A 54,920-nucleotide genomic window follows, 5' to 3' on the forward strand; every position below is an offset into this window, starting at 1 on the left:
AAGGTTTCCGACGAACTGCTTCGGTCAGCTGCCCACCTTCATCGTAACCAACATACCCGGGAGGTGCACCAATCAAACGTGAAACTGAATGCCTCTCCTGATACTCAGACATATCAATTCTGGTCATCAGATCCTCATCGTCGAAAAGAAATTCTGCAAGAGCCCGGGCTAATTCGGTTTTACCCACACCTGTCATCCCGAGAAATATAAACGAACCAATTGGTCTTTTAACATCCTGCAAACCGGCGCGGCTGCGTCTCACAGCATCTGAAACTGCAGCAATAGCCTCATCCTGTCCAATAACCCGTTTGTGCAACTCATCCTCCAGCTTAAGCAATTTTTGGCGTTCACTCTGGAGCATTCGAGTCACTGGAATGCCTGTCCAGCGGCTTACTATCTGAGCCACATCTTCAGCATCCACTTCTTCTTTAATCATTGCACTCTCCGTCTGCCTTTGGGCCAGTTTCTTTTGCAACTGCTCTATAGCTTCATTTGCCTCCTTTATACGGCCATATCTTAATTCAGCTACTTTTTCATACAGTCCCTCACGCTCTGCCCGTTCTGCATCAAATTTATACTGCTCAATGGCCTCTTTGTTCCTCTGAATTTGTTCTATTATCTCTTTTTCTTCCTCCCAGCGGGCGCGCAAACCATCTCGTTCTTCTTTGAGATTGGATATTTCCTCACTTAAAACGGTAACTTTTTGCTTGTCGCCTTCACGACGAATTGCTTCACGCTCTATCTCAAGTTGTTTAATACGGCGTTCAATCTCATCAATTTCTTCAGGCACCGAATTCATTTCAAGCCTAAGCTTTGAGGCCGCTTCGTCAATCAAATCAATGGCTTTATCGGGCAAAAAACGATCAGAAATATATCTTTTAGACAACTCTGCAGCAGCAATAATGGCTTCATCCCGAATTCTGACCTTATGGTGCGTTTCGTACCGCTCTTTTAAGCCACGGAGAATAGAGATAGCAGAAGCCAGGTCGGGCTCATCCACCACAACAATCTGAAATCGACGTTCAAGGGCTTTATCTTTCTCGAAATATTTTTGATATTCACCGAGAGTGGTGGCACCAATAGCCCGTAGTTCACCACGAGCCAATGCGGGTTTAAGAATATTTGCAGCATCCATAGCCCCCTCACTCTTCCCGGCACCTACAAGCGTGTGAATTTCGTCAATAAAGAGAACCACTTCGCCATTACTGCTAACCACCTCTTTAACAACGGCCTTTAACCGCTCCTCAAATTCACCTTTATATTTTGCTCCGGCAATCAGGGCTCCCATATCCAGGGAAAATATTCGCTTACTCTTAAGATTTTCAGGCACATCTCCATTGATTATCCTGTGTGCCAGCCCTTCGGCGATGGCAGTTTTCCCTACACCCGGTTCACCAATAAGAATGGGGTTGTTTTTAGTTCTTCGGGATAGTATCTGCAAAATGCGGCGAATTTCGTCATCCCTCCCAATCACCGGGTCAAGCTTTCCGGTACGTGCCTGTTCATTCAGATCTATGGCAAAACGCCCGAGAGCATTGAATGTATCTTCAGCAGATTGGCTGTCAACTTTGCTGCCTTTTCTTAGTTCATCAATGGCTTGCTTCAAACCTTTTTCGGTAACGCCGGCATCTTTCAACATTTTAGAGACCTGGTCACTACTTTTCAGGATGCCCATCAGAACATGCTCGATACTTGTAAACTGGTCTCCCATCTCTTTTGCAAAAGATATGGCCTTCTGCAGGCTATCATTTGCCTCCCGGCTAAGATAAGGTTCACCCCCGCTGACTTGTGGATAGGATTCAATCATTTTGGTTAAAACAGGCATAACCTGACCAGCGCCCATTTTATTGAAAAGAAAACGAGTTACATTTTCTTCAGTTTCAAAAACACCTTTGAGTATATGGCCATTTTCAATAGCCTGATGATTATATCCACCTGCTATTTGAAAAGCTTGCTGAATGGCCTCCTGAGCCTTTATTGTAAATTGATTCAAATTCATATCTTGTATCTTTTCGTTCTTGAAAATTTACTTCAAGGTTCTTGCCACAAAAATCCACATGCCATTTTGACTGCTCATTTCTTTAAAAGCAGCCATTTTAGCAGCCGCCAGTAATTAATGCCTATAGTAATTCGTTTTTTTTCTATCCATTTAATCTCAGACACTGATATGATAAAAAAATATTTATTTTAGTAGAAGTAATGACACCATATCAAAACATCTTAATTTTCTATAAATCAAATAATCTTTTTTTCGTCTTAAAAATGAAAGCAACAACATTTTTAATTTTAACATTGGCACTGATTATTACAGGCTGCAGCTCACGGAAATCTTCCAACAAAATAACAGAGCAGACAATATCCGTTAATTTAAAAGAATTGCTTCAGGAACCCGGTAAGTTCACCGACCGGGAAGTCAACATTAAAGGTTTGTGTATCCATACCTGTCGCAAAAGCGGGAAAAAGCTCTTTTTACAAGGAAACACAGAAGACGAATTTCTAAAAGTAATAGCCACCGATCAGATTTCGACTTTTGACAATTCCCTTGAAGGTGAAGAAATTATTGTAAACGGCTTGTTTATATCCAATAACACCTCAGAAGAACATAAAACAAAGCAGGATAAAGAACATACAGACAGTTGTGCAAGCGAACAGAAAGCCCAAAGCTACATTCTTAAATGCTATAAGGTTGAACGGGCCAACGTCAACAAATAAAACCTTGCAATTAAGACTTATTTAATTAACAACAAACCAGTTACCAGATCATTTTGCATGAAAATCAAATGGCGAAAAATAAACAGAGTCTTACACCGTGATCTTGGCTATTTTTTCACGGGTATGATAATAGTTTATGCCCTTTCAGGAATAGCCCTCAATCATCTGGAGGACTGGAATCCCAATTATGTCGTTAATTTAGAAACAAAACAATTAACCATTTCTGAAGACTTTAATAAAGCCGATAAAAAAGAAATTATATCTCTGGTAAATAAAATTGGGGTGTCTGCCGAATACAAAAACCATTATTTTCCGGAAGAGGGAAAGCTAAAAGTTTTCCTGCAAAAAGGAAGTTCTATTGTGGTAGATTTGCAATCAGGTGAAGCAACCATTGAAACCATTCGAAAACGTCCTGTATTTTATCAGGTCAACTTTTTACATTACAACCCAGGAAAAGCCTACAAATGGTTTGCAGATATTTTTGCAATAGCATTAATCATTTTGGCCGTTTCAGGGTTATTTATTCTGAAAGGCAAAAATGGAATCAAACGCAGAGGTACAATTCTTGCGGGTTTTGGAATAATTATTACCATTGTTTTCCTGATAATATATCTCAACTGATTTAACAATTATTTTATGCACGAAAAAAACAACTTGCTCCAGGCTTTTTGTAAATTTCTTTTAGGGCAATTTGTGTGCAAACTGTTAATTCTTTGCATTATTATACTGGCTCCGTCATTATATGCAGAAGCTCAGGAAACCGATACTACGACAATAATTCGCAACGATACCACCATCCAGTTTTTAAACCCCAAAGCAATAGAAAAGACCCTGGAAGGCAGAAAGCTTGAAGAAATTTTGGAGGAATATTCTGACCGGAATATTTTCTCAAAAAAACTTCATGAATGGCTGGTTAAAAGCAGTTTTGAAAAATCTGCAGAGATCAACGAAAACAGCGGGCTCCCCAAAGAACTCATTGGCAAAAAAATAAGAAGCATTGACATCAGACACATACAGCCCTTCGGAGGGTCGGTATACGACACCACTGCCACGAATAACTCCTGGCTAACAAGAGTAGGAAATAAATTTAGATTTGAAACTGCTTCAAGTGTTATTCTCAAAACCATTACAATTCAGGAAGGCTCCACAATAAACCGTGCAGACATCAACGACAGTGAGCGATTGCTCCGATCGTTATCCTTTATTAATGAAGCCCGGATCGTCGTATGGCCTCACCCGACGATAGAAGACGAGGTCAATATCAGCCTGTATGTCCAGGACAGATATCCACATGCCATTTCATTCGGCTTCACCAATGAAAAACCGAGCATCAGCCTTATGAACAAAAATCTGCTGGGAAGAGGTATTTCTCTTGCCCATACTCTTGTGGCCCCAAGTTTCAGAATTGGAGAATGGGGGTTTCGCGAAACCTTAGGTGCAGAAAACTTTCTTGGGGAATTTATCAATTTTGAGATTGACTATTCCCAAATTGACAATCTTAAATTGATATCCGGAAAGGTTCAAAGAGAATTTGTACTTCCTGAGACAAAATATGCCGGGGGAATGACCATTAATCGTTCATTCGAAAACCCTACTCTTCGCGATTACCCCTCTATTGAATGGGCCCCGCCACTGGACTTTTCCCGTCAAAACTTTTGGGCCGGCCGCTCTTTTCTTTTAAATGAAGACAAAACTCCTGTTAGATCCAACTTCTACATAACAGCCAGATTACTGGATCTCAGACTATTTAACCAAACTGAGCAAACGCATTTTCTGCCTGATGGTCGCTTCTATTATGGTGGTATAGCTTTGTCAAAAAGAGGCTATTACCAAAACAACCTTATTTATTCATTTGGACGAACAGAGGATGTTCCATTTGGCTACCTGAGCTATCTGGCCTATGGATATCATTCTTCTCAAAAATTGAAAAGGCACTTTATTTCCTACCATCATTCATGGGGCAGAGCATTGATTCCTTCCAAAGGATATCTATACCTGAGTGGTGACATTGGCTCCTTTTTTAATTCGGGAAAACCAGAGCAGAGCTTCATGAAATTATCAGGTGAATACATTAGCCCCCTGATTGAATTGAGAAATTCCAAGCTAAGAAACTTTTTTGAACTGGAATATGTCAAAGGATTTAACCGGCTGCCCGACGAATACTTATACATTGATGAAGATGTTAACGGACTTCACCGTTTTGACTACAAATCAAAAATCAGGGGCTCCGAGAAAATAGTTCTGAAAACAGAACAAGTATTTTTCACGCCCCATGAACCATTGGGCTTTAAATTCACCTTCTTTACTTTTTTTGACACAGCTCTTTTAAGAGAAAACCCCCGACACAGTATTTTTGAGCAAACCCCCTACTTCAGCTTTGGCGGAGGTCTTCGGATAAGAAATGACAATCTTGTGTTTAATACTTTGCAGATACGGCTTGCCATAATGCCAAGAGTCCCTTCCGGAGAATTACCACTGAGCCTCAGAACAACCGGAGAGTCCATCAAAGACTTCAGGGATTTTGTGCCTTCACAACCCGGGAACCCTGTATTTTACTAACTCCAAACATTTTTCCAATTCATACAACAACTATTTTTCATAAAACACGTATCCTTAAAGAATCACGCAATGATTGCATAATCTTTACGTTTTCATCTATACAAACCGTATCCCGACTTAACATTCAGGCAGATTATTTTTTAGTATTTGTCGGTTGTTTCTATTTTTTTGAATAACTTTGGAATAACACAAAATCGGGCCATGCACCAAAAAGAATATTTTTATGAAGTCATTTAGAACCATAACCATTCTTTTTTTAACCTTAATATCCCTGGCTTATACCCCAAAAACCAATTCGCAACAAACCAAAGAAATTGAGGCAGGTTGTATACAGCAGATAAGAAATGGATTTATTCCCAATAGCCAGCCAATGAAAGCTCTGTTAACTGGCTCTGAAGTTGCCGAATTTCGCACTACACTGTTCGAAGGCAATACTTATAGAATCGCCACCTGCTCCCCAACCAATAAAAAGATTTGGTTTTCTGTTTATGATACAAACAAGAATCTTTTGTTTTCAAGTTCCCAGCAACAATACTCCGCTTCCTGGGATTTCCAAATGGAGGGTAATATGGAATGCATCATAGAAGCAGGATTAATGCCTGACGGTGAGGATTCCGGACTTGCACTGGTGCTTATTGGTTTTAAAACGTCAGGTGTCAAATTGTAATTTCCTTTTTATCGCTGAATCTGAAAAATACCATGAGTGAAGGTATTTTAAAAGCATTAATGCAACTTTTTGCACTTGTGGCCGCACCATCAGAGGATGTAGTCTCGAGAAGAAAAGTGGTGCGTAATTACCTGGCACTTCAACTCAACAACCAGTTGATAGAGGAATACCTTCTTTTATTTGATCAACACCTCAAAACTTACAGAGAAAAGTTAAAAGAAAAGAGCCGACAACAGAAATTCTTTGCAGCCAGTTCGGTAAAAGTATTACGCATCGCTACCGCCATAAATGAAGAACTCACCCACTATCAGAAAACCATTGTAATTATTCAGCTTCTTGAATTTCTGAACTCAGGAATACACAAGGTCTCTGAGATAGAAAATGAGTTTGCTGAAACCATTGCCGACACCTTCAATATCAGATCCGATGAGTTTAGCTCAATAAAACGATTCATTGCCCATTCAAACCCAGAGATCGATCAGGATATTCTCATTGTGGGAGGTAATAAAAGCAGAAAAGAGGAAAACAGGTATATTTTCAGGGAATTTTTAAATACCGAAATTTATGCATTAAACATTAGCTCAGTTTCAATTTTTCTTATTAAATCCAATGAAACTACTGAACTGACCATCAACGGTCAGATTTTGATTCCTCATCGGGTACAGGTATTAAGACCGGGCGGTTCCATCCGCTACAAACATGGGTCTCCGGTTACTTTCAGTGACATCGCCATGCACTTCAATTACAGTGCAAACAAGTCGCCTCTTGTATTTGATGTCAGAGATATTTCATTCAGTTTTGAGCACAATAAAGATGCGGGACTTCACCCCATGAGCTTTACCAGCCATTCCGGTCAGCTTGTAGGAATCATGGGGGATTCAGGAGCAGGAAAAAGTACCCTCATCAATGTATTGACAGGCATCTATCTTCCCACATCGGGAGAAATACTGCTGAATGGGATTGACCTTCACCTATTTCCGGAGAAAATAAAAGGTTTGATAGGATATGTAGCCCAGGATGACCTCCTTATAGGTGATTTAACCGTGTTTCAAAATCTTTATTACAACACAAAACTCTGTTTTGACCATTTGGAGGATAAAGCTATTGAGGAAAAAGTAATAAAGATGCTTAAATCCCTTGGCCTATACGACATTAGAAACATGAAGGTTGGCTCAAGTCTGAATAAAAAAATCAGTGGAGGCCAACGAAAAAGATTAAATATTGCCCTTGAGCTAATCAGAGAACCCTCGGTGTTATTCCTTGACGAACCTACGTCCGGTCTTTCCTCAAGAGATTCCGAAAACATCATGGACCTCCTGAAAGATTTGGCAGTAAAAGGAAAGCTTATATATGTAGTAATACACCAGCCGTCATCAGAGATCTATAAAATGTTTAACCAACTGTTGGTGCTGGATACCGGAGGATATCTTATTTACAATGGAGATCCTGTTGGTGCCATCAATTATTTTAAATCATGCATCAATCATGCTAATCGCGATGAAAGTGAATGTCCGGTATGCGGTAATGTTAATCCCGAACAAATACTGAGCATAGTCAGTTCTCAGGTATTGGACGAATACGGCTCCCCTACTCCTGTTAGGAGGATATCACCCCACGACTGGTTTAAAAGCTTCAAGAAAAGCCATCCAGCCAGCACCAAACGGGAAGAAAAAAGACTCGCTCTTCCAAGAATAAACTTTCAAATCCCAACCAAATTAGGACAGTTTAGAATATTTTTCATGAGGGATCTGAAATCAAAACTGGCCAACAAACAGTATGTTTTCATCAATCTTCTTGAAATGCCTTTTTTGGCCCTAATACTTTCAAGCCTACTTTTCTACTTCCAGCCGGGAGGTGGCCAGCCGCAGAACTACATATTCTTCCAAAATCCAAACGTAATTACCTATATTATTATTTCGGTCATTATTGCCTTGTTTGTTGGACTGACAGTCAGTGCCGAAGAAATAATAAACGATAAAAAGATATTAAAAAGGGAAGCTTTTTTAAATTTAAGCCGGTTTAGTTATTTGTTGTCTAAAGTAGTGATTCTTGGTATCCTTTCAGCCATTCAAACGGCCCTATTTGTGGCGATAGGCAACAGCATATTACAGATAAAGGGAATGTTCTGGGCATACTGGCTCATGCTTTTTTCATCTGCTGCATTTGCCAACCTCCTGGGACTCATCATCTCTGACAGTCTTAAAAAGACTGTTAACATTTACATATTAATTCCATTTCTAATAATCCCTCAGTTAATTCTAAGTGGTGTTTTCGTCTCATACGATCGACTCAATCCCCATTTGTCCTCTGTTTCAGATATTCCCTGGTATGGAGAATTAATTACAGCCAGATGGGCTTTTGAGGGACTGGCAGTTCATCAATTTTCTAAAAATGATTATCAGGAAAACTTTTTTGTCCATGAAAAACTAAAAAGCACCGCTAACTATAGAAAAGATTATTGGATACCGGCCATGAGGAATGAAGTATCCAATTTAAAAGAAACAACCGACAGCACAGAAAAAAATGTTTTAATCACTCTTCTGAACACCGAATTTAAAAAAGTTGTTTCATTACTGCCAAAAAAAGAGGAATTCAAACCTTTGCCCGTTTTCAACAAAGGAACAATTACTCCAAAGCAGTTTGAGTTAACGGAAAGCTATCTCAAGAGTCTCAAAACCTATTTCATTAACCTATATAACGAAGCAGACAGGCGTCAGGAGGCACTTAGGCAAGAGATTATTAAATCCCACCCTGAAAAAGGAAGGAATTACCTTACCGAGTTAAAGAATAAATTTCACAATGAAGGCCTTGAACGTTTTATGAGAGGTACAGATGACTTTTTCTCCAAAAGGATTATCAAGCACAATCAGCAATTCATCCAGAAGTTTGACCCGATCTATAAAGATCCTCAGCACTCCTATATTAAAGCCCATTTCCTGTCCCCTCATAAAAGAATTGGTCAATTGGAAGCAAATACATTTTGGGTTAATTTAATGGTAATATGGGTAATGAATATCATTCTCTTCATTTTACTTTACAGTAAAACCCTCAAAAAACTACTCTCGCGTGGAAAGAAAACCATATTGAGGCGAAAATAAAAGCATCCAAGTGTTATATCAGCATGAAAACCAAGATGGAAATTAAAACAATCAATTATCACAAAAGTCCTCTGATAAAAAAAGGTCATAAACAAACCGCCTATGACCTTTCAATAATGCCTTCTATCAATTTTTATTCTTCCATTTCAATCATTCTAAAAGGAAGGTTTATAATGGATTGATAATCCTCTCCAGCTTCAAACATATCTTCATCATCCTCTTCATAGTACCAATTAACCTGAACTTTAAAGCCCTTTTTAAATAACAGTTCCAACTTTTTAAAGATATCCAGAATACATTTGGATGAACTGGTATTGAAGTATTCAAGTTGAATATTAATTTCGGTATTATCTTTAGGCACATTACCATACTCGTCAATCCAATCTATTAGAGGTTTGTAGAACTCTACAGAGTTTTCAGGTATGGATCGGCCCTTGATCTCTACCACCCCCTTCTCCCCATCAAGCTTAACATAAGGAGTTTTGGGAGTATCTTCTCGAGTAATTGTTTCCATAATGGCAATTATATCTTTTTAACTTATATACACATCTAAAGAAAAAAATACATGTTCACCATCATAAGGGTACAAAAAATATTCTAATTTATTTCCTGTTTTCCTCACAATGTCCAACATTCCTAATCCACCGCCTCCTTTTTCAGAAATTGCTTCATTTCCCAAAATATCACGATATAACAATCTTACTTCTTCATCAGAAAGAGAGTTTAATTGCTCGATTCTGTCCTTAATAAAATTCACTTTTGATCGAAGAATAAAATTTCCGGTGGTAACGCGATAAAAAGAACCATCGTGCACTAAAAGAACGATTCCAAAATTAGGAGAGCCCCCAACCGAAAGACCAGAAGGTGGTGCATCCACATGGTGATAAAGATTTTGCATACACTCAACAAAAACGTTGTAAACCTTTTTTCTTGTTTGCAAGCGTTCTTTACGCAGCTGCGGATTTTCTTCAATTGTTTCAAGTGCATGGGTTATCATATCCGACGAAATACTTCCGGCATATTTCAGAATTATCTCTCCCTGGAGCTTGTGAGCATACCATTCTTCCAGATTAAAACCCATTTTTGCGACAACCATTGATTCCTTTACAAAGATAGAAAATTATATATACTATTCGATTTTACTCTCCGAAGTATAATCAATTCTACGGAGAAATCGTTAGATAGATTCTAATTTTTGGTAAAAACAAAGAATAAGATGGCAAAAGTCGTTTATCATATGACAAATCATATTCCATCTCCCCCAAGAAATCCGGAATGCCTGTACTTTTCCTGAAGAATCTTACTATTTTCAGGAACAGAAGCGGTTAACCACACGTTTCCTCCAATTATTGAGTTAGCGCCCACAGTAATACGTCCGAGTATGGTTGCCTGGGCATAGATAATAACGTTGTCCTCAACAATTGGGTGGCGATCAATGCCTTTTATAGGATTACCCTCTTCATCCATCGGGAAACTTTTTGCTCCTAAGGTCACCCCCTGATATATTTTCACATGGTTTCCAATAATAGAAGTTGCACCAATTACGACTCCCGTTCCATGATCAATAGTAAAATGATGGCCAATTCTGGCCCGGGGATGAATATCTATACCTGTCTCGGAATGGGCCATTTCTGAAACAATCCTGGGGATAAGAGGAACATTGAGCTGCAGCAATTCATGAGCAATCCTGTAATTAGTAATAGCCCTGATTGCAGGATAACAAAAAATTACCTCCGCATTGCTTTGGGCTGCAGGATCGCCCAAATAGGCTGCCTCAACATCAGTAGCTAAAAGATGACGAATAACCGGTAGCTTTTCAATAAATTCCAATGTTATTTGAGCTGCACGATCCTTGCGCATCAACAGGTCGTTACGATCAGCATGGTTGCAATCAAAACACAATCCGGCATATATTTGCTGGCGTAATAAATCATAAAGACGCTCTACATTTACCCCAAGATAATAATTTATACTCCCGGGCCTGGTAGGTGAATCCCCGAAGTATCCCGGAAAAATAATCTCCCGTAACAAATCCACAATTTCACCCAGAATTCTTGATGAGGGCATGGGCTGATCAGGATAATGCCTATGGCATACAGCCTGATATGAATCTTCTCTGGAAAGGTTTTCTATCGTATCTTTTAATCGTCTGGGGTATTCCAGGTAACTCATATTTCTGATTTTTTAGTTCCAATAAATGAATCTACGCATTTCAGGGCATTCTGAAATCTTTGAACACCGCCTCCTTCAACAACATGGAAGGGGATACTGTAAAATTCAAGCTCTTCTTTATACCTGTCAAATAGATACTGCCTTAGATGACCGTTTTCACGCACCCCATCAGCTTCCCAGGGAAGATCTGGCGCACAAAGCAAAGCTAAATCCGGCTTACAGGTCTTTATTTCATGGTTTAACCAAACCGGACAACATTCAAAAACCTCTTCAAACCAAACCTTGGTAATTAAAAGAAAAGTATCAAAAAATGCATAATCCTCATGCAAAGCAGCACTTTTAATTCTAAGGTATTCCTGAACCTGAATGCTTGTAATTTTTTCTACATCCTCAAAGGTATAAGACCTGTTTAAATTTTCAACATATGAACGGGCATATTCTTCAATCAGGTAACCATTAAAATATTCCGCTAGTTGTATGGTAAGTCTAGATTTACCCGTTGATTCAGGGCCGGTAATAACAACAGAAACCATAAAAAAATTCTTTGCTCATTTCGGGGCACTGAAGATACCCGTTTCTTTTTCCAATATCAGGCAAAAAAGGGAAGACTTATATCTAAAGCGACTTGTCCCGGTATTTCATATTCTTCAACCACTCCCAAAAGCCCAATGCAGCTACCACTGTATACACAAGATATAAAATAACGGTAATTTCCAGTCCTTTGTATAAATACATACCACTGCTCACCAGATCCACTATGATCCAAATAAGCCAGTGTTCAATAAACTTTCCGGCCAACATCCAGGTAGCAACTATACCCCCAGTGGTAGTAAAGGCATCCCAGTAAGGAAGATCAGATGCCGGAATATTTATTATTTCCGGAAGCTTAAGCAATGCCCAAACAACTACAGCATAAATAATTATGCTTACGCCAACAAGTTTTACAGCCAGCCTTAAACTTGTTTTTCTAATGGGCATTTTCCGCTTCCCACTTTTATCGCGGCCCCACTTCCAGGCAAACCAACCATATATACTTATTAAAAGGTAGTACACCTGGAGCCCCATATCGGCATATAGCCTTTCCTGAAAAAAGACGATTAAATAAAGTAAAGAAGTCAGGAAGCCGGTCACCCAAAGCCAAATATTCTCTTTAACAGATAAATAAAGATAAACAAGGGCAAAAAAAGTTCCGGCCAACTCCATCCAGTGTTGTACCAACCAGTCAATTACCATTTTCAAAAACTTCTGAGTATAAATCGTCGTTGTTGATTACACGCTTCACTTTTTGAAAAAGAGGGATTGCAGGATTAAGGGTCTGATAATACTCACTGGTACTCCATAAATTTCTTGCGATAAGAGCCTTCATTTGAAGCTTCAGCCAGTCCAGGGATATTTCCAATTGTTTTTCTTTATAGGCTATTCCGGTACTATCGCCCCTTTCAACCAGTTCTGAAATAAACTCTTCAGGAATTTCAAATTGTTCGTAAAATTCGGAAAAAGCAAGATATTCTGCATTCCATTGATCACGGTATTCGTCGAGCTTATCCATAACCAGTCTGTTCACTGATCCTGAAGCAACAAGGTCCCGGTAATAATCGGTATAATTACCGGTGTCAAGTGGAACAAATACATCGGGCACAATGCCTCCGCCACCAAATACTTTTCGCTCCTTAACCAATGTTGAAAACACGAGGCTATCAGGCAAATGAACACTGTCTGAATGCATCATTTCACCATGCTGAAAGCGTTCATATATTTCTCGGTGATATTCTTTCAAACCATCTTCATATGGTTTTTGGATACAGCGACCTGACGGAGTATAGTATTTGGCAATTGTAAGTCTGATTTCCGACCCATCAGGCAAAGAAAATGGACGTTGAACCAAGCCTTTACCAAAGCTCCGACGGCCAATAATCAAACCTCTATCCCAGTCTTGAACCGCACCGGCCACAATTTCACTTGCTGAAGCTGAACCTTCATCAATCAGAATCGCAAGTTTTCCTTCTTCCCATAAATCTCCCGGACCTGAATCATATTCAGATCTGGGAATAGCTAAACCATCGGTATAAAGAAGCATCCGTTGGCCCCCTATAAATTCATCAGCAATATCAAGCGCAGCTTTCAAATATCCTCCGCCATTTCCCCTCAGATCTAAAACCAAATTCTCAATATTTTGGTCTTTTAATTGCAATAGGGCTTCTGTAAATTCTTGATGAGTACTCTGGGCAAATCTCGAAATCTTAATGTACCCGGTCTTTGGGGTCATCAGATACGAGGCTTCCAGACTAAAAATCGGGATCTCATCTCTCTCAACAACAAAGTCCAGTTTCTTTCGGTTTCGCAGAACGGTCATTCTCACCTCTGTTCCTTTTGGTCCTCTCAATAAATCAAATACATCACTGTTAGAGAGGCCAATTCCGGCCACTTTCTCTCCATCAATACTCACGATGCGGTCTCCTGCCATCAACCCTACTTTTTCAGAGGGTCCCCCGGAGATAGTTGAAACTACCGTTAAAGTATCCTTTAATATCATGAACTCAATCCCCACTCCTTCAAAATTTCCATCCAAAGGTTCGTTCATTGCCTGAACTTCTTCCTCAGGAATATAAACTGAGTGTGGATCCAGCCTTTCAAGCATGCCCATAATGGCTTCTTCGGCCATTTTATGATTATCAACGCTATCTACATAAAACGTGGAGATCAGTTGCCATGCAAGCCTGAGTTTATCAACTTCAGGATCCTTGGTTTGCCCAATGGATGGCCGGGCAATAACCAAAACAAAAGCTATTAATATTAAAAATCGCATAAAACTGCATTTATTCCTCATGTGAGACATTTGGTGTGAGAGACTTATTATTATTCCCACTCGATGGTTGCAGGTGGTTTTGAGCTAATATCGTAGACCACTCTGTTCACACCGCGTACCCGATTTATAATCTCACTGGATATTTTTCCTAAAAACTCATAAGGAAGATGAACCCAGTCGGCAGTCATTCCGTCAGTAGAAGTAACTGCTCTAAGAGAAACAACACTTTCGTAAGTTCGTTCATCGCCCATTACTCCAACTGACTGTACAGGCAACAACATTGCCCCGGCCTGCCAAACCTGATCGTACAGATCATGTTTGCGAAGGCCTTCGATAAAAATATGGTCAACTTCCTGAAGCAATGCAACTTTCTCGGGAGTAATTTCTCCAAGAATTCTAATTGCCAAACCAGGCCCCGGAAATGGGTGACGCCCCAATATAGTAGGTGAGATTTTCATTTCATGCCCTACCCTTCGAACCTCATCCTTAAATAATAACTTAAGTGGTTCCACAACTTTAAGATGCATTTTTTCCGGAAGCCCGCCCACATTGTGGTGAGACTTGATGGTTGCTGAAGGCCCGTTCACGGATACTGATTCAATCACATCAGGATAAATAGTTCCTTGAGCAAGCCACTTCACACCAGGAATCTTTTTTGCTTCAGAGTCAAAAACCTCAATAAAAACGCGGCCTATTATTTTTCTTTTCTTCTCCGGATCGGAAACACCATTTAATTCACCAAGGAAAAGATCTTTTGCATCAACACCTATAACATTCAATCCCATATGTTTATAGGAGTCAAGCACATTTTCATACTCATGCTTCCTCAGCAACCCATTGTCTACAAAGATACAAGTTAATTGAGTTCCGATAGCCTTATGAAGCAACATGGCGGCTACTGAACTGTCAACACCTCCTGATAAACCAAGAACAACTTTATCATCTCCGAGTTGTTTTTTCAAACCCTCAACAGTTTCTTCAACAAAGGAGGCTGGTGTCCAGTCACGTCTACACCCACAAACATCAACCACAAAATTATTAAGAATCTGAAGTCCCTGGGTAGTATGATAAACCTCAGGATGAAATTGAATGCCAAATGTGGTTTCTTCCTCTATTTGATAGGCTGCCACTTCTACGTCAGAAGTACTCCCGATAATACGAAAATCCTCCGGAAGTTTCATGATTGTATCTCCATGAGACATCCATACCTGGCTATCCACTTCAATTTCACGAAACAGTTCACTTTCATGATCAATGTATTTCATATTGGCTCTTCCGTATTCTCGCGAATCAGAAGCCTCCACTAAGCCTCCGTAATTTTGAGCCAAATACTGCGCTCCGTAGCAGACACCAAGCAAAGGTAGTTTTCCTTTAATTTTACTTAAATCGGGAACCGGGGCGTTTTTATCCCTTACACTAAAAGGACTTCCTGAAAGAATTACACCTTTTACAGTTTCATCCAACCCGGGATATTTATTAAAAGGATGTATTTCGCAATAAACATTAAGTTCACGAACACGTCTGGCAATCAACTGAGTGTACTGAGATCCAAAATCTAGGATGAGAATTTTTTCCTGCATTGACAATGAGTATTATTGAATTAAAAACCAATGCAAATATAAAGAGAATGTACGTATTTTTGCCCTTAATTGGTAAGTGGTTCATGGAATATCTTTTAAAAACATTATATCTCTTTCTTCTATAGATAAAAGTAGCCCACAGGCAAAAGGCAATCAGGCAGAAGAAAACGACCTGTGGCTCTAATTGGTCACAATTGACCAATCTCGGTGGCCTGAAAAGCAAAAATTTAACTCCTGTATCAATTGTTAGTGAATGGTTTTTTATGATTTGGGTTATATAGCAATTAAGAGATAACTTTCCTAAACATCAAAGGAATCCCCCTCCCGGGCAAGAAAGGAATTTGGGAAAATGTCCCGCGCCTCATCCAAAAATGGAGTAAGATCTCGATAACGAGAAGAAAAATGGCCCAATAATAATTTCCCCACGTTTGCTTCATTAGCAACGCGGGCAGCTTGCTCTGCAGTACTGTGAAAGGTTCTTACAGCCAATTCTGTTTGATCTTTTAAAAAAGTGGCTTCATGATAAAGCATATCTACCCCCTCAACAGCCCTAATCAGGCCATCATGCACTCTGGTATCAGTACAAAAAGCATAAGACACAGATGGCGGGGGATTGAGAGTTAACTTCATATTCTCAATCACAGTTCCATTTTCCGAAACAAAATCTTCTCCCTCTTTAATTCGGTGAAGCCATTTTACCGGAACATCATAAAAATCACAAGCCTGCTTATTTATTTTTCTTAATTTGCACTTTTCTCTGAATAAAAAACCAACGGTAGGAACTCGATGTTTCAGAGGAATTGTTTTTATCTCCAATAAGTTATCCTGATAGATCAATTCGTCCCGTTCGGCAATAAAAGGATGGTAAACCACTTTAAATGGAAGGTCGCGATTAAAATAATCAATAAGGGGTGTGAGTAACTTTTCAAGGTCTGAAATGGCATAAATATGTAAATCCTTTGTGCGCCCCAGCAAACCAAAGGTAGAAATTAACCCGGGCAGTCCAAAGACATGATCGCCATGTAAATGAGAAATAAAGATGTGATTTATTCGCCCAAAATGAACTCTGTTTCTGCGTAACTGCATCTGCGTTCCTTCTCCACAATCAATCAAAAAAAACCGCCCGGATGCTTCAAGCACCTGGGCGGTTGGATTCCTTTCGGATGTGGGAAGTGCTGAGTTACTGCCAAGAACTGTGACAGAAAATCCCATAAGCACTAATTATTTTTTCCCGATAGCTTGTCTCATCATTTGAATCCCATCATCAGTATTTGGTGCAATATTAAGCACTGTATCTAACTGAGAAACGGCTATCAAACGCTCAACTGCAGGTTGTAATCCGGAGATCACAAACGTTCCATCGGCATTTTTACACAACCGGTTGGCGACAAGTATGGAACTTAATCCTGATGAATCGCAATAATTACATTTACTCAAATCGAGAAGAATATTCTTCTCACCGTTGCCGGAGAGCAAAACTATTTCAGACTTAAGATTGGGAGCTACATTGGTGTCAAGTTTTTCCTTTAACACTTTCACCACCATAAAGTCATCGATCTTATCAATTTTAAAATCCATATATTGTCACCCCTTTAATAAAACTATTCTTCGTTTTTCTCTTTGGAATCTTTGTCGTCGGAATCCTTTTCAGTGGCTTCCATCTGATTCTTCAAAGCTGCCAATTCTGAGATATCGCCAAGAGTGGTTTTTTCGAGGCTGTCTTTGAGCTTCTTAACACCTTTCTTGGTATTTTTGGCTTGTGATTTCTTAGCCGTTTGCTCTTCAGAACGCTTCTCATCCTCAAACACACGTGAGTGGGAAAGAATGATTCGTTTAGCACCTTTGTTGAACTCGATTACCTTGAATGGCAACTTCTCATCACCTTTGGCCTGGCTACCATCCTCTTTCACCAGGTGACGAGGAGTAGCAAAACCTTCAACACCGTATGGAAGAGCAATTACGGCACCTTTGTCGAATACATCAACGATGGTACCTTCATGAATTGAATCCACAGTAAAGATGGTTTCAAACACATCCCATGGATTTTCTTCCAATTGCTTATGACCAAGGCTCAAACGACGATTTTCTTTATCGATGTCGAGAACTACTACTTCGATATCTTCACCTACAGTAGTAAACTCGGCCGGATGCTTCACTTTCTTCGTCCATGAAAGATCCGAAATATGAATCAAACCGTCAATACCTTCTTCGATTTCAACGAATACTCCAAAGTTAGTAAAATTCCTGACTTTTGCTTTATGTTTGCTGCCAACAGGATATTTTTCTTCGATATTATCCCATGGATCCGGCTTGAGTTGCTTCATACCCAGAGACATCTTACGCTCTTCGCGATCCAGAGTCAAAATCTGAGCTTCAACTTCGTCACCCACTTTCAGGAAGTCTTGTGCACTACGCAAGTGCTGAGACCATGACATTTCTGAAACGTGAATAAGTCCCTCAACTCCAGGTGCAATTTCAACAAATGCACCATAGTCAGCCATAACAACCACTTTGCCTTTCACTACATCACCTACTTTCAGTTCAGCGTCGAGTGAATCCCATGGATGTGCAGTAAGCTGTTTCAGACCAAGAGCAATGCGTTTTTTCTCATCATCGAAGTCAAGAATAACAACATTAAGTTTCTGGTCAAGCTGCACAATTTCTTCCGGGTGAGAAACACGTCCCCATGAAAGATCGGTAATGTGAATAAGTCCGTCAACACCACCAAGGTCGATAAACACACCATAAGAGGTAATGTTCTTGACAGTTCCTTCGAGAACCTGACCTTTCTCCAATTTGGAGATAATTTCTTTCTTTTGCTGTTCCAGTTCAGCTTCAATAAGAGCTTTGTGAGAAACAACAACGTTTTTGAATTCGGGATTGATCTTAACTACTTTAAATTCCATGGTTTTACCCACGTACATATCGTAGTCACGAATAGGCTTCACATCAATTTGTGAACCTGGAAGGAAAGCTTCAATGCCAAATACATCTACAATCATACCACCTTTGGTACGACACTTGATGTATCCTTTGATAACTTCGTCTTTCTCGAGGGCTTCGTTAACACGATCCCAGGAACGAAGGGCACGAGCTTTTTTGTGAGAAAGAACCAACTGACCCTTTTTGTCTTCCTGGCTTTCCACATAAACTTCAACCTTGTCACCTACCTTAAGGTCGGGATTGTAACGAAACTCGTTGCGGCTAACAATACCATCAGATTTGAAACCAATGTTGATTACAACCTCACGCTTGTTCATCGCAATTACTTTTCCTTCAATCACCTCTTTCTCAGAGATGGTAGACAAAGTTTTGTCGTAAAGCTGTTCAAGCTCTTCCTTTTCGGAACCTTTGGCTTCTTCTACAAGATCGCCATTTTCAAACTTGTCCCAGTCAAAATCAGCATTGGCTGTCTCAACAGTTTCAACCTGAGGCTTTGTTTCCTCAGCTTTTCCGTTTGTTTCAGGAGTAGAATTTTCTTGCTCCTGCAAATTTTCGTTTTCTAATTCTGCCATTAATTAAACCTCGCAAAATCTATTGGTTAGACATTATATTGTTAAAAAATCGCTGCAAAAATAGGAACTTTTCCAACAAAACAAGAAGATTCTTCTAATTTTCTCGCTTTTAAGATGTCGTGATAAATATAAAAGTTTCCCTCTCTAATGTCAAGCAGTGAACAGTCCGTTTCTTCCAGCAATTTCCAATTCGATTGATATTATCTATACCACATTGATTTTTAATTCTTAAAAAAACCTATTTCACTCTTACAATACAGTAACCTTTTGGAATTAAAAGATATTTCGCCCTAGTTTTAAAGTAAATTTCACACCTCCCAAATAATTTTCATATTTTTGAAGCTCATAATTTCAAAAATAAAAGAATCCAAAAAGATCATGCATGGATATTTTGGGTACATTAGTTAAATGCAAGAACCCGAAAAGTTCAAAATGATATTATAAAAAATTAAGACTTATGAAAATTTCTATTGTTGGAACAGGTTATGTAGGACTTGTTACCGGTACTTGTTTTGCTGATACAGGCGTCAATGTTACTTGTGTTGACATTGACGAAAAGAAAATTTCCAACTTAAAAAAAGGCATTGTCCCAATTTATGAGCCCGGACTGGAGACAATGATTAAAAATAATGTTGATAAAGGAAGACTCCATTTTACCACCAACCTGAAAGAAAGCCTGGATCAGGCTGAAGTTATATTTATTGCTGTAGGAACACCTCCGGGAGAAGATGGAAGTGCCGACCTAAGCCATGTGTTGGCTGTTGCCAGGGAGGTTGGAAAGAACATAAATCATAGTATTGTTGTAGTAACAAAAAGCACTGTTCCCATTGGAACCGCTGAAAAAGTGAGGGCTGCTGTAAAAGGCGAAATTGAAGCCCGTGGCGTTGACGTTCCATTTAATGTTGCCTCAAACCCTGAATTCCTGAAAGAAGGTAACGCAATAGACGATTTTCTTAAACCCGATCGCATAGTAGTGGGAACCGATTCAGAAGAAGCTGAAAAGGTGATTCGCCGTCTGTATAAACCTTTCCTGCTCAACAATCACCCCATTCTCTTCATGGATATTCCTTCAGCCGAGCTTACCAAGTACGCCGCAAATTCAATGCTGGCTACAAAAATCAGCTTTATGAACGATATTGCTAATCTTTGCGAGCTCGTTGGTGCTGATGTAAACATGGTACGCAAAGGTATTGGAAGCGACAGCCGTATTGGAAATAAATTCATCTACCCGGGCATCGGGTATGGTGGAAGCTGCTTTCCAAAAGACGTAAAAGCCATCATTCGCACAGCCAACACCTACAACTATCCATTGCGCTTGCTTCAGGCTGTTGAACACATTAATGAGGACCAAAAAAGGATCATTGCAGCCAAGGTTAAAAACTATTTCCAAAATGAGGTCAAAGGCAAAACTTTTTCCGTTTGGGGATTAAGCTTTAAACCCCACACTGATGACATGAGAGAAGCTCCTGCCATAATCATCATTAGAGAACTTTTGGAGGCGGGCGCAAAAATCAAAGCCTACGATCCCATTGCAATGGATGAGGCAAAAAAAGAATTCAACAATGATATTGAATATGGCCAAGATCCATATGATGTATTAATTGATTCGGATGGTTTATTGCTCCTGACTGAATGGCCGGAATTCCGGATTCCAAATTATAATGTCATGAAAAAGTTAATGACGACTAAAGTTGTATTCGATGGTCGTAACATTTATGACATGCATGAGATGAATGAAAACGGATTTGATTATATGGGCATAGGCCGTGCCAGTAAGGAAGATAGATAATGAAGCGAGTACTTGTTACCGGCGGGGCCGGATTTATCGGATCACATTTATGTGAAAAGTTAATTGAAGAGGGCAATGACGTGATTTGTCTGGACAATTATTTCACAGGATCCAAAGAAAATATCAGTCATCTCATGGACAACCACTACTTTGAGCTGGTTCGCCATGATGTAACGCATTCCTATTTTGCCGAGGTTGATGAAATATACAATCTGGCCTGCCCTGCTTCTCCCATCCATTACCAGTACAATCCCATCAAAACCATCAAAACATCGGTGATGGGGGCCATTAATATGTTAGGCTTAGCAAAAAGGGTTAAAGCAAAAATTCTTCAGGCATCCACCAGCGAGGTTTATGGCGATCCCCTTATCCACCCTCAAACAGAGGACTACTGGGGTAATGTCAATCCCATTGGAATCAGGTCTTGCTACGATGAAGGCAAAAGATGCGCCGAAAGTCTGTTTTTAAATTATTACAGACAAAATGACGTCCGGATAAAAATTATCCGGATTTTTAATACTTACGGACCCAGGATGAACGCCAATGACGGTCGGGTTGTATCAAACTTTATTGTTCAGGCGCTGAAAAATGAGCCCATTACCATCTTTGGGGACGGGTCACAAACGCGCAGTTTTCAGTACGTGGATGATTTGATTATAGGAATGCAGCGAATGATGGCTTCAAGAGATGACTTTTACGGACCTGTTAATGTTGGCAATCCTCATGAGTTTTCGATGCTCGAACTGGCTGAAAAAATCAAGGAAATAACCGGTTCAAAATCAAAGATTGTATTTGAGCCTCTACCTGAGGATGACCCCACGCAACGTCAGCCGGATATTTCTCTGGCGCGCAAGGAATTAAACAACTGGGAACCCAAAGTGCAATTGCACGAGGGCTTGTCAAAGACTATTGAATATTTTGATGAGTTACTTCGTCGTGAGGCCTAATCAAATGTTTTCTAATCTTTTAATCTGACTAAATCTTTCAACGATGGCACAATACAAAGGCATCATTCTGGCAGGAGGATCCGGAACCCGTTTGTATCCTGCAACACAGAGCATTTCCAAACAAATCATCCCGGTTTACGACAAACCGATGATTTATTATCCCCTTTCAGTTTTGATGCTGTCAGGTATCAGGGACGTTCTGATTATTTCTACTCCAGAAGATCTGCCTTTATACAAACGCCTGTTTGGAGATGGTCACCAATGGGGATTGTCAATTGAATTTGCAGAACAACCCTCCCCGGATGGTTTGGCGCAAGCCTTTATAATCGGAGAAGAATTTATTGGCAATGACCCGGTTTGTCTGATCCTTGGTGACAACATTTTTTATGGTTACGAATTCAGTCATATCCTGAATGCTGTATCTGCAGAGGAAGACCAGGCTGTTATATTCGGTTATTATGTGAATGACCCCGAAAGATACGGAGTAGCAGATTTTGATGATGATGGCAACGTTTTAAGCATTGAAGAAAAACCTGAAAACCCAAAATCCAACTATGCCGTCACCGGGTTATATTTTTACCCTCCCGATGTGGTTCAAAAAGCCAAAACCCTGAAGCCAAGTTCAAGAGGAGAACTGGAAATAACGGACCTAAACAGGCTTTATCTTCAAGAGAGGAGGCTTAAAACAAAGCTATTGGGCCGCGGAATGGCATGGCTTGATACTGGAACACATGACAGTTTACTCCAGGCGTCAAATTACATTGCAACAATTGAAAAACGCCAGGGATTAAAAATTGCCTGTATTGAAGAAATTGCCTATAAGAAGGAATACATTAATAAAGGGCAACTGCTTAAATTGGCCGAGCCTTTGAAAAAAAATGAATACGGACAGTATTTAATGAAAATTGCAGATCAGAATTTAAAAAACATAAAACAACAACTTTAGATTAGCATGCAGATATTGCAAACAAAAATCCCCGGTCTGGTAATCATTGAACCGGATGTATTCGCTGACCAAAGAGGATACTTCTTTGAATCTTTCAATGAGGATAAATATAAAAAACAGGGTATTATCTCCAAATTCGTTCAGGACAATGTTTCGTCGTCCGTTCGGGGCGTTATAAGGGGGCTGCATTATCAGCTTGCCCCCTTCTCACAGGCAAAACTCATTCAGGTGCTCAAAGGAAAGGTATTGGATGTAGCTGTTGACCTAAGGCAGGGATCCCCTTCTTTTGGGGAGCATATATCCATAGAGTTATCGGATGAAAATCACAGGCAATTTTTTGTTCCAAGAGGTTTTGCTCATGGATTTTCAGTTTTAAGTGATGAAGTTTTGTTTTCTTACAAATGCGATAATCTATACAGCAAAGAGGCTGAGAGAGGCATTAATTTCAATGATCCCTTCTTGGGAATAGACTGGCAAATATCACCCCATGAAGCCATTATTTCTGGTAAAGACCAGGCCTTGCCCTCACTTCAGGAGGCAGAACATAATTTTATATTCAGAAATTAAATAAAATATGCCAAAAGTATTAATCATAGGTAGTGACGGACAGTTAGGAAGTGCCTTTCATGAGCAAATTCAAGAAATTTACTGGGCCACCTTCTCTTTTTCTACCATTGAAAACCTGGACCTTACGCAACCTGCAGACATTCAAACTTTTTTTTCAGATAAAAAGTTTGATTTTATATTAAACTGTGCTGCCTACACTGCTGTAGACAAAGCCGAAACTGAAAAAGAACTGGCCTTCAAATTAAATGCAGAAGCACCTAAATTAATAGCCAGGGAAGCCAATAAAACCGGGACTCGTGTTATTCACATCTCTACCGATTACGTTTTTGGAGGAAACCACTGCCGCCCCCTCAAACCAGATGGTCCCAAAGCCCCGGAATCTGTTTATGGACAATCGAAACTGAAAGGTGAAGAAGAATTAATGAAAGCCAACCCGGAGAGTATGATTATCAGAACCGCCTGGCTCTACTCGAGATTTGGTAATAATTTTTTAAAAACCATGCTTCGGCTTGGAAAAGAAAAAGAGTACCTGAATGTTGTTTATGATCAGATTGGATCTCCAACATTGGCAGATGATCTTGCAGGCGCTATTATCTCCATTTTAGAGAAAATCATTAACGGGAAAAAACAATTTGTGCCGGGAATCTACCATTTTTCCAACGAAGGAGTTTGCAGCTGGTTCGATTTTGCGACCAGCATTTTTGATAAAACAGGAATTCATTGTCCCGTTTTCCCGGTGGAATCAGATCAGTTTCCCACCCCTGCACCACGTCCCTTTTACTCAGTAATGGACAAGGCTTTAATAAAAGAAACATACGGGATTAAAATTCCTCATTGGCAGGCAAGCCTGACTAAATGTTTGGATAAAATGACCAAAATATAAGAATTCAAACCTTGTTTTTTAATAATTTTGTGCACTTTATTCAGATTGAACTGAAGATGGTTCTTACAATTTAAAAATCAATTAAACCTTACAATATGGCAAAGGAAAACATACCTGAGCAAGTGCAACAGAAAGCACAACTTTGGCTGGATGGCAAGTACGATGAAGAAACAAAAGCCAAAGTGAAAGAATTGCTAAACAGCAATGATCCGAATGAACTCATTGATGCATTTTACAAAGATCTGGAATTTGGAACAGGAGGGCTTCGCGGCATTATGGGAGTTGGAAGCAATCGGATGAACCGTTACACCGTTGGGACTGCGACCCAAGGTCTTGCCAATTATCTGAAAAAAGAATTTTCCGGGCTAACTGAAATAAAAGTGGTTATAGGCCATGACTGCCGAAACAACAGCCGTTTTTTTGCAGAAACCGTAGCCAATATATTTTCGGCCAATGGAATAAAAGCATTCCTGTTTGATGACCTCCGGCCTACTCCTGAAATCTCTTATGCCATTAGAGATTTGCAATGCCAAAGTGGTGTTATTCTCACAGCCTCGCACAATCCAAAAGAATACAACGGCTACAAAGCATATTGGGACGATGGCGCTCAAATTTTGGGACCTCATGATAAAAACATCATCGATGAAGTAAAGAAAATCACCAATGTTGAGGACATCAAGTTTGAAGGAGATCCTGATTTAATTGAGATTCTTGGAGCTGCCATGGATGAAAAATTCATTCAGGAAGTGGCCTCACTTTCTTTTAATCCTGACATAATTAAGCGTCAAAAGGACTTGAAGATCGTTTTTAGCCCCATCCACGGAACCACTGTAAAACTGGTTCCCGCAGCATTGAAAAGAATGGGCTTTGAAAACGTCATTCATGTACCCGAGCAGGATGTAGTCTCCGGAGATTTCCCAACGGTCGTTTCCCCGAACCCAGAGGAACCAGCTGCATTGGAAATGGCCATCCAAAAAGCAGAAGAAACCGATGCTGATCTGGTAATTGCTACTGATCCGGATGGCGACCGACTGGGTATTGCAGTAAGAGACGATAAAGGGGAATTTGTTTTGGTAAATGGAAACCAAACTGCCATTCTACTCACCTGGTATATGCTGAATCAGTGGAAAGACAAAGGCTTACTTACAGGTAGCGAATTTACTGTGAAAACAATTGTAACCTCCGAACTGATTCAGACTATCGCTGACAATGCAGGCGTTGAATGCTTTGATACCTACACCGGCTTTAAGTGGATTGCCGGAATAATCAGAGACCTTGAAGGCAAGAAAAAGTACATCTGTGGTGGTGAAGAAAGCTATGGCTTCCTGCCAGGGGATTATGTTCGCGATAAGGATGCTGTGGGAGCAGTTGTAATGATCAGCGAAATTGCAGCCTGGGCCAAAGATCAGAACAAATCTCTTTATGAGCTTCTTCTGGACATCTATATTGCCAATGGCTTCTCCCAGGAAAAGATGAAGTACATTGTGAGAAAAGGAAAGAGCGGTGCTGAAGAAATTGAAGCCCTGATGAAAAAATTCAGGGAAACTCCCCCCGAACAGCTGGGTGGATCAAAAGTCAACCTGATTAAGGATTATCAGACTTTAAAAGCAACCAATCCAATTTCGGGAAATAAAACAGAAATTGATGACAAACCGACCACCTCGAATGTATTGCAATTCTTCACCGAAGACGGCTCCAAAGTATCTGTAAGACCATCTGGGACTGAGCCTAAAATCAAGTTCTATTGCGAAGTACGGGACAGCCTTGAAAAAAGAGAAGATTTCGACCGGGTTACCGACAAAGCCTTGAAAAAGATCGACCTTCTCATGACTGACCTGGGTGTTAGTGAATAATGGCAACAATTTCATATATTAGGGCTTCATTTTATGGAGCCCTTTTTTATGCAAAAAATGAATCCGTAAAGTTCACAAAATACAAGCGTTCAGTTGCTCTTGTTAAAGCTGTATACAACCAGCGCAAAAAGTCACGGGATAAATATTCCTCGGTAAAATAACCCAGGTCCACAAAAACAGCATTCCACTGGCCACCCTGGGATTTATGGCACGTCATCGCATATGCAAATTTCACCTGCAAGGCATTGTAAAAGTCGTTCTCCCTGGTTTGCTCAAATTGTTTTTTGGATGTAGGCAAATTCTGATAATCCTTCATCACTTCGTAAAAAAAACCTTCCTGCTCTTCCTGTGTCAGGCCTGCCCCTTTAGCCATTAAGGAGTCCAGAATGATTTTTACATCCAGTTCAATCTCCTTGTAATCCACCAATCTTAAAACAACATCAGCAAATTCTTTTCCGTATAAACTCTGATAATTGTTTATTCTGGCCACTTCTGCAATATCGCCATTGGCAATAAAACTAAGTTCTTCATGATCTTTAAGCCAGTGATAATTGTTTTTCATGATCAGGAGATAATCACCCACAGCCAATTGCTCTTCCCTGAAAAGAATACTATTTCTTATTCCCTGATTGTAAAGATTTGCCCTTTTGTTGGTACGGGTTACAACCAATGTTTCTTCCAGCCCATAGTTATTATAACAATAGTCCAGTTCTTCAATTAACTCGGCTCCTGTTATGCGAAAAACATCGGGAAATCCATCCAGCTCAAATTTAGGAATAGAAGAATCTGCCATTTCGTCATCCAGCAAGTTTCTTAACAAGGTGGCATTATGCAAAATCCCGCTTCCCTCCTTTTGACGAACCACATCTGTTAATGAGGCAAAATAGACAGACAGTCCGTAGGCTTCAATCTTCCCTTCCTCCAATGCCGGACTTAAAGAAATCCCAACCGGTGGAAGCTGGGCATCATCACCAATAAACATTACTTTACAATTCGTCCCCTGGTAAATAAACTTAAGGACATCATCAAGCAACCTTCCCGAACCAAAAATGCCTGTTCCCCCATCATTAGCAATCATCGACGATTCATCTATAACAAATAAGGTATCCTTATGGAGATTTTTATTCAGATTAAAACCCGCAAAACCATCTTTAGAGGACTGTTGCCGATAAATCTTTTTATGAATGGTATAAGCAGGTTGTCCCACCCTGTTTCCCAGCACTTTGGCAGCACGACCCGTAGGTGCAAGCAGCACTGCTTTCTGACCAAATTCTTTTAAAACACTTATAACTGACTTTACCATGGTTGTTTTACCGGTTCCTGCATAGCCTTTCATCACAAAAGCAGCATCTCCCGATTGGTCGGCCAGAAACTCAGCGATTTTTCCACAAGCTATATTCTGAGAATTCGTTGGCGTTAAACCAAGCTCCGTTAATATCTTATTTTTAATAAAGTCTTGTAACATATTTAGCTTTAATCAATATTAGAAGCCACTCTCTCCAAAACTCATTCTAATCCCTATTAGCCAATGACTTGAAAAAGAAAAAGCAGGCCATTTTTCAATACGTAAAAAGCACGACCTAAAAACTCAGGCAAAACTCAGGCAAAGATTTATGAATTATTTTAGATAAAGAAATGAAGGTTTGAAATTTTTTATAAATTTGTGCTTTCAAACAAAAACAAAAATCCGAAAAATAATGAAAACAGCAATCCAGATTATTCTGACCGTTGCCATCCTTGCTTTAGGGTATTTGTGTGTAGAAAGCATTCAAAAGCCGGTACGCTTCAACAAAGCACACAAAGAAAGAAAAGAAAAAGTTATTGAGCGACTGGAGGGCATACGTGAAGCACAAAGAGCCTACAAATCAATCAACCAAGAGTTTACAGGCAGCTTTGACACCCTGATCAATTTCATCAAAAATGACTCACTTAGTCTTGTCAGAATGGAAGGACGCTTGACTGACAGTATGCTTGAGGAAGGGATGACCGAATTGAAGGCCCTTAAGTTGGGAATTATCCAAAGGGACACCACCCTTGTTTCTGTTAAAGATTCTCTTTTTGGCAAAAACTACATCGTAGATTCGTTGCGCTATGTGCCTTTTACCAACGACAAGGAATTTGAAATGGATGCTACTACCATTGAAACAGCATCAGGCGTGGAAGTTCCTATCTTTGAAGCCAAAGTTCACAACAACGTTTACCTTAAAGGACTTGATGAACAACAAATCATCAACCTTAATGATGAAGATTTAGCTTACGAAAGATACCCAGGTCTTAAAGTTGGTTCTTTGACCGAGGCAAACAACAGTGCTGGTAACTGGGAATAAAACAACTCAATCATTATTATATGGTTCCCGACCTTCGGTTAGTTGACGAAACATACGATACGAACATCACATCGTCATATTTTTTATCCATCCAGGTTAATCTGGATGGATTTTCTTTTTCTACACTTGATCCTGTCAGAAATAAATACATTCAGTTTAAATATTTTTCATTTGGGAAAGTAAACTCCGATGAACTTCCTGTACTGGCAGAAAAAATATTTGAGCAGAATGAATTACTAAACCTTCCGTATAAAAAGGTTTTTGTTTTGCTGCCTTCCCCTTATTCCACTTTGGTGCCATCGGGATTATTCGAGGAAAAAGAGGCCGGAAAATGGCTTTCATTCACCCATCAGCTGCCCCCTGAGCAAAAGATCGTTCATTCCATAATGAAAATGGCAGACGCCTGGAATATTTTTGCCGCCCCAAAGGAAATGGTTGATCTCTTTAGAAGACAATTCCCGGATCCACGATTTTTTCACCAGTACGTACCAATGGCCGAAACCCGTCTTGCTGTCAGCAGGCCCGGAGCAGGACGCAACCAGGCAATAATAAACCTGCAGAAGAAGTATTTTGACCTGGTAGTATTGGAGAAAAACAATCTGAAGCTTTGTAATTCTTTTGAAATTAGCAGTGAAGAAGATCTAATTTATTACACCCTTTTTGTTTTTGAACAACTGCAGCTCTCACCCTCCGGCATTGAAGTCCAACTAATTGGTTCTCATCCGGATTTCAACAAAATAAAACAAACGCTGGGCAAATACATAAAGCACGTCAAACAACCAGGTCTTCCAGGCGGTTTTCAATACAGCTACCTTTTTAAAGAAGTATCCGGGCACAAGTTTCATAACCTGTTAAGTATGGCCTCATGCGTATAGTTAGTGGCAACCTGAAAGGCAGAAGATTCTCCCCCCCCTCCTCTTTTAAAGCACGCCCCACCACGGATCAGGCCAGGGAGAGCCTGTTTAATATTCTGAATAACATAATTGATTTTGAGGAGCAAACAGTACTGGACCTGTTCAGTGGTACTGGTGCCATGTCGTATGAATTTGCTTCACGAGGATGCAAAGCCATCACTTCTGTTGAGAAAAACTTTTCCCATTTTAAATTCATCATAAGCACAGCAAAAGAGCTTGGACTGGATAAAGCCATCAAAATAAAAAAAGCAGATGCATTTAAGCACCTTTTGAGAGACACCGGGCAATATACCCTGATCTTTGCTGATCCACCTTTTGACTTACCCCAAATAAAAGAAATCCCTCAGGCTGTCATGAATTCCGGATGCTTGCAAAATAAGGGAATTTTCATTCTTGAACATGGACCGGATCAGAACTTCGAAGATTGCGAATTCTTTTGGCAGGTCAGGCATTATGGAAAAGTTAATTTTTCCTTTTTCAGGCATCCATAAAAAATTCTTCCTTTTTAGATTGGCTAAAATTTATGCTTAGTCCACAACAATATTAAATGATTCTGTGGACCCCAATTATAGTAGCTTAAAGATTATAAAAACAAAAAAGGTTACCGAAAATAATCAGTAACCTTTTTTGCGGTCTGGACGGGACTCGAACCCGCGACCTCCGGCGTGACAGGCCGGCATTCTAACCAACTGAACTACCAGACCAAATTAGGTAGTAAATGTCTTTTTCTGGTGGCGGTCTGGACGGGACTCGAACCCGCGACCTCCGGCGTGACAGGCCGGCATTCTAACCAACTGAACTACCAGACCAGAAATTGTGTGTGCCTTTTGTTTTAAAGCGTTGCAAAGATAGAGGTTCTTTTTAATCCTGCAATAGGAATCGCCTTTAAAATTGTCTTTTTTTTCTTTATTTTTCTCTTAAAAAAACAACCGCCAATTTAACTAACTGAAAAATTGGCGGTTGACTAAATAAAAATTATTTTGGAAAAAAGTGTTTTTTTTCAATAAGTCCTTTTAAGCATATGCAGGGTTGCTCCCCTTAATGCGGCAGGGCTTCCAAAATTATCACATCACTAGTGTCAAGTCAAGCATAGTCTGACGGCCCAAGCCTTGCTCTTTCTACCTTGTGCTTCTAAAAAAAGACTCACGAAGCTACGGCTATGCTTACTTTTCTGTTGTTTTGCACAAGGTAAAAAATAGCGGAGGCTTACCCGGCATTCTACACTAGACTTGACACTAGTCATCGCTCTCAACAAAGCGACTTTTCTTTTTTAAGAGGCCTTCAACCGTCATAATTTCAAGATAGGTAGTTCCACCTCCAATACCGAAGCTTCCGCCCAAATAAGCTACGAGGTGATCATTATTGATAACACCTGCATCTTTCATCCGGGTCAAAGTATTTTTCAAAATTTCTCCTTTAGAGCTTCCGGGTTCAGTTAATTCAGGAAATACACCATAAGACAATGCTAACTCACGGCCCACTCTCTTATTGTAACAAAGAGCAACTACCGGGTTGTGGCCACGGAAAGCAGAAAGATATCTGGCTGTTTTTCCTGTTAAACTATCTGTCAGAACCGTTTTAATATCCAGCTCTTTTGAAGCTTTAACAGCAGTATCGGCCAAATAAGCAGTAATATCCTGCTTCACCTCGTCTACCGGAATATCATTTCGACTATCTTTTGCAGCTTCAACCTCACGGGCAATACTGGACATTGTCATAACCGACTCTACCGGGTAGGCACCATAAGCTGTTTCACCACTCAGCATGATGGCATCTGTACGGTAATAAATGGCATTCGCAACATCGGTAACCTCTGCTCGCGTTGGACGAGGATTTTTGATCATTGAATGCAACATCTGAGTAGCAACAATAACCGGTTTTTTGGCCTCAACACATTTACGAATCAGTTTACGCTGCAGTCCGGGTATTTTTTCCTGTGGAATTTCAATTCCAAGATCTCCTCGTGCAACCATTACTCCGTGAACATGCTCAAGAATTTCATCAATATTCTCAACTCCCTCTTGGTTTTCAATCTTTGCAATGATCTTTACAGGGCTGTCCTGTTCATCAAGGATTTTCTGTATTTCGAGAACATCTTCCTTATTACGAACAAAAGAGTGGGCGATGAAATCAACCTCATTTTCAATGGCATACTTAATAAACCCTTTATCTCTTTGTGTAAGAGAAGGAAGGTTAATACGAACACCGGGAACGTTAACACTCTTGCGGCTTCCCAAAACACCATCATTCATTACTTTGCATCGCAAACCCTGGTCAGTTTTTTCAATTACTTCAAGGTCAATCTCGCCATCATCGATGAGGATGTGGCTTCCAACAGAAACATCGTTGGCTAAATGAGGATAAGAAACACAAATCTTATCCGCAGTACTCTTATGATCGGGATCACCAACCAACATAAGCTCTGAGCCGGTTTTAAGCTCAATATCCGCGTCTGCAACAGTTGTCCGAACTTCCGGGCCTTTGGTATCGATCAAAATAGCAATCTCATCAGAAACTGCTCGAACATTGGTAACAATTCTGTTGATACCCTCAAAATCCAAATGAGCTGTATTACATCGAGCTACATTCATTCCTGCTTCAAAAAGACCTCTGACAAAATCAACTTCACACCTTTGGTCCGAAACTGTTGCCACAATTTTGGTGAACTTCTTCATTATTTCTTAATTTTCAGATATATAATTATTTATTGTTAACTTTCTTATTGTTCAACAACGCTTCAATCCCAAGTCGATAGGAATCCAGTCCAAATCCGCAAATGACACCTGCACAAACAGGACTTAAAAAGGAATGGTGCCTTATTGGTTCTCGCTTGAAAACATTTGAAATATGCACTTCAACCACAGGAACCTTTACTGCTGAAATAGCATCAGACAAAGCCAGTGAGGTGTGAGTGAAAGCACCTGCATTTAAAACAATTCCGTAATCTGAGAAACCAACTTCGTGAATCTTGTCAATCAAATCCCCCTCCGAATTTGACTGGAAGTAATCAATTTCCACGAGAGAAAATTTTTCCTGCAAAACATTGAGATAATCATCAAACGACTGACTACCATAGGTTTCCGGCTCACGAACCCCCAATAAATTGAGGTTTGGTCCATTGATAATGAGAATTTTCATAAATACCTGCGATTAAAACCGGTGCAAAAATAAGACAACAATACAAAATAAAAAAAGGCACCGTGTGTTTGTTTCTTAAACTACTGTAAATAAATCATTAAAAAAGAGTAGAACAAAACGTAATCTTACATGTTCTAACAATATATTACAATTCCATTATAAAAGGCAAAATATTTAAGAAAATACTTGCATTTACATAAAAATTTTTTGCAACTTTAACCAAGAGTTACCAAAACAGGGATTTCGATTCACTAAAAATCCTCTGTATACCAATTAATTAAAAACCATTTTATCATGAATTGGGAACAAGAAATTGAGGGATTTAAGAACTATCTAAAGGTCGAGAAAGGACTTTCTGATAATTCGATTCATGCTTATATCACAGATCTTGTCAAGTTGGTTCAGTTTTTAAAAGACAATGGCTATGATGTAGGTCCGGAAAAAGTTAAGTTGGATCATTTAAAAGAAATGATTCAATGGGTTAATGACAAAGGTATTAGCCCAAGAACTCAGGCAAGAATAATAAGTGGCATAAAGTCATTCTATAAGTACCTGCTAATTGAAGAAAAAGTGGACCGGGATCCGACAGCATTGCTGGAAACCCCGAAAGTAGGCCGCAAACTACCTGAAATACTTTCAGTTGAAGAAATTGACACCATTATTAATGCTGTCGACACAAAAAAACCGGAAGGACAGCGCAACAAAGCAATTTTGGAAACGCTTTATAGCTGTGGATTAAGAGTTTCAGAATTAATCGATCTTAAAATTTCAAACCTTTTCTTTGAATCAGGGTTTGTAAAAATTGAGGGCAAAGGCAGTAAAGAACGATTGGTACCAATCAGTACAAAAGCCATTAAAGAGATCAATCTTTATCTGAGTGAATACAGGCGCAATCTGAGAATTCATCCAGAACATGAGGATATCCTGTTCCTCAACCGACGTGGTAAAAAATTATCCAGAGTAATGATTTTTACCATCATCAAAAACATTACTAAAAAACTTGGACTGGAAAAGAATATTAGCCCTCATACCTTCCGGCATTCATTTGCCACTCACTTGATCGATGGTGGAGCTAACCTCAGAGCTGTGCAGGAGATGCTTGGACACGAATCTATAATTACAACTGAGATTTATACACACCTCGATAAAGAATACTTAAAGAATACTATCATACAATATCATCCCAGATCATAATCCATTCCAATAACTCTATCCCGGATATTATTTCCGGAAAACTAAAAATAATTCCCTCTCGCAAAGGCCGTCTTTAAGACGGCTTTTGTGTTTTCAGCCCAACTGGTATGCATCTGCCTGGATGAAAAAAGCAATTCTTTTGTCTTCGGCCAAACCCAAAAAGATTATTTAGGGAGCGCTAAAAAAACGCATATATTACTAACAACACTCCGTCATCCCGATGGGTCGGGATTGTAAGAGGCTATAAATCAAGTTTTTGAAATCATGCTCATGATTGCTTTAAAGCCCTGTTTATTAGTATTATATGGTTCGTCTTAAATCTTGTATCTAAAAATCTAACGATCTACTGACTAACTATTAAATAATTAAACCATGAAAATAAACCTTTAAGTGCAAGGCTGTTTCACATCATACCCGGATATCTTTGCACTTTATTTTATGAAAATAGCTAATCAAAAGAAAAGAGACCTATTCGTTTAATCTGCACGGTTTCTTCTACATAAATATGCATACTGACTTTTTATAAAAAACACGAAAAAATAACATTTTTCACTTTCCGAAAATGCAAGTAAAAACCGCTGTTTAAAAATAAATCATCAAAAATCAAAAGAAATGACTTTAAATTCAAAGTCAAAGCATACAATTAACAACACCCCACCTTACACACTAATTATCAAATATCAAACCCGACAAATCAATGATTTAACCTTTCTTGATCTTTTTTGTTATTATTCCACAAAACCATCTTATCGGCATCAACAAACAGGGTATTAAATCTTTCAACCAAAAAAATATGCAAAAAACAGATTTATCCAAATATGGGATCAACAATGTTCATGAGATTTTACACAACCCTTCATTCGAGATTTTATTCTTTGAAGAAACTCACCCCGATAATAAAGGCCTCGAAAAAGGCATCCTAACAGAATTAGATGCAGTAGCAGTCGATACAGGGATTTTCACCGGAAGATCTCCAGAAGATAAATTCATTGTAAAAGATAAAACCACCGAAAATACCATTTGGTGGACATCGGAACAATCACCCAACGACAATAAACCCATTACGGAGGAAGTCTGGAATGAGTTGAAAGAACTTACTTCCAAACATCTTTCAGGCAAGCGGCTATTTGTAATGGATACTTTTTGCGGGGCTAACTGCGACAGTCGTTTAAAAGTACGTTTCATCACAGAGGTGGCCTGGCAGGCACATTTTGTAAAAAATATGTTTATTCGGCCAACCGAAGAAGAGTTAGAAAACTTTGGCGAACCTGATTTTGTATCCATGAATGCTTCAAAAGCCACCAACCCAAACTGGAAAGAACAAGGGTTAAACTCCGAAGTCTACACTGTTTTTAATCTTACCGAAAAGATGCACCTGCTTGGTGGTTCCTGGTATGGAGGAGAAATGAAAAAAGGCATATTTGCAATAATGAACTATTTTCTTCCATTACGGGGTATTTCATCAATGCATTGCTCTGCAAATGCCGGAAAGAATGGAGATACAGCCATTTTTTTTGGCCTTTCGGGAACGGGTAAAACCACTTTATCCACAGATCCTCACCGGGCCCTTATCGGTGACGACGAACATGGATGGGACGATGATGGCGTTTTTAACTTTGAAGGTGGATGTTATGCCAAGACCATCAATCTAAATAAGGACTCAGAACCAGACATCTACAATGCCATAAAAAGAGATGCCCTTTTGGAAAATGTTGTGGTTGAGAATAATGGTAAGATAGATTTCTCGGATGCCTCAAAAACTGAAAATACAAGGGTTTCTTATCCCATTTATCACATAAAAAACATTGTAAAACCTGTTTCAAAAGCCGGCCATGCTAAAACAGTCATTTTTCTTACAGCAGATGCCTTTGGAGTAATGCCCCCTGTTTCCAAGCTTAACGAAGAACAAACCAAGTATCATTTCTTATCGGGATTTACAGCAAAACTGGCCGGAACTGAGCGTGGTATTACAGATCCTGCACCAACCTTTTCCGCCGGGTTTGGGGAGGCATTTTTATCATTACACCCCACTAAATATGCAGAAGAACTTCTTAATAAAATGAAAGCATCGGGTGCCAAAGCCTACCTTGTTAATACAGGATGGAATGGAAGGGGAAAAAGGATTTCATTAAAAGACACAAGAGCCATAATTAACAACATTTTAGACGGTTCTATCGAAGAATCTGAAACCATTGAGGTACCTGTATTTAATTTGAAAACCCCCACTTCCTTAAAAAATGTAGCACCCGAAATATTAGACCCCCGTAATTCGCATTCACGTCCTGATAAATGGGAAGAAAGTGCTCTAAAGCTGGCAGAAAAGTTTATCGAAAACTTTGCAAAATACACCGATACACCAGAAGGCAAAGCACTTATTAAAGCAGGTCCACAAATCAAAAGTGAAACCCCTTAATGAGTCAGGCTATTTAACAATATCGGCAAGGGCTAATCGAATATCAGGGAATTCATACTCAAACCCGGCTTCAGGAAGGCGGCACGGGATGACTTTTTGCCCTTCAGAAAGAACCTTTGCAGCTTGTCCAAATAGGATTTTAAGGGCAAATTCCGGAACCGGAATCAGGGCAGGCCGATTCAATATTGCACTCAAAGCCTGAGTAAACTCGGAATTGGAAATCATTTGTGGAGCGACAAGATTAAATATGCCTTTTAATTCATTATGATTAATAATCCACTCCAAACCTCTGGTAAGGTCGTTTATATGAATATAGGGCATCGGTTGCAGGCCATCCCCAATTCGCCCTCCAACACCAGCCCTAAAAGGCAACAACATCTGCTTTAAAGCCCCTCCCTGTTTTGAAAGTACCACCCCCAGGCGGGCTATTGCAAGACGGGTTTTATCTGAATTTGTTTTTACAGCTTCCGCCTCCCAGGCAGTGCAAACCTGCCCCAAAAAATCGTCAGCATACTCTGTCGAATATTCATCGTGCACTTCAAAAGTATCATAAATCCCAACAGCTGAAGCGGAAATAAAAACCGAAGGAGGTTTGGACATGCTATTTATTGTTGTAACAAGTGCTTCGGTGGTGTGCGTTCGACTCGTCAGTATAACATTCTTCCACTTTTTGGTCCAACGCTTTAATATAGGAGCCCCGGCCAAATGAACTACAGCCTCCACGTCTTCAAGCTTGCTAGCCAAATGAGTAGATCCTTTTTCAAAATCACCTCGAACAAGACCAACTACAGAGTGTCCGTTGTTTAGCAATCTATCTGAGAGTGCACTTCCTACCAGACCGGTAATTCCACTTATAGCTATATTCATAATAATATCTAATTTTCTTTTGAAGCTAATTCCAAATCAAATCCTATATAATACTTATTTCCGCTTTTGTCCAATATGTTTGGCAATAAACCTCAAAAGACATTCTTCGCCAAAAGAACAATAAAAACCAAATAAAGGCTCGGCTTTAAACACAATGAACACATCTCATTATTCCTTTCGATCTAATTTCTCCCAACCGCTCTTCAAATGGAGATCTCGCTGAGGGAAAGGAATCTGAACACCATTTTGCCTGAATTTATCATCGATGGAGAATCGTATTTTACTTTTAAGTATCTCCACATAAAAAACTTCCTCAACCCAAAAGTAAACCCTAAAGTCGAGGGATGAATTGCCAAAATCTCTGAATAACACAAAAGGCCGTGGATTTTCAATTACCTCTCGTTGCTCAATGGCACTTTCTATTAATAATTTTTCCACCAACCTAACGTCTGACCCATAAGCGACTCCAACGTCGACATAAAACCTCGTGCGGCGCTCATTGTAGCTCCAGTTAATTACATTGTCGCTTACAAAATTATGATTGGGAACAACCATTATTATATTATCACGTGTCAGAATTTTTGATGTACGCAAACCAACATCCATGACCCGCCCCACCAGTTCAGACTCAATTTCCACTACGTCTCCAACCTTTATAAGCCCCTCAAAAAGAATAACTAACCCGGAAATGTAATCATTAAACAAGCCCTGAATACCAAATCCCAACCCGACCAACAACGCGGCGGAACTGGCAACCAGGACTGTAATGTTAAGGCCGATGGAATCAAGCAGTAAAATAATAGCCACAACCCACAATGCATATTTCAAGAGCTGAAAAACCGTTTTAGATTGTCCCATATTCAATCCTTTGGAAAGGATATGACGGGTATAAATAACCTCAATAAGCCGGATTCCAAGGGCAACACCGTATAAGATAAGAAGAGTATAAACAAGAATACCAGGTGTGATGGCCACATCATTGACTGAAAAAAGCTGATCGTTAAAAATATTCAACATAAAGGAGCCAGCCAGCTTTAACCATACATTTCCCAAAACAATAAACAAAAGCAGCATGGCAAACCTACGCAACTGCCTTCCTATATTCCGATCAAAGCGCCACTTTTCAGCCGCTTTAATCACCAACCTCTTAATGAGTCTGTTAAAAATAAAAAGGAGGTAAACACCAACAACCAGAGTCAGTAGAAAGAATGGTGATATGGGAACTTCCTGAGCGATAGTAACAACAGGAGTTCCAAAGAATTCACTCACGTTTAATCCCAAAACGCCTAAAACCCACAAAGCCAGTCCAACCAGAAATATCCCGCGGAAAACCCAAAATGCAGTAATTAAGAAAATCCTTCGAAAGTCGGTTATTTCTTTTTTTATCTGCCCCGGACGAGAAAAGTACCAGCCCACAATAAAAATCACTACAATAAGGCCCAGCTGAAAATATTGCCAACCACTCAGGGCTAAAAGCCAGCCTTCGCTATACCCGGGCATTTCTGTTATTAAAGAATCAATCATAAATCAGATGATTAGATTTTCAACGTTAAGCTAAAACACAACAAGAAGATAAAACACCTGTATAAAAACAATATTCCTTTAAACGATTGTAAAACACTAATTTTCGATTACCTGCAGTCAAAGGCGTATTTGCAATAAAGATCGGATTATCAGCATAATTTAGTTTATCTTAAATCTTACCTGACTGCCGTCAGGCTGGTATTTTAAAAGTCTGACGATCTATTGTTACAGCAAAGTACAATAAAACAAGAAATTAACCTCATGCCAAAAAGTAAGAAATTTTAATTAGTTAATCCAGCTTCTTCCAGTCTTTTCTCAAGCTCGTTTATTGAAATATTATATTCTCCCCGACCGTTCTGAAAGAAGCTTATGCGCCCGCGCTCCTCGGAAACAACTATAGCTACAGCATCTGTCGACTCGGTAATCCCCATCCCTGCACGGTGCCGGAGGCCAAAACGCTTGGGAAGTTCCATGTTTTGCGAAACGGGCAAAATACAACCTGCAGCTTTTATTTTGTTGCGATTAATAATGAGTGCGCCGTCGTGCAACGGACTGTTTTTAAAGAAGACAGATTCAATCAACCTCCTTGATATCACCGCATTTAACAACTCACCTGTGTGCACAAAATCAAGTAACTCCGAGTTTTTTGTTATGACAATCAGGGCACCTGTTTTTGATTTGGCAAAATCTTCGCAGGCTTGAACCACAGGTCGAATATAAATGTTCATCATCCCCGCTGACTTGCCTTCAAAAAAACGATCGAAAGAAAACTTACTGTGAAGATTGTAACGCCCCCCCAACAGCAATAAAAAGCGTCTTATTTCCTGCTGAAAAACAACAATTATTGCCACAACTCCAACATTCACAAAGTTGTCAAGAATGGTGGATGACAATTCCATGCTAAGTGACTTTATCAGGAGCCAGAAAACAATAAATGCAAAAATACCAATGAAAATATTTAAAGCCACGGTTCCTTTGATCAGCTTGTAAAGCCGATACATTAAATAGGCAACCAAAAAGATATCGACCAAATCGATAAATCTTATTTCAAGGAAGGTCATATTGCTGTTTTAACAAAGTAACGAATATATTACTTCAATGTTTTTGAGACTAATTTAACACATTCTACGGCTTCTTTAACATCGTGAACCCTTAAAATATTAGCACCGGTGCTCAATGCCAACGTATTCAGCACTGATGTTCCGTTTAAGGCAGTATGAGCATCTCCCCCAAGAAACTTATAAATCATGGATTTACGGGATACTCCCACCAAAATTGGAACTTCAAACATTCTGAACTGCTCTAAATCATGCAGAAGCTGATAATTGTGGTCAATTGTTTTTCCAAACCCAAAACCGGGATCCAGAATAATATCCGACACTCCCAACTCACGTAAACGGTCTGTTTTTCTGGCTAAATACAAAATAACTTCTCCGGTAACATCAACATAATGAGGATCTTTCTGCATACTCCCCGGAGTTCCTTGAATATGCATGAGTATATATGGAACATTCAATTTTCCAATGGTTTCAAACATGGAGTTATCAAGCGTTCCGGCCGAAATGTCGTTTATTATATCAACCCCGTAATCATTAACTGCTTTTTCGGCAATGGCCCCTCTAAAGGTATCGAGGGACAAAAGAACGTCAGGCCAGGATTTTCTGATAGCTTCAAGAACAGGCCAGAGACGGGCCGCCTCCTCCTCTTCAGAAATATGATCTGCACCGGGACGTGATGAATAGGCGCCCACATCCACAATCGTACCACCTTCTCGTTGTATTTTTTCAACCCGGTCCAAAACAGCATCAATAGCCTGCACACGACTCTCTGCGTAAAAGCTGTCGGGGGTTATATTTACAATCCCCATCACAACCGGTTCACTCATATCCACCAGACGTCCACGACAATTAATCTGATACCCTTTATCCAGAAATCGTTTTTTTACTTCATACTGCTTCATGCATTTCCAGCTTTTAATTACAATTCACGCAAAATGAATTATTGTGGTAATATCAACAAACAAAAAAAGCTAAAAAAAGAGAGTTTTCAAAGGTTGAAACAGGGGTAGTTTTCAATATAAAAAGATATAGGTGCCATGTTCCATAGCTTTTTTGTAATTTTACGGCTCAAAATTGAAATATGGCGGAAAAAACAGACCAACAATACGAGCATGTCATAAAGTTGTGCCGTGACATTTTTGAGAAAAAGATGAAAGATTACGGAACGGCCTGGCGAATCCTCAGGCCAAGTTCCATGACCGATCAGATATTTATAAAAGCCCAGCGGATCAGGAGTATTGAAACTAAAGGAACATCCAAAATTGAGGATGATATAAAATCGGAGTTTATAGGCATCGTTAATTATGCCACAATGGGGCTTATTCAGCTTGATCTTGGGCCGTCCGATCATCCTGCCATGCTGCCCGAGGAAGCTTCCGAACTTTACAACAAACATATTTACGCCGCCAAAAACCTGATGGGCGATAAAAACCATGATTATGACGAAGCCTGGCGAAATATGCGCATCAGTTCTTTCACAGATCTTATCCTGATGAAACTGCACAGAACAAAACAAATAGAAAACAATCAGGGGAAAACCATTATTTCGGAAGGTATTGATGCCAACTACATGGACATAATTAATTATGCCGTTTTTGGTCTGATAAAAATAGAGTTTCCGGAAGAAAAGACAGAAAACGCCAATTAATTTATCCAAAAATCGTTTGATATGATGTTGAAATTATTACGATTTATCAGTCGGTTACTGGTGGGAGCCACCTTTATTTTTTCAGGATTCGTTAAGGCTGTTGATCCTGTGGGAGGTTCCATCAAATTCCACGATTACTTTCAGGCCTTTAATATGGACTGGCTAATGTCTTTAACAATGCCGGCCAGCGTTGCTCTTGCATCGCTTGAATTCATCATAGGCGTGCTTCTGGTATTCAACATCTTTCCCAAAATTGCCACTCGTCTGTCGTTTTATTTTCTGTTATTCTTCACCATCCTGACACTTGGTTTAGCCATTTTTAATCCGGTCACTGATTGTGGATGTTTTGGTGATGCCATAAAACTTACAAACTGGGAAACTTTTTGGAAAAACATTGTCATTCTTGCATTTGCCAGCCTGCTGTTTTTCTCAAAACAAACTTTAAATTCCCCCTGTTCATTATCGTTACAACGAGTTTTCACCTTTTTAATGGTGGTTTATATTTTGGGGATATCAATTTACAGTTTCAAACACTTGCCACTCCTCGACTTTCGTCCATATTCGATTGGCAGCAACATATCAGCCGGAATGACTATTCCCGAAGACGCCCCCCAGCCCCAATACAAAACAACTTTCATACTTAAAAAAGATGGGGTTCAAAAAGAATTTAACGAAAACAATTATCCATACGAAGACACCACCTGGGTATTTGTTGACAGCAAAACCGAGTTGATTAGTGAGGGATATACCCCTCCTATCCATGACTTTGTACTCCAACATCCGGAGAGAGGAGACATCACGGATCAACTATTGAATATGAAGGAACCCTTATGGCTGGTTGTATCCCCTAAAACATCTGCAATATCAGAAGAACAGGCACTTGAACTGGCTCAGCTGAATGCAACGGCCGGGGAGGATAATATTCCATTCTTTGTTGTTACAGCATCCACAATGGATGAGGCACAAAACTTTAATGAAGCCTTCAAAACGAATTTTGACTTTCTGCAGGGAGATGAAACCAACCTAAAAACCATCATCAGGTCCAACCCGGGATTGTTGCTGTTGCAAAATGGAACCGTAACCGGGAAATGGCACTATAACGATTTGCCGGCCCCTTCAGAGTTAACACATCCACTCAGTATGACTTTGAAGCAGCTACAGGCAAAAAAATCGCGCAATTTATTACTTGGGCATTTATTTCTGATTGTCCTTGTTGCTTTGATTATATTAAAATCACGTAAAACCATAAACAAAAACCAATGAGACAAAACATTGTAGCCGGAAACTGGAAAATGAACAAAAACCTCCAGGAAGGGGTAGAATTGGCAAAAGAACTTCAATCTGCATTGCAGGCCGAAAAGCCAAATTGCAGAGTGGTGATCGGAACACCTTTCATTCACCTGACAGAAGTTTGCAAGACTGTTGATCAGGACCTAATTGGTGTTTCAGCTCAAAACTGTGCCGACCAGGAATCAGGTGCTTACACCGGAGAAGTATCAGCCGAAATGGTTAAATCAACCGGAGCCCGCTATGTTATTCTTGGACACAGTGAAAGAAGAGCTTATTATGGTGAGACCAATGAAATCCTGAAAACCAAAACTGACCTTGCTCTTAAAAACGAGTTAACACCTATTTTCTGTATTGGTGAAGTATTGGAAGAGAGAGAAGCAGACAAACATTTTGAGATTGTAAAATCTCAAATCGAAGAAGCTTTGTTCCACCTTTCAGCTGATGATTTCAAAAAAATCGTTTTGGCATATGAGCCTGTATGGGCTATTGGAACAGGAAAAACAGCTTCTCCCGAGCAGGCTCAGGAAATGCATGCATTCATTCGTAAAGTGCTTGCTGATAAATATGGCCAGGATGTTGCTGATGAAATTTCCATTCTTTACGGTGGTAGTTGTAAGCCGGGAAACGCCAAAGAACTATTTTCAAACGCAGATGTTGATGGTGGCTTAATTGGTGGTGCTTCTCTTAAAGCAGAAGACTTCCGTGGTATTATTTCTGCATTTTAATTTATTGGAAACCATTTTTTCGACCTGCCCCCATGTTTGGGCAGGTCTTTTTTTATTATGACATACAAAAAGATCAACATAAAAATCGCACCTGCGACTGAAGCCTCCAAAGAAATTTTTATCGCACTGCTCTCCGAATTGGGCTATGAAAGTTTTCTTGAATCGCAAGAAGGCCTTGAGGCCTATATTCTTGAAGATCTATATCGCCCTCTTGACGAAAACAATCTTCCAATTCTTAACTCACCGGAGTTTACGGCCGAAATTTCCGTAGAGGACCTTGAAGAAAAAAACTGGAATGAGGAATGGGAAAAAAATTATTTCAAACCCATTCTTATCGGAAATGAGTGTCTTGTGCGCTCCTCCTTTCATGAAAAGCCCTCCCAGGCTCCGAAATACGAAATTTTAATCAATCCCAAAATGTCATTTGGAACAGGGTATCATGAAACCACCAGTTTAATGATACAATTTATCCTTGAAAGAGAAGTTGATGGTCAGCAAATTCTGGATATGGGATGTGGAACAGGAATATTGGGAATCTTAGCCTCAATGAAAGGCGCCAAACAGGTTTTAGGCATTGACATAGACCAATGGGCCAGGGAAAATGCAATAGAAAACCTTCAGCTCAATCACATCAATAATATGGACATAAAGCTTGGTGACGCCTCTTTACTACGAGAGATGCCGGAATTTGATACCATCCTGGCCAATATCAATCGAAATATCCTGTTGGAAGACATGCCACGTTACAATGAAGTTGCCAAAAAAGGAGCTACAATAATAATGAGCGGTTTTTACGAAGAAGATTTTGATAAAATAAATAAAAAAGCCCTTTCGCTTAATTGGGAACATCTTTCTGTCAAAGAACAGAACAAATGGGTAGCTCTATCGTATAGGAAAAAATAATTTCTCAAAGCCAGATAAATGAGTAGGGCCAATTCATCTATATTTCAGAGTAATAAATCCGTATTCTCTCAAAGCCTGAGTTTTAAAGTCTTTATCCTGATAATCATTTCCATGCTTTTTGGCCAAATGAAGGCTCAGGAAAAATTCTTTACATCCACTGGTGAAGCAGCTTTTTTGGAAAAAATAGAAGACATTTTTAAAGCCTCCTCTGAAAGAAAAAAGGCGAAGGATTATCTTGACGGTTTTGAGGAGTTCTGGCTCTCTCCTTCCACTCCCGACGAGGCCAAAACAGCGATTATCGAAATATCCGACTTGCTGTATGATAAAAATGCAAGAGCTTTTCCGGATTACCATTTATTCCTTACTACAGTTCAATCTTTTGTTCAAAACGATCAGCTCAATAAAAACTTTTCAATCTGGGTAAAGGCCACCAAATCTTTTTTTGAAAAGCAAAAATTCGCTGTCCGCCATTTCAACAAAATTCTAGATACCACACAAGGAATATTAATTGAACAGAGAATATTTAGTTCACCCGGTGTGGCTTGGTTTTCCCGTACACCTGAATACCAGTTTATTTTTGAAAACGACAGTTTAAAACTCTCCCTCCCAAGTACGACCCTTGTTTGTCATTCAAGAAACGACAGCATTTCGATATACAACACACGTGGCAAAATGGATGTGGTTTCCGGACTCTGGGAAGGCATCGAAGGGCGGGTAACCTGGGAACGAAGTGGCTATGCCTCCAATAAAGTATATGCAGATTTCGATGCCTACACCGTTGACATGGATGACTCCGATTTTGTTGTTAAAAACGTCACATTTTACAATCGATTCTATTTCAACAGCCCCCTCAAAGGAAACCTCACACATAAGGTGATGTCCATAAACTCCCCTTCATCAAGTACATATCCTAAGTTCGAATCATACGAGCAGGTTTTTCGAATAGACAATATACATCCCAACATGAATTACAAGGGAGGCTTTTCCCAGCATGGAGCAAAATTTCTGGGTTCGGGAACCGATAAAAATCCTGCTACCATCAGCATCTTTAGAAATGACACCCTTTTCATCTCTGCAAAATCCCTGTTCTTTGCTTTACGCGAAGACGAAATTCTAAGTAAGAACACCGAAGTCACGATGCATCTGGACACCGGCACCATACACCATCCCGGTCTGGAATTCAAATACATGGCACCTTCCAATGATCTTTATCTCATCCGAAGTGGAGAAGGCATATCCCAGAGTCCGTTCTTCGATACCTACCATAATGTGAGCATCGATTCGGAAATTATTCATTGGAATTTGAATAATCACTACATGGAGTTGCGAATGCTCGACGGAGCTTCCCGAAACCACTCCTTTTTCGAATCTTTGAGTTTTTACCGCGAGTCATTTTTCAATTACCTACAGGGGATGGATGCCATCCACCCTCTTTTTGGTTTGCGAAATTGTTATTACCAAAACAAAAAAAAACCTTTCACGGCCAAAGACTATGCACGCTTTTTAAACAGGCCTGAGAGCCAGGTCAGACAACAAATATTAAAACTATCCTTTTCAGGTTTTGTGGACTTCAATGTAAATACGGATACCGTAAAAATCCAGGAAAGACTGATGGATTACATCAAATTCAGGATGGGTAAAAAGGATTATGATGTCATTCGTTTTAAATCTACAACCCCCGAGAATGAACCCAATGCCATATTTGACCTTAAAAACTATGATCTGGCCCTTAATGGAGTTGAAAACATATCCATCAGTGACCACCAAAATGTCGTATTTTTACCTGAGAATAAAGAGGTAACTCTAAAGAATAACAGAAATTTCAGCTTCAACGGTCATATTCTCGCAGGTATGATTGAATTGTTCGGAGATGGATTCTTCTTTTCCTACGACGATTTCAGAATAGACATGCAAACGATCGATTCAATGCGTATGAGTGTTGAATCAGACCGAACGGATAATTACGGTCGTCCGTTATTGCGAACCATTGACAATACAGTGGCAGGATTGTCGGGCTACCTCCAGATTGACACAGCCAATAATAAATCGGGAATTCTTGATTTCCCCCGTTTCCCGGTTTTGGTAAGCGATCGAAATTCCTTTGTATACTACGACCGGGGAGACATTCAGGATGGCGCATACGATTCAGAAAACTTCTATTTTGAACTAAATCCTTTTGAAATAGATAGTATTAATAATTTAAACTTAAGCAACATTGTATTTGACGGGAAGTTGGTTTCAAATATTTTCCCGGAAATTGAAGACCAACTTGTTGTGCGTAACGACTATTCATTAGGATTTATAAAAACCACTCCTTCTGATGGCTATCCCATATATAAAGAAAGAGCCAGATTCACCAATGAAATTGATTTGAGCAATGAGGGCCTAAAAGGAAACGGACGATTGGATTATCTGACCAGTTCAGCAGAATCAGAAGAATTTACCTTTTTGCCGGATGAAACCAAAGGAGAGGCCCACACTTTTAACATTGAACCTCAAACAACAGGGGTTGAATATCCCGATGTTCAGGGAGAAAACGTCCAAATAAATTATTTCCCCAACCAGGAAGAGCTTTTAGCGCAAACCACCTCTCAGGAGATGCACATTTTCAAAGAAGAAACCTCCCTAAAAGGAGGGCTTACCCTTGCTCCCAATGGGTTGGTAGCCCATGGAAAACTCTTCATGCCAAGTGCCAACCTGGTCTCAAAAAAAATGGATTTAACACATCACGGCCTAATGACTGACAGTGCTGATTTTAATCTGATCGGTGATGAAGAGATGGAGGGTGTCTCATTTAAAACAAACAATCTGATAGCAGATCTGGACTTTGAAGAGCGCCAGGGACGCTTCCAATCGCGGGATATGGGTAATAAGGTAGAATTTACTGAAAATCGCTACATCGCTTATATCAGTGAATTTTCGTGGGATATGGACATGAACGATATTTATATGGGGGCCAGTGGATCAGAGGGAAACCGTTTCGTATCTACCCATCGAAAACAAGACTCCTTAGACTTCAGGGCTCCACTTGCTGTTTATGATATTGAAACCCGGACAATTGAAGCAAGCGAGGTTTACAACATTCAAGTAGCCGATGCTGATATTATTTTGAATGATGGAATTGTAAAAATCCACCAGGACGCAAAAATGGATCCATTGGACTCTACCTTTGTCGTTCTAAAAGATTCAAAACATAAATTTAAAAATGCACATATTGCCATTGAAGGTAAGCATATGTATAATGGCTATGGTGAATATGACTTCATCAATGGGGATGATAAAGAATTTACGTTGGATTTCCATAATATTTCGGTAAATGATGAAGTCCAAACAGAGGCAGAAGGGACCATCCCGGAAGACAAGCTTTTTACATTTGATGAACATTTTGCCTTCCAGGGTGATGTTGCCCTAAAAACCGGGGAGCCCTTACTCACTTTCGATGGCGGAACCCAATTATTACACCGTTGCTCACAAAAGGGCCCGCAGGATTATGTCAGGTTCACCTCAAAAATAGATCCTGACAGCATCCGAATACCGATTGATGAGAAAACAGTAAACATGGAACTTGAGGATTTAAGCCATGATGTTTTCCTCAATCTTGATTCGACACATATTTACAGTGCTTTTCTTGAAAAAAACAGAAGAATCAATAATACACCGATTGTTCGTGCCGACGGCTTTCTAAGATATAACAAAGGAATCAGCAGTTTTGAAATTGCTGAGCCACGAAAGTTAGCTCAACCTGATTCGTCAGGCAATATTATCCGATACCTGGAAAAGGAATGTGCCGTAACGGGCGAGGGTGAATTAAACCTGGGAATAGATCTTGAACAGGTTAAGCTTCATGCATCAGGAAAAATATCGCACCTGAAAGCTGAAAACGAAATAGATATAAATGCCCTTTTGGGAGCCGATTTTATGCTTGATCCTGCGAGTTTGACCTCCATGGCCAACATCATTCGAGCATCAAAAGCTCCTGATGCCAACGATAAAAAAGAAATTACAGAAAAACGGCTCAGAGAATGGACCACTTCGAAAACAGCGAAAAAAGTGGCGGATCTGATTCAGCCTACCACAGATATTATAGAGGTGTTACCCCCTGAATTACAATACACACTTGGCTTTACAAACATTGATTTCAGATGGGATACACCGTCAAGATCGTATGTTGCAGATGGAAAAGCCAACCTGGGATGGATTCACAACCTCTCGGTTGCCCGCGAAGTTGATGTTAAGGCACTTATTTCCAGAAGCCGGGGTGGAAACTCCTTTGAAATACATATCCAGGCCGATCCTGATACCTGGTTTTTCTACAGTTACAATAATGGAAAAATGTTGATTCTATCCTCTTCAGATTCCTTCAATGAAGCCATCCAGAGGCTGGATATAGATGAACGAAAAATAAAAACAGGCTTAGGCCAGGACAATTATGTATTCCAAATAGGATCGAATAACCGCCTGAGAAGCTTCATGGACTTTTTCAAAGCGCCCGAAAATGAAAATATTGAAAACAAAAAAGCAACTAAGGAAACCCAAAACGAGAACGACACTGAAAAGGAAGAAAACTAAGAGTGCTTAACAAAATCAACGGTTCATTTAAATACAATGGCCTGGTCTTATTAATACCAGCCGGGCCATTAATTCATATGCGATGGATGTATGCTTATCCGGCAAACTCTCCCCAAAGTGTTGAATACCGCCATCCTGTCAATTCTTTTCCACTGCCTCTCAGCACCCGGTCTGTTGATTACTAAGGGTCCGGGTAGAGCGGCTCATTACTTTGCCGCTCCCCCACAGATCCGTACGAGCGGATTTCCCGCATACGGTTCCTCTCAACTTGGTTTCGCTAAAAGATAAGAATGATATATCCTGGGTTTTAACAATGGACACCATTGGATCACCAGTTTGGTGAACCGCTCCCATTGCCATGTTGGCTTCCCCCCTCGTCTGTTCAGCCATTTAAGCAACAAACGTCTTATCTGGTGGTAATAACCGGCCAGTCTTCGGGAATTGAAAGTTATGCCATAATAATTGTAGTATCCACGAAGTTTGACATTCAAATCCCGGATATTATCCCTAATTCTATTGTGCCTGTTTCACTTCAACCATTCTCCCGTTTTGTTTAGAGCCTCCGAGTATTTCTTTTTGCTCGTTTTGCGTTTGAGTATGGGTTTTCCCTTTCTGCTTTTACCCATATAGTGGGTAAATCCCAGAAAATCGAAACTCCTGTTTCCCCGGTCTGGTTCGTTCAGATTTACCATCCGGGTCTCTCCCGGATGTAATTGAAGAAAATATTTCTCAGATCGTTTGAAAAGTACTTCCATTACACGAGTTTCATCTTCTACTCTTTCAAACCCGAGAACAAAGTCATCGGCATAACGAACTATAAAACTCCTGCCCTTCAATCTGGGTTGGATAACTTCTGAAAACCATTCATCCAACACATAATACAGATAAATATATGCATTTGCCATGCTCAACGACCCCGGTCGGGCACAGTTCCCTTACCATGACGATTACTGCGCTACTGTTCCCACAAGCGCTAATGTGAAAACCCTTGCATTCGGTTTTTTTTCGAGGCTTTAACTAAACGGCTTTTGCATTCCCGGTGTACGCTTCGTGCCAACATTTCTGCTAACTACGCAACACTCAGTTCCGGGTGTCGGTTAAACTTTCCCGGATAGGATTGATTACCTACTGGTTCCGGATGAAAAGTTTCAAAGAACTATATGCTAATTCTCTCTTCACGGGCTTAGCTTGGCGCAAAGCGCTGGGAAACGCATATTTTATTAACTATTAAAACTTTAAATCATCTCAACAAGGACTTAAGCCTAAGGTTATTTCACAATTACTCCAATTTCTTTGCACTTGAATTTATGAAAATGGCTAATCAAAAGAACAAAATTTACTTCACCGTCACAATCTCGAAGTATTTCAATACTATTTCGTTTGGGCGGCTTGCAAATTCTGTCCTTTTGACTTTTTCAGCAGCTCCTACTTAAATCTATACCGGAAGCTTCGGAACTAAGGATCTATTGATTTACAATAATATTTCAGCACAGCATTTGCATGAATTTAATTGTCACCATCTCTCAAAACCGGAAGCGTGAAATAAAATACAGATCCCACACCCGGAGTGGACTCTAACCATATTTTCCCGCCCAGCATCTCCACATGACCTTTACAAATAGCCAATCCTAATCCGGTGCCGCCAAAATGGCCTTTAATGTTGTTATCGGCCTGCATAAAGCGATCGAAAATGCGATCCTGCATCTTAAGAGGAATCCCTACCCCCGTGTCTTTCACATAAAAAACGAACTCGCTATCTTCCTTCAATTCGTAACCATACTCCACAAAACCTTCATCGGTGAATTTTAAAGCATTACCCAACAAATTTATGAGAATCTGTCTCAATTTTAATTCATCTGTCAGCAATACCGCCATCCCATTATTTAAAGATTTATTCAGCTTGAGCAAGACTCCTTTTTCTTTAGCTTTGGACCGAAATATTCCGTGAAGTTCAGATACAAGGTCATTGATATTTACAGGAATAACATTGGCCATTTCCTGCCGGGTTTCAATGGCTGATATGGTCAAGATATCATTTACCAGGTCTAGCAACTGTCGACTGCTGTTCACTATGATCGTGGTAAATTCTTTTCTGTCATCATCGGTTAAATAATCCATTCCAAGCATTTCGGAAAACCCAATAATGGAATTTAAGGGCGTTCTGATTTCGTGCGACATATTTTGCAAGAAAGCAGTTTTCAGTTTTTCGCTTTCTTCTGCCCTTTCAATAGCAGTGCTCAGATCTTCATTTATACTAGTGAGTTCTTCATTCATTGTAAGGTATTCCTCATTAAGAGAAGCATACTCTTCATTTTGCCTTTCGAGCATCTCACGGCTTTCCTGTAAAGCTTTCTCAGCCATTTTTTGCTCAGTAACATCGCGCCCAACTCCTATGATCTCAGAGATCTCACCTCTCTCATTCAGTATTGCAGTATCACTCCATGCCAGCCATTTCCATCCATCTTTGGTCATTGCTCTTTGTTCTAACAGCACCTGATGTGGTGAATCGTTAAGTTTCTTCATAGCTTCTTCGGTTGAAGCTCTGTCTTCAGGATGAACCAACGGCATAAATTTCTTATTCAGAAGCTCATCTTCACTTTTTGCAAACAGTTTGCAGTAAGAGGGACTTACGTATAGTAAATACCCTTCACGATCAACCTTTACAACCAGGTCACTTTGGTTTTCGACCAATAACCGGTACTTCTCCTCATTCACTTTAAGAGCATTTTCGGCTGCAAGTCGATCACTTATATCTCTGCCGACCCCCAGAATACCGGTGACATTTTTTTCATCATTTAGAAGAAGAGTAGTAATAACTTCAAGAGGAACAGACCCTCCTGACTTCTTTTTGACATTTATCCGTGTTTTCTCTACACGCATCATCTCTTCACCTATCCCATACCTCGCTATTCTGAGTGGTAAACGTGACTTCACTTTTGAGAATGATTCTTCTTCAAGAATAAATCCCATATTTTTCCCAACCAGTTCTTCATATGAAAAACCGGTTAGCTTTTTAACAGAGGGGCTAACATAACTGAACGCCTCAACTTTCGGATCATAAACCCAAATTAAATCACCTGCATTCTCAGAGATCAACCGATATCTTTCCTTACTTTTTTTCAACCGGTTTTCAGCTTCCCGTCGTTTAGTGATATCCGAAAAAATAGTGGCAAATCCACTCTGTCCCCATGGAGTCACTGATATCTCAAAATACTTTTTGTGTATTTCTGAAAAGGACTCAAAGACAAAAGATTCTCTGTTCGAAACAGCATCAATATACTTATCAAAATAAGAAGGAAATTCAGAATAGGCCTCTTTTGCTTCTTTCCCAATTACCCATTCTCTCTTCAGCCCAAGCAAATCTTCAAAAGCGCGGTTAACTTCCATTATTCTGTAACTAACGGCTGAATTGCCGTCGTATATCATTTGATGGAAAGCCACCCCTTCGCGCATGTTTGAGAATAGGGACTTAAATCTTTCTTCACTAATTTCAAGGTTTGAAATATATTTATCGATTTCATTTTCCAGAATTAGTCTTCGATTTATCATCACCACGATAAACAAAGTGATTAAAACAGTGATTAACATCCCAATCACAAAAGGAGTCCAAAAAGATGACGAAGCAAATACTTTGTAAAAACCGGAACCCGCTTCAATGTATACAGAAAAAACCTTACCAAAGAAAAAGTCGAGAAATTCATACGAAACTTCTCCATTATTTTCAGTTACATTATTGAAAAAATCATTATTTCCATTTTCCCTGTCAAGTTCAGCACTACTAATCTGTTTTAGATTAATCTCATAAAAATTATCGTATATTGTTTCGTGATGCAATAAAGATCTCATCAAAGCATCAAGATCCATAGTAATAGACGCAAAGCCATTAGTGTTTCCATCTTTATCTTTGGTTACCAGAAATAGATCAACAAGTCTTTTCCCGTTTGCTTTATAGCTATTGGTTGCTGATATAAAACCAGTATAAAGCGTTTCTAAAATAGCACCAAATCGTAATGTATCGGAATTGGCAGGGTATTTCCCATCACGAACAGTACTTTTCTCAGGAGGATAACTAAAACGACTAAAAAAGCCTTCATCCGGATAATGTTCTATCCATCCGGCTGAAGCAATAAATGGATAATCCACCACTCGTTCTACATATTCATTAAATTCCTCATGTGTAACCGTTTCACTGGCCGTAAACAGTTTAGAGATCCCTAACAGTGAATGTTTAACCATGTCAAGAGACCTTGCAAAAGCGGCAGCTTCAGCAGATGCAGATTGTGAAAAAACAGCATCTTTATACCTATTACTTTCAACAAATGAAATTTTAGCAATGTAAAGAGAGATTATCAATCCCGCAATCATAGCGAACACTCCCTCCCAATATCTTAAAGTATGAAAATGAATTAAAGATTTTTTATCTTTCTTTTTTCTGGCATATTTAAATCCGGCTAAAAGAAACACAAACAACAGCAGGGTAATGACTAAAGGCAAAATCTTCACTATGTTTTTGTGATATATCCATTCAGAAAGGGGTATATCAATGCCAACCACCATTAAAACATCATCTCCATCAATATCCATGACAGGAGCAAAACAACTGACAAATGAACCATACTCATCATGATAGGGATCTGTGACAATTGTGCTATAATCAGAAAAAACATTACCCAAAACAGATGGAGGATGAATGTATTTAGTTCCGGGAGGGGAATACAATGGGTCTCCGGGCATGTAACTTTCAGGGCCAAAAAAAAAGTTATTTCCTGCTTTTTTTACTGTATAAATGCCATCTACCCCAGATAAAAAAGCATAATTTCTAATTTGATTTTTTATCCGTTCATAAAATGGAGTGTTTTTATCCTCAACAGTAAACTTTAACCTGGATATTTGCTCAGGATGAAATGAATGCACAAGTTTAACTGTCTGCATCCTTAATTTCTGTTTCATAAACTTCTCCTGATTATACGAAACGTTGTTTGTTATTAACCATCCGGAAAACAAAACAACAACCGCAGCCAAGATCCCGCCCCATCTTATAATCCATCCGGAAATAAATTCTATAGAAAGTTTTGAATGATGATCTGAAACAGTCAAACGCTCTTTTTTAACCCGTTTTCGGGTCATAACAGCAATAATAACAATGGATATAAATACAAATAATGGCTCAATATATTCTAAAACCAGAAGCATGCGCATCTTTTTTAATAACCTTTCAAAATTCTTTTCCTAAAATATGCATTTTAATTTCATTTTCAACCTCCAATTATTTCAAATCCGAAAATTTTATTTTATTTAAGCCCATTTTCTTTCAATATTCCGTTAAACTTATGTAAAATTCTATAAATCGGCTTTTGGGAATTACAGGTATGGTTGACTTAAACCCTTGTTTAATGGCACTTTCCGATTTATCTTAAATCTTACCTGACTGACGGCAGACAGGTATCTAAAAATCGAACGATTTATTGACTTTAATAAAACCCTATAATTGCATGAAATAAATAGGCAGAAGAAAGGCATAACAGCCCTTCTTCTCCAGGTCAAAGGTACTATCCAGGTATAATCCTGTCTTAAATTTTTCATCTGATATGGCAACACAAATAAGAAAAAGAGGACTTGAAACAGAAATAACCATTTCGGCAACAAAAAGTAGTGGTGCAGGGGGACAAAATGTAAACAAAGTAAATACAAAAGTAGAATTGCGTTTCTCCATACCAAATTCTTCCATTCTCTCAAATCGGGAAAAAGAACTTTTGGTCTCCAGATTAGGATCAAAACTAACAAGAAGCGGTGACCTGATACTTTCCTCCGAAGAGGAGCGGTCACAATTGCGTAATAAAAATACTGTTATTGAAAAGTTTTACGGTTTAATAGAATGGGGAGTGCGGCCTGTAAAAAAAAGAATCCCCACTAAACCGACAAAAGCATCGAAAAGAAGAAGGATTGATAACAAAAGAAAAAATTCGGAGAAGAAAAGCAGACGCCGAAATGATTTTTAAAAACAGTCCAGCAGTCCAGATTCATTCCCGGGCGAATGCTCCGGGCTAATCTGATTGCAGACTTTCAGCCTGCTACTTTTCCATATTTCTGTAATATAGAAAATGGTCAGCATTAGAAGGGGTATAAACAAAAAAAATCCCGGTCTGAAATTAATCAGACCGGGATTTCTACTTAAAGATCGGCGGCGACCTACTCTCCCACTTTTACGTAGTACCATCGGCGCTAACAGGCTTAACTTCTCTGTTCGGAATGGGAA

Annotated in this window: 43 protein-coding genes, 2 tRNA genes, 1 rRNA gene and 1 pseudogene (1 of these 47 only partly in view); 22 read left to right on the forward strand and 25 right to left on the reverse strand. The window is 39.6% G+C overall.

Annotated features, from left to right (window positions below):
- A protein-coding gene (clpB, locus tag DDZ16_RS14520) for an ATP-dependent chaperone ClpB (protein WP_109265212.1) crosses the window boundary here: on the reverse strand, positions 1-1,999 show its 5' portion. It extends 587 nt beyond the left edge of the window; the window shows 1,999 of its 2,586 coding nt (coding positions 1-1,999); the start codon lies at positions 1,997-1,999; its stop codon lies off the left edge, out of view.
- Between the two features lie 263 nt (positions 2,000-2,262).
- Here clpB and DDZ16_RS14525 point away from each other — a divergent pair, with 263 nt between their 5' ends.
- From DDZ16_RS14525 to DDZ16_RS14545, 5 genes are all read left to right on the forward strand, one after another.
- On the forward strand, positions 2,263-2,712 hold the full coding sequence (locus DDZ16_RS14525; protein ID WP_109265213.1) for a hypothetical protein: 450 nt from the start codon (positions 2,263-2,265) through the stop codon (positions 2,710-2,712).
- A 57-nt stretch (positions 2,713-2,769) separates the two neighbouring features.
- Complete coding sequence (locus DDZ16_RS14530; RefSeq protein ID WP_109265214.1) at positions 2,770-3,333, forward strand: PepSY-associated TM helix domain-containing protein; 564 nt, start codon at positions 2,770-2,772, stop codon at positions 3,331-3,333.
- A gap of 15 nt (positions 3,334-3,348) precedes the next feature.
- On the forward strand, positions 3,349-5,271 hold the full coding sequence (locus DDZ16_RS14535; protein WP_232526714.1) for a hypothetical protein: 1,923 nt from the start codon (positions 3,349-3,351) through the stop codon (positions 5,269-5,271).
- Positions 5,272-5,494: 223 nt separating this feature from the next.
- Entirely contained in the window at positions 5,495-5,938 is a 444-nt protein-coding gene (locus DDZ16_RS14540) for a hypothetical protein (protein WP_109265215.1), read from the forward strand.
- A gap of 32 nt (positions 5,939-5,970) precedes the next feature.
- The gene (locus DDZ16_RS14545; protein ID WP_109265216.1) at positions 5,971-9,036 is read left to right on the forward strand and encodes an ATP-binding cassette domain-containing protein; all 3,066 of its coding nucleotides are present in this window, start codon (positions 5,971-5,973) and stop codon (positions 9,034-9,036) included.
- 133 nt (positions 9,037-9,169) lie between these two features.
- Here DDZ16_RS14545 and DDZ16_RS14550 read toward each other — a convergent pair whose 3' ends face one another.
- The 10 genes from DDZ16_RS14550 to rpsA all read right to left on the reverse strand — a co-directional run bounded on the left by DDZ16_RS14550 (position 9,170) and on the right by rpsA (position 19,109).
- Positions 9,170-9,550 (reverse strand): DUF1987 domain-containing protein, encoded by a 381-nt coding sequence (locus tag DDZ16_RS14550; RefSeq protein ID WP_109265217.1) that lies wholly within the window; start codon positions 9,548-9,550, stop codon positions 9,170-9,172.
- 18 nt (positions 9,551-9,568) lie between these two features.
- Positions 9,569-10,132 (reverse strand): SiaB family protein kinase, encoded by a 564-nt coding sequence (locus DDZ16_RS14555; protein ID WP_109265218.1) that lies wholly within the window; start codon positions 10,130-10,132, stop codon positions 9,569-9,571.
- 149 nt (positions 10,133-10,281) lie between these two features.
- Positions 10,282-11,208: a serine O-acetyltransferase EpsC gene (gene epsC / locus DDZ16_RS14560; protein WP_109265219.1), complete on the reverse strand. Its 927-nt coding sequence runs from the start codon at positions 11,206-11,208 to the stop codon at positions 10,282-10,284.
- A complete protein-coding gene (locus tag DDZ16_RS14565; protein WP_109265220.1) occupies positions 11,205-11,741 on the reverse strand; it encodes an AAA family ATPase in 537 nt (178 codons plus the stop codon). Before DDZ16_RS14565 ends, epsC begins: the two co-directional genes overlap by 4 nt.
- Before the next feature lie 82 nt (positions 11,742-11,823).
- Positions 11,824-12,441 carry a nicotinamide riboside transporter PnuC gene (gene pnuC, locus DDZ16_RS14570; RefSeq protein ID WP_109265221.1) on the reverse strand — a complete coding sequence of 206 codons (618 nt, stop codon included), beginning with the start codon at positions 12,439-12,441 and terminating at the stop codon, positions 11,824-11,826.
- Positions 12,431-14,014, reverse strand: a complete 1,584-nt coding sequence (locus DDZ16_RS14575) for a S41 family peptidase (protein ID WP_109265222.1) — start codon at positions 14,012-14,014, stop codon at positions 12,431-12,433. The genes pnuC and DDZ16_RS14575 overlap by 11 nt, the downstream gene beginning before the upstream one ends.
- A gap of 50 nt (positions 14,015-14,064) precedes the next feature.
- Complete coding sequence (gene guaA, locus DDZ16_RS14580; protein ID WP_109265223.1) at positions 14,065-15,594, reverse strand: glutamine-hydrolyzing GMP synthase; 1,530 nt, start codon at positions 15,592-15,594, stop codon at positions 14,065-14,067.
- Between the two features lie 300 nt (positions 15,595-15,894).
- Positions 15,895-16,806: a ribonuclease Z gene (locus DDZ16_RS14585; protein WP_109265224.1), complete on the reverse strand. Its 912-nt coding sequence runs from the start codon at positions 16,804-16,806 to the stop codon at positions 15,895-15,897.
- Between the two features lie 9 nt (positions 16,807-16,815).
- Entirely contained in the window at positions 16,816-17,172 is a 357-nt protein-coding gene (locus tag DDZ16_RS14590; protein ID WP_109265225.1) for an STAS domain-containing protein, read from the reverse strand.
- A gap of 23 nt (positions 17,173-17,195) precedes the next feature.
- Positions 17,196-19,109 carry a 30S ribosomal protein S1 gene (gene rpsA, locus DDZ16_RS14595; RefSeq protein WP_109265226.1) on the reverse strand — a complete coding sequence of 638 codons (1,914 nt, stop codon included), beginning with the start codon at positions 19,107-19,109 and terminating at the stop codon, positions 17,196-17,198.
- Between the two features lie 457 nt (positions 19,110-19,566).
- On the opposite strand from rpsA, the gene DDZ16_RS14600 reads away from it, so the two are divergent.
- From DDZ16_RS14600 to DDZ16_RS14625, 6 genes are all read left to right on the forward strand, one after another.
- Positions 19,567-20,898: a UDP-glucose dehydrogenase family protein gene (locus DDZ16_RS14600; protein WP_109265227.1), complete on the forward strand. Its 1,332-nt coding sequence runs from the start codon at positions 19,567-19,569 to the stop codon at positions 20,896-20,898.
- Positions 20,898-21,845 (forward strand): UDP-glucuronic acid decarboxylase family protein, encoded by a 948-nt coding sequence (locus DDZ16_RS14605; protein ID WP_109265228.1) that lies wholly within the window; start codon positions 20,898-20,900, stop codon positions 21,843-21,845. Before DDZ16_RS14600 ends, DDZ16_RS14605 begins: the two co-directional genes overlap by 1 nt.
- Positions 21,846-21,888: 43 nt before the next feature.
- Positions 21,889-22,791 carry a glucose-1-phosphate thymidylyltransferase RfbA gene (gene rfbA, locus DDZ16_RS14610; RefSeq protein ID WP_109265229.1) on the forward strand — a complete coding sequence of 301 codons (903 nt, stop codon included), beginning with the start codon at positions 21,889-21,891 and terminating at the stop codon, positions 22,789-22,791.
- Between the two features lie 6 nt (positions 22,792-22,797).
- Complete coding sequence (rfbC, locus tag DDZ16_RS14615) at positions 22,798-23,358, forward strand: dTDP-4-dehydrorhamnose 3,5-epimerase (RefSeq protein WP_109265230.1); 561 nt, start codon at positions 22,798-22,800, stop codon at positions 23,356-23,358.
- Positions 23,359-23,365: 7 nt separating this feature from the next.
- Complete coding sequence (gene rfbD, locus DDZ16_RS14620; RefSeq protein ID WP_109265231.1) at positions 23,366-24,241, forward strand: dTDP-4-dehydrorhamnose reductase; 876 nt, start codon at positions 23,366-23,368, stop codon at positions 24,239-24,241.
- A gap of 95 nt (positions 24,242-24,336) precedes the next feature.
- Positions 24,337-26,094 (forward strand): phospho-sugar mutase, encoded by a 1,758-nt coding sequence (locus DDZ16_RS14625; protein ID WP_109265232.1) that lies wholly within the window; start codon positions 24,337-24,339, stop codon positions 26,092-26,094.
- 46 nt (positions 26,095-26,140) lie between these two features.
- On the opposite strand, the gene DDZ16_RS14630 is transcribed toward DDZ16_RS14625, so the two are convergent.
- Positions 26,141-27,559 (reverse strand): ATP-dependent DNA helicase, encoded by a 1,419-nt coding sequence (locus DDZ16_RS14630; protein ID WP_109265233.1) that lies wholly within the window; start codon positions 27,557-27,559, stop codon positions 26,141-26,143.
- Between the two features lie 232 nt (positions 27,560-27,791).
- Here DDZ16_RS14630 and DDZ16_RS20765 point away from each other — a divergent pair, with 232 nt between their 5' ends.
- Genes DDZ16_RS20765 through DDZ16_RS14645 form a run of 3 tightly spaced genes read left to right on the forward strand, consistent with a single transcriptional unit; the run spans position 27,792 to position 29,826 of the window.
- Positions 27,792-28,421, forward strand: coding sequence for a hypothetical protein (locus DDZ16_RS20765; RefSeq protein ID WP_158275681.1), 630 nt, complete (start codon positions 27,792-27,794; stop codon positions 28,419-28,421).
- Positions 28,422-28,441: 20 nt separating this feature from the next.
- Positions 28,442-29,296, forward strand: a complete 855-nt coding sequence (locus DDZ16_RS14640; protein WP_109265234.1) for a DUF3822 family protein — start codon at positions 28,442-28,444, stop codon at positions 29,294-29,296.
- Positions 29,287-29,826, forward strand: a complete 540-nt coding sequence (locus DDZ16_RS14645) for an RsmD family RNA methyltransferase (protein WP_109265235.1) — start codon at positions 29,287-29,289, stop codon at positions 29,824-29,826. Before DDZ16_RS14640 ends, DDZ16_RS14645 begins: the two co-directional genes overlap by 10 nt.
- A gap of 139 nt (positions 29,827-29,965) precedes the next feature.
- Here DDZ16_RS14645 and DDZ16_RS14650 read toward each other — a convergent pair.
- The 4 genes from DDZ16_RS14650 to aroQ all read right to left on the reverse strand — a co-directional run bounded on the left by DDZ16_RS14650 (position 29,966) and on the right by aroQ (position 32,473).
- Positions 29,966-30,039: transfer RNA gene (locus DDZ16_RS14650), tRNA-Asp, on the reverse strand.
- Between the two features lie 28 nt (positions 30,040-30,067).
- Positions 30,068-30,144, reverse strand: a tRNA-Asp gene (locus tag DDZ16_RS14655).
- A 426-nt stretch (positions 30,145-30,570) separates the two neighbouring features.
- Positions 30,571-32,010: a pyruvate kinase gene (gene pyk / locus DDZ16_RS14660; protein ID WP_109265236.1), complete on the reverse strand. Its 1,440-nt coding sequence runs from the start codon at positions 32,008-32,010 to the stop codon at positions 30,571-30,573.
- Positions 32,011-32,035: 25 nt separating this feature from the next.
- The gene (gene aroQ, locus DDZ16_RS14665) at positions 32,036-32,473 is read right to left on the reverse strand and encodes a type II 3-dehydroquinate dehydratase (protein ID WP_109265237.1); all 438 of its coding nucleotides are present in this window, start codon (positions 32,471-32,473) and stop codon (positions 32,036-32,038) included.
- A 294-nt stretch (positions 32,474-32,767) separates the two neighbouring features.
- Here aroQ and xerD point away from each other — a divergent pair, with 294 nt between their 5' ends.
- Positions 32,768-33,667, forward strand: coding sequence for a site-specific tyrosine recombinase XerD (xerD, locus tag DDZ16_RS14670; RefSeq protein ID WP_109265238.1), 900 nt, complete (start codon positions 32,768-32,770; stop codon positions 33,665-33,667).
- A 793-nt stretch (positions 33,668-34,460) separates the two neighbouring features.
- The gene (pckA, locus tag DDZ16_RS14675; protein WP_109265239.1) at positions 34,461-36,080 is read left to right on the forward strand and encodes a phosphoenolpyruvate carboxykinase (ATP); all 1,620 of its coding nucleotides are present in this window, start codon (positions 34,461-34,463) and stop codon (positions 36,078-36,080) included.
- 9 nt (positions 36,081-36,089) lie between these two features.
- Here pckA and DDZ16_RS14680 read toward each other — a convergent pair whose 3' ends face one another.
- From DDZ16_RS14680 to folP, 4 genes are all read right to left on the reverse strand, one after another.
- Positions 36,090-36,947 carry a TIGR01777 family oxidoreductase gene (locus tag DDZ16_RS14680; RefSeq protein WP_109265240.1) on the reverse strand — a complete coding sequence of 286 codons (858 nt, stop codon included), beginning with the start codon at positions 36,945-36,947 and terminating at the stop codon, positions 36,090-36,092.
- Positions 36,948-37,115: 168 nt separating this feature from the next.
- On the reverse strand, positions 37,116-38,471 hold the full coding sequence (locus tag DDZ16_RS14685; protein ID WP_109265241.1) for a mechanosensitive ion channel family protein: 1,356 nt from the start codon (positions 38,469-38,471) through the stop codon (positions 37,116-37,118).
- 281 nt (positions 38,472-38,752) lie between these two features.
- On the reverse strand, positions 38,753-39,532 hold the full coding sequence (gene cdaA, locus DDZ16_RS14690) for a diadenylate cyclase CdaA (RefSeq protein WP_109265242.1): 780 nt from the start codon (positions 39,530-39,532) through the stop codon (positions 38,753-38,755).
- 29 nt (positions 39,533-39,561) lie between these two features.
- Positions 39,562-40,431, reverse strand: coding sequence for a dihydropteroate synthase (folP, locus tag DDZ16_RS14695; protein ID WP_109265243.1), 870 nt, complete (start codon positions 40,429-40,431; stop codon positions 39,562-39,564).
- Between the two features lie 179 nt (positions 40,432-40,610).
- Between folP and DDZ16_RS14700 the strand changes: the two genes are divergently transcribed.
- Genes DDZ16_RS14700 through DDZ16_RS14720 form a run of 5 tightly spaced genes read left to right on the forward strand, consistent with a single transcriptional unit; the run spans position 40,611 to position 48,664 of the window.
- Positions 40,611-41,177, forward strand: coding sequence for a DUF1599 domain-containing protein (locus DDZ16_RS14700; RefSeq protein WP_109265244.1), 567 nt, complete (start codon positions 40,611-40,613; stop codon positions 41,175-41,177).
- A gap of 21 nt (positions 41,178-41,198) precedes the next feature.
- Positions 41,199-42,440 (forward strand): BT_3928 family protein, encoded by a 1,242-nt coding sequence (locus DDZ16_RS14705; protein ID WP_232526717.1) that lies wholly within the window; start codon positions 41,199-41,201, stop codon positions 42,438-42,440.
- The gene (tpiA, locus tag DDZ16_RS14710; protein WP_109265245.1) at positions 42,437-43,192 is read left to right on the forward strand and encodes a triose-phosphate isomerase; all 756 of its coding nucleotides are present in this window, start codon (positions 42,437-42,439) and stop codon (positions 43,190-43,192) included. Before DDZ16_RS14705 ends, tpiA begins: the two co-directional genes overlap by 4 nt.
- A gap of 57 nt (positions 43,193-43,249) precedes the next feature.
- Complete coding sequence (gene prmA, locus DDZ16_RS14715) at positions 43,250-44,095, forward strand: 50S ribosomal protein L11 methyltransferase (protein WP_109265256.1); 846 nt, start codon at positions 43,250-43,252, stop codon at positions 44,093-44,095.
- 18 nt (positions 44,096-44,113) lie between these two features.
- A complete protein-coding gene (locus DDZ16_RS14720; RefSeq protein WP_232526719.1) occupies positions 44,114-48,664 on the forward strand; it encodes a hypothetical protein in 4,551 nt (1,516 codons plus the stop codon).
- A gap of 159 nt (positions 48,665-48,823) precedes the next feature.
- Here the strand turns inward: DDZ16_RS14720 and DDZ16_RS20985 are convergent, their stop codons facing one another.
- The 4 genes and pseudogenes from DDZ16_RS20985 to DDZ16_RS14740 all read right to left on the reverse strand — a co-directional run bounded on the left by DDZ16_RS20985 (position 48,824) and on the right by DDZ16_RS14740 (position 53,857).
- The gene (locus DDZ16_RS20985; protein ID WP_232526720.1) at positions 48,824-49,054 is read right to left on the reverse strand and encodes a hypothetical protein; all 231 of its coding nucleotides are present in this window, start codon (positions 49,052-49,054) and stop codon (positions 48,824-48,826) included.
- A 17-nt stretch (positions 49,055-49,071) separates the two neighbouring features.
- Positions 49,072-49,155, reverse strand: a pseudogene (locus DDZ16_RS21125) (hypothetical protein); the annotation flags it as partial.
- Between the two features lie 36 nt (positions 49,156-49,191).
- Complete coding sequence (locus tag DDZ16_RS14735) at positions 49,192-49,569, reverse strand: reverse transcriptase domain-containing protein (RefSeq protein ID WP_232526722.1); 378 nt, start codon at positions 49,567-49,569, stop codon at positions 49,192-49,194.
- Positions 49,570-50,170: 601 nt separating this feature from the next.
- Entirely contained in the window at positions 50,171-53,857 is a 3,687-nt protein-coding gene (locus DDZ16_RS14740; protein ID WP_109265248.1) for a PAS domain S-box protein, read from the reverse strand.
- A 395-nt stretch (positions 53,858-54,252) separates the two neighbouring features.
- Between DDZ16_RS14740 and arfB the strand changes: the two genes are divergently transcribed.
- Positions 54,253-54,663 (forward strand): alternative ribosome rescue aminoacyl-tRNA hydrolase ArfB, encoded by a 411-nt coding sequence (gene arfB, locus DDZ16_RS14745; protein WP_109265249.1) that lies wholly within the window; start codon positions 54,253-54,255, stop codon positions 54,661-54,663.
- 177 nt (positions 54,664-54,840) lie between these two features.
- Here the strand turns inward: arfB and rrf are convergent.
- Positions 54,841-54,920: ribosomal RNA gene (rrf, locus tag DDZ16_RS14750) — 5S ribosomal RNA — on the reverse strand; the annotation flags it as partial.

The organism is Marinilabilia rubra (genome assembly GCF_003121985.1).
Classification (GTDB): Bacteria; Bacteroidota; Bacteroidia; order Bacteroidales; family Marinilabiliaceae; genus Marinilabilia; species Marinilabilia rubra.

Excerpts from the sequence above, each read along its gene's own strand:
- DDZ16_RS14630 (WP_109265233.1), bottom strand. The coding sequence starts at position 27,559 with ATGTTACAAGACTTTATTAAAAATAAGATATTAACGGAGCTTGGTTTA.
- pyk (WP_109265236.1), bottom strand. The coding sequence starts at position 32,010 with ATGAAGAAGTTCACCAAAATTGTGGCAACAGTTTCGGACCAAAGGTGT.
- DDZ16_RS14575 (WP_109265222.1), bottom strand. The coding sequence starts at position 14,014 with ATGCGATTTTTAATATTAATAGCTTTTGTTTTGGTTATTGCCCGGCCA.
- DDZ16_RS20985 (WP_232526720.1), bottom strand. The coding sequence starts at position 49,054 with ATGGCTGAACAGACGAGGGGGGAAGCCAACATGGCAATGGGAGCGGTT.
- DDZ16_RS14605 (WP_109265228.1), top strand. The coding sequence starts at position 20,898 with ATGAAGCGAGTACTTGTTACCGGCGGGGCCGGATTTATCGGATCACAT.
- DDZ16_RS14680 (WP_109265240.1), bottom strand. The coding sequence starts at position 36,947 with ATGAATATAGCTATAAGTGGAATTACCGGTCTGGTAGGAAGTGCACTC.
- cdaA (WP_109265242.1), bottom strand. The coding sequence starts at position 39,532 with ATGACCTTCCTTGAAATAAGATTTATCGATTTGGTCGATATCTTTTTG.
- DDZ16_RS14720 (WP_232526719.1), top strand. The coding sequence starts at position 44,114 with ATGAGTAGGGCCAATTCATCTATATTTCAGAGTAATAAATCCGTATTC.
- DDZ16_RS14705 (WP_232526717.1), top strand. The coding sequence starts at position 41,199 with ATGATGTTGAAATTATTACGATTTATCAGTCGGTTACTGGTGGGAGCC.
- rfbC (WP_109265230.1), top strand. The coding sequence starts at position 22,798 with ATGCAGATATTGCAAACAAAAATCCCCGGTCTGGTAATCATTGAACCG.
- folP (WP_109265243.1), bottom strand. The coding sequence starts at position 40,431 with ATGAAGCAGTATGAAGTAAAAAAACGATTTCTGGATAAAGGGTATCAG.
- rfbD (WP_109265231.1), top strand. The coding sequence starts at position 23,366 with ATGCCAAAAGTATTAATCATAGGTAGTGACGGACAGTTAGGAAGTGCC.
- DDZ16_RS14590 (WP_109265225.1), bottom strand. The coding sequence starts at position 17,172 with ATGGATTTTAAAATTGATAAGATCGATGACTTTATGGTGGTGAAAGTG.
- DDZ16_RS14645 (WP_109265235.1), top strand. The coding sequence starts at position 29,287 with ATGCGTATAGTTAGTGGCAACCTGAAAGGCAGAAGATTCTCCCCCCCC.
- DDZ16_RS14735 (WP_232526722.1), bottom strand. The coding sequence starts at position 49,569 with ATGGCAAATGCATATATTTATCTGTATTATGTGTTGGATGAATGGTTT.
- aroQ (WP_109265237.1), bottom strand. The coding sequence starts at position 32,473 with ATGAAAATTCTCATTATCAATGGACCAAACCTCAATTTATTGGGGGTT.
- tpiA (WP_109265245.1), top strand. The coding sequence starts at position 42,437 with ATGAGACAAAACATTGTAGCCGGAAACTGGAAAATGAACAAAAACCTC.
- pnuC (WP_109265221.1), bottom strand. The coding sequence starts at position 12,441 with ATGGTAATTGACTGGTTGGTACAACACTGGATGGAGTTGGCCGGAACT.
- DDZ16_RS14625 (WP_109265232.1), top strand. The coding sequence starts at position 24,337 with ATGGCAAAGGAAAACATACCTGAGCAAGTGCAACAGAAAGCACAACTT.
- prmA (WP_109265256.1), top strand. The coding sequence starts at position 43,250 with ATGACATACAAAAAGATCAACATAAAAATCGCACCTGCGACTGAAGCC.
- DDZ16_RS14700 (WP_109265244.1), top strand. The coding sequence starts at position 40,611 with ATGGCGGAAAAAACAGACCAACAATACGAGCATGTCATAAAGTTGTGC.
- DDZ16_RS14740 (WP_109265248.1), bottom strand. The coding sequence starts at position 53,857 with ATGCTTCTGGTTTTAGAATATATTGAGCCATTATTTGTATTTATATCC.
- DDZ16_RS14530 (WP_109265214.1), top strand. The coding sequence starts at position 2,770 with ATGAAAATCAAATGGCGAAAAATAAACAGAGTCTTACACCGTGATCTT.
- DDZ16_RS14685 (WP_109265241.1), bottom strand. The coding sequence starts at position 38,471 with ATGATTGATTCTTTAATAACAGAAATGCCCGGGTATAGCGAAGGCTGG.
- DDZ16_RS14525 (WP_109265213.1), top strand. The coding sequence starts at position 2,263 with ATGAAAGCAACAACATTTTTAATTTTAACATTGGCACTGATTATTACA.
- DDZ16_RS14535 (WP_232526714.1), top strand. The coding sequence starts at position 3,349 with ATGCACGAAAAAAACAACTTGCTCCAGGCTTTTTGTAAATTTCTTTTA.
- DDZ16_RS14540 (WP_109265215.1), top strand. The coding sequence starts at position 5,495 with ATGAAGTCATTTAGAACCATAACCATTCTTTTTTTAACCTTAATATCC.
- DDZ16_RS20765 (WP_158275681.1), top strand. The coding sequence starts at position 27,792 with ATGAAAACAGCAATCCAGATTATTCTGACCGTTGCCATCCTTGCTTTA.
- DDZ16_RS14550 (WP_109265217.1), bottom strand. The coding sequence starts at position 9,550 with ATGGAAACAATTACTCGAGAAGATACTCCCAAAACTCCTTATGTTAAG.
- DDZ16_RS14600 (WP_109265227.1), top strand. The coding sequence starts at position 19,567 with ATGAAAATTTCTATTGTTGGAACAGGTTATGTAGGACTTGTTACCGGT.
- DDZ16_RS14585 (WP_109265224.1), bottom strand. The coding sequence starts at position 16,806 with ATGGGATTTTCTGTCACAGTTCTTGGCAGTAACTCAGCACTTCCCACA.
- DDZ16_RS14640 (WP_109265234.1), top strand. The coding sequence starts at position 28,442 with ATGGTTCCCGACCTTCGGTTAGTTGACGAAACATACGATACGAACATC.
- DDZ16_RS14545 (WP_109265216.1), top strand. The coding sequence starts at position 5,971 with ATGAGTGAAGGTATTTTAAAAGCATTAATGCAACTTTTTGCACTTGTG.
- arfB (WP_109265249.1), top strand. The coding sequence starts at position 54,253 with ATGGCAACACAAATAAGAAAAAGAGGACTTGAAACAGAAATAACCATT.
- epsC (WP_109265219.1), bottom strand. The coding sequence starts at position 11,208 with ATGAGTTACCTGGAATACCCCAGACGATTAAAAGATACGATAGAAAAC.
- rpsA (WP_109265226.1), bottom strand. The coding sequence starts at position 19,109 with ATGGCAGAATTAGAAAACGAAAATTTGCAGGAGCAAGAAAATTCTACT.
- rfbA (WP_109265229.1), top strand. The coding sequence starts at position 21,889 with ATGGCACAATACAAAGGCATCATTCTGGCAGGAGGATCCGGAACCCGT.
- DDZ16_RS14555 (WP_109265218.1), bottom strand. The coding sequence starts at position 10,132 with ATGGTTGTCGCAAAAATGGGTTTTAATCTGGAAGAATGGTATGCTCAC.
- DDZ16_RS14565 (WP_109265220.1), bottom strand. The coding sequence starts at position 11,741 with ATGGTTTCTGTTGTTATTACCGGCCCTGAATCAACGGGTAAATCTAGA.
- guaA (WP_109265223.1), bottom strand. The coding sequence starts at position 15,594 with ATGCAGGAAAAAATTCTCATCCTAGATTTTGGATCTCAGTACACTCAG.
- xerD (WP_109265238.1), top strand. The coding sequence starts at position 32,768 with ATGAATTGGGAACAAGAAATTGAGGGATTTAAGAACTATCTAAAGGTC.
- pckA (WP_109265239.1), top strand. The coding sequence starts at position 34,461 with ATGCAAAAAACAGATTTATCCAAATATGGGATCAACAATGTTCATGAG.